Annotated in this window: 49 protein-coding genes (1 of these 49 cut by a window edge); 34 read left to right on the top strand and 15 right to left on the bottom strand. The window is 75.0% G+C overall.

The features are described 5' to 3' along the window. Positions 1-1078 (top strand): RHS repeat-associated core domain-containing protein (locus SH587_RS18060; protein ID WP_320672043.1); only part of this gene is annotated, 1078 nt, incomplete at its 5' end. Further along, positions 1075-1443: a DUF7674 family protein gene (locus SH587_RS18055; protein ID WP_320672042.1), complete on the top strand. Its 369-nt coding sequence runs from the start codon at positions 1075-1077 to the stop codon at positions 1441-1443. The genes SH587_RS18060 and SH587_RS18055, both read left to right, overlap by 4 nt. Before the next feature lie 690 nt (positions 1444-2133). On the opposite strand, the gene SH587_RS18050 is transcribed toward SH587_RS18055, so the two are convergent. Next, positions 2134-2403 (bottom strand): MerR family DNA-binding transcriptional regulator, encoded by a 270-nt coding sequence (locus tag SH587_RS18050; protein ID WP_320672041.1) that lies wholly within the window; start codon positions 2401-2403, stop codon positions 2134-2136. Positions 2404-2482: 79 nt separating this feature from the next. Here SH587_RS18050 and SH587_RS18045 point away from each other — a divergent pair, with 79 nt between their 5' ends. The 4 genes from SH587_RS18045 (at position 2483) to SH587_RS18030 (ending at position 5992) form a co-directional block, all read left to right on the top strand. Further along, on the top strand, positions 2483-3316 hold the full coding sequence (locus SH587_RS18045; protein ID WP_320672040.1) for a class I SAM-dependent methyltransferase: 834 nt from the start codon (positions 2483-2485) through the stop codon (positions 3314-3316). A 60-nt stretch (positions 3317-3376) separates the two neighbouring features. Beyond that, the gene (locus SH587_RS18040) at positions 3377-4183 is read left to right on the top strand and encodes an alpha/beta fold hydrolase (RefSeq protein WP_320672039.1); all 807 of its coding nucleotides are present in this window, start codon (positions 3377-3379) and stop codon (positions 4181-4183) included. Further along, entirely contained in the window at positions 4180-5094 is a 915-nt protein-coding gene (locus tag SH587_RS18035) for a thioesterase family protein (RefSeq protein WP_320672038.1), read from the top strand. Before SH587_RS18040 ends, SH587_RS18035 begins: the two co-directional genes overlap by 4 nt. An 88-nt stretch (positions 5095-5182) precedes the next feature. Further along, positions 5183-5992: a leucyl/phenylalanyl-tRNA--protein transferase gene (locus tag SH587_RS18030; protein WP_320672037.1), complete on the top strand. Its 810-nt coding sequence runs from the start codon at positions 5183-5185 to the stop codon at positions 5990-5992. On the opposite strand, the gene SH587_RS18025 is transcribed toward SH587_RS18030, so the two are convergent. Next, entirely contained in the window at positions 5880-6980 is a 1101-nt protein-coding gene (locus SH587_RS18025; protein ID WP_320672036.1) for a hypothetical protein, read from the bottom strand. The two genes, SH587_RS18030 and SH587_RS18025, sit on opposite strands and share 113 nt — an antisense overlap. A 65-nt stretch (positions 6981-7045) precedes the next feature. Here SH587_RS18025 and rpiA point away from each other — a divergent pair, with 65 nt between their 5' ends. The 8 genes from rpiA (at position 7046) to SH587_RS17985 (ending at position 16431) form a co-directional block, all read left to right on the top strand. After that, on the top strand, positions 7046-7735 hold the full coding sequence (gene rpiA / locus SH587_RS18020) for a ribose 5-phosphate isomerase A (protein WP_320672035.1): 690 nt from the start codon (positions 7046-7048) through the stop codon (positions 7733-7735). A 206-nt stretch (positions 7736-7941) separates the two neighbouring features. Beyond that, positions 7942-9084 (top strand): Re/Si-specific NAD(P)(+) transhydrogenase subunit alpha, encoded by a 1143-nt coding sequence (locus tag SH587_RS18015; RefSeq protein WP_320672034.1) that lies wholly within the window; start codon positions 7942-7944, stop codon positions 9082-9084. Next, positions 9084-9452, top strand: coding sequence for an NAD(P) transhydrogenase subunit alpha part 2 (locus SH587_RS18010; protein WP_320669452.1), 369 nt, complete (start codon positions 9084-9086; stop codon positions 9450-9452). The genes SH587_RS18015 and SH587_RS18010 overlap by 1 nt, the downstream gene beginning before the upstream one ends. Beyond that, positions 9452-10876, top strand: a complete 1425-nt coding sequence (locus SH587_RS18005; protein ID WP_320672033.1) for an NAD(P)(+) transhydrogenase (Re/Si-specific) subunit beta — start codon at positions 9452-9454, stop codon at positions 10874-10876. Before SH587_RS18010 ends, SH587_RS18005 begins: the two co-directional genes overlap by 1 nt. A gap of 47 nt (positions 10877-10923) precedes the next feature. Further along, positions 10924-11511: a GNAT family N-acetyltransferase gene (locus SH587_RS18000; protein WP_320672032.1), complete on the top strand. Its 588-nt coding sequence runs from the start codon at positions 10924-10926 to the stop codon at positions 11509-11511. 238 nt (positions 11512-11749) lie between these two features. After that, complete coding sequence (locus SH587_RS17995) at positions 11750-13399, top strand: S8 family peptidase (protein ID WP_320672031.1); 1650 nt, start codon at positions 11750-11752, stop codon at positions 13397-13399. 99 nt (positions 13400-13498) lie between these two features. After that, the gene (locus SH587_RS17990) at positions 13499-14842 is read left to right on the top strand and encodes a proline dehydrogenase family protein (RefSeq protein WP_320672030.1); all 1344 of its coding nucleotides are present in this window, start codon (positions 13499-13501) and stop codon (positions 14840-14842) included. Further along, a complete protein-coding gene (locus SH587_RS17985) occupies positions 14839-16431 on the top strand; it encodes an aldehyde dehydrogenase family protein (RefSeq protein WP_320672029.1) in 1593 nt (530 codons plus the stop codon). The genes SH587_RS17990 and SH587_RS17985 overlap by 4 nt, the downstream gene beginning before the upstream one ends. 4 nt (positions 16432-16435) lie before the next feature. Here the strand turns inward: SH587_RS17985 and SH587_RS17980 are convergent, their stop codons facing one another. Next, positions 16436-17491, bottom strand: coding sequence for a carboxypeptidase-like regulatory domain-containing protein (locus SH587_RS17980; RefSeq protein WP_320672028.1), 1056 nt, complete (start codon positions 17489-17491; stop codon positions 16436-16438). Between the two features lie 100 nt (positions 17492-17591). Here SH587_RS17980 and SH587_RS17975 point away from each other — a divergent pair, with 100 nt between their 5' ends. Further along, positions 17592-18164, top strand: coding sequence for an isochorismatase family protein (locus SH587_RS17975; RefSeq protein WP_320672027.1), 573 nt, complete (start codon positions 17592-17594; stop codon positions 18162-18164). 12 nt (positions 18165-18176) lie between these two features. Further along, positions 18177-18596 (top strand): YccF domain-containing protein, encoded by a 420-nt coding sequence (locus SH587_RS17970; RefSeq protein WP_320672026.1) that lies wholly within the window; start codon positions 18177-18179, stop codon positions 18594-18596. Here the strand turns inward: SH587_RS17970 and SH587_RS17965 are convergent. The 3 genes from SH587_RS17965 to pepT form a co-directional block, all read right to left on the bottom strand. Beyond that, entirely contained in the window at positions 18593-20245 is a 1653-nt protein-coding gene (locus SH587_RS17965) for an AMP-binding protein (protein WP_320672025.1), read from the bottom strand. The two genes, SH587_RS17970 and SH587_RS17965, sit on opposite strands and share 4 nt — an antisense overlap. 280 nt (positions 20246-20525) lie before the next feature. Continuing rightward, positions 20526-21341, bottom strand: coding sequence for an SDR family oxidoreductase (locus SH587_RS17960; protein WP_320672024.1), 816 nt, complete (start codon positions 21339-21341; stop codon positions 20526-20528). Between the two features lie 48 nt (positions 21342-21389). Beyond that, complete coding sequence (gene pepT / locus SH587_RS17955) at positions 21390-22700, bottom strand: peptidase T (RefSeq protein WP_320672023.1); 1311 nt, start codon at positions 22698-22700, stop codon at positions 21390-21392. Positions 22701-22895: 195 nt separating this feature from the next. Here pepT and SH587_RS17950 point away from each other — a divergent pair, with 195 nt between their 5' ends. Beyond that, a complete protein-coding gene (locus tag SH587_RS17950; protein WP_320672022.1) occupies positions 22896-24281 on the top strand; it encodes an aspartate aminotransferase family protein in 1386 nt (461 codons plus the stop codon). 52 nt (positions 24282-24333) lie between these two features. Here SH587_RS17950 and SH587_RS17945 read toward each other — a convergent pair whose 3' ends face one another. Together SH587_RS17945 and SH587_RS17940 are read right to left on the bottom strand one after the other, a co-directional pair. Next, complete coding sequence (locus tag SH587_RS17945; RefSeq protein ID WP_320672021.1) at positions 24334-25806, bottom strand: MFS transporter; 1473 nt, start codon at positions 25804-25806, stop codon at positions 24334-24336. A 160-nt stretch (positions 25807-25966) separates the two neighbouring features. Beyond that, complete coding sequence (locus SH587_RS17940) at positions 25967-26701, bottom strand: helix-turn-helix transcriptional regulator (protein WP_320672020.1); 735 nt, start codon at positions 26699-26701, stop codon at positions 25967-25969. Between the two features lie 95 nt (positions 26702-26796). Between SH587_RS17940 and SH587_RS17935 the strand changes: the two genes are divergently transcribed. The 5 genes from SH587_RS17935 (at position 26797) to SH587_RS17915 (ending at position 32128) form a co-directional block, all read left to right on the top strand. Next, positions 26797-27399 carry a superoxide dismutase gene (locus tag SH587_RS17935; RefSeq protein ID WP_320672019.1) on the top strand — a complete coding sequence of 201 codons (603 nt, stop codon included), beginning with the start codon at positions 26797-26799 and terminating at the stop codon, positions 27397-27399. A 209-nt stretch (positions 27400-27608) separates the two neighbouring features. Further along, entirely contained in the window at positions 27609-29081 is a 1473-nt protein-coding gene (locus SH587_RS17930; protein ID WP_320672018.1) for an MFS transporter, read from the top strand. Positions 29082-29233: 152 nt separating this feature from the next. Beyond that, entirely contained in the window at positions 29234-30559 is a 1326-nt protein-coding gene (locus SH587_RS17925) for an acyl-CoA dehydrogenase family protein (protein WP_375341784.1), read from the top strand. Positions 30560-30572: 13 nt separating this feature from the next. Then, entirely contained in the window at positions 30573-31784 is a 1212-nt protein-coding gene (locus SH587_RS17920; protein ID WP_320672016.1) for an acyl-CoA dehydrogenase family protein, read from the top strand. Positions 31785-31876: 92 nt separating this feature from the next. Then, positions 31877-32128: a hypothetical protein gene (locus tag SH587_RS17915; protein WP_320672015.1), complete on the top strand. Its 252-nt coding sequence runs from the start codon at positions 31877-31879 to the stop codon at positions 32126-32128. Here the strand turns inward: SH587_RS17915 and SH587_RS17910 are convergent. Further along, the gene (locus tag SH587_RS17910) at positions 32125-33240 is read right to left on the bottom strand and encodes a serine hydrolase domain-containing protein (RefSeq protein ID WP_320672014.1); all 1116 of its coding nucleotides are present in this window, start codon (positions 33238-33240) and stop codon (positions 32125-32127) included. The genes SH587_RS17915 and SH587_RS17910 overlap by 4 nt on opposite strands. Positions 33241-33338: 98 nt before the next feature. Here SH587_RS17910 and zigA point away from each other — a divergent pair, with 98 nt between their 5' ends. Next, positions 33339-34601 (top strand): zinc metallochaperone GTPase ZigA, encoded by a 1263-nt coding sequence (gene zigA / locus SH587_RS17905; RefSeq protein ID WP_320672013.1) that lies wholly within the window; start codon positions 33339-33341, stop codon positions 34599-34601. A 10-nt stretch (positions 34602-34611) separates the two neighbouring features. Here the strand turns inward: zigA and SH587_RS17900 are convergent, their stop codons facing one another. From SH587_RS17900 to SH587_RS17890, 3 genes are read right to left on the bottom strand one after another with little or no spacing between them, the layout of a single operon-like run. Then, on the bottom strand, positions 34612-35460 hold the full coding sequence (locus tag SH587_RS17900; protein ID WP_320672012.1) for a metal ABC transporter permease: 849 nt from the start codon (positions 35458-35460) through the stop codon (positions 34612-34614). Then, a complete protein-coding gene (locus SH587_RS17895) occupies positions 35457-36320 on the bottom strand; it encodes a metal ABC transporter ATP-binding protein (protein ID WP_320672011.1) in 864 nt (287 codons plus the stop codon). Before SH587_RS17895 ends, SH587_RS17900 begins: the two co-directional genes overlap by 4 nt. A gap of 17 nt (positions 36321-36337) precedes the next feature. Further along, on the bottom strand, positions 36338-38179 hold the full coding sequence (locus tag SH587_RS17890; protein WP_320672010.1) for a metal ABC transporter solute-binding protein, Zn/Mn family: 1842 nt from the start codon (positions 38177-38179) through the stop codon (positions 36338-36340). A 235-nt stretch (positions 38180-38414) separates the two neighbouring features. On the opposite strand from SH587_RS17890, the gene SH587_RS17885 reads away from it, so the two are divergent. From SH587_RS17885 to SH587_RS17855, 7 genes are all read left to right on the top strand, one after another. Further along, a complete protein-coding gene (locus SH587_RS17885) occupies positions 38415-39488 on the top strand; it encodes a hypothetical protein (RefSeq protein ID WP_320672009.1) in 1074 nt (357 codons plus the stop codon). 54 nt (positions 39489-39542) lie between these two features. Then, positions 39543-40715: a DUF3047 domain-containing protein gene (locus tag SH587_RS17880; protein WP_320672008.1), complete on the top strand. Its 1173-nt coding sequence runs from the start codon at positions 39543-39545 to the stop codon at positions 40713-40715. A 49-nt stretch (positions 40716-40764) separates the two neighbouring features. Next, a complete protein-coding gene (locus SH587_RS17875; protein ID WP_320672007.1) occupies positions 40765-41430 on the top strand; it encodes a response regulator transcription factor in 666 nt (221 codons plus the stop codon). Continuing rightward, entirely contained in the window at positions 41427-42818 is a 1392-nt protein-coding gene (locus SH587_RS17870; protein ID WP_320672006.1) for a sensor histidine kinase, read from the top strand. The genes SH587_RS17875 and SH587_RS17870 overlap by 4 nt, the downstream gene beginning before the upstream one ends. A 50-nt stretch (positions 42819-42868) precedes the next feature. Next, entirely contained in the window at positions 42869-44149 is a 1281-nt protein-coding gene (locus SH587_RS17865) for a hypothetical protein (RefSeq protein WP_320672005.1), read from the top strand. Positions 44150-44231: 82 nt separating this feature from the next. Further along, a complete protein-coding gene (locus SH587_RS17860; RefSeq protein WP_320672004.1) occupies positions 44232-47090 on the top strand; it encodes a helix-turn-helix transcriptional regulator in 2859 nt (952 codons plus the stop codon). A 57-nt stretch (positions 47091-47147) separates the two neighbouring features. Further along, on the top strand, positions 47148-49721 hold the full coding sequence (locus tag SH587_RS17855; protein ID WP_320672003.1) for an NHL repeat-containing protein: 2574 nt from the start codon (positions 47148-47150) through the stop codon (positions 49719-49721). Between the two features lie 12 nt (positions 49722-49733). On the opposite strand, the gene SH587_RS17850 is transcribed toward SH587_RS17855, so the two are convergent. Next, on the bottom strand, positions 49734-50513 hold the full coding sequence (locus SH587_RS17850; protein ID WP_320672002.1) for an MBL fold metallo-hydrolase: 780 nt from the start codon (positions 50511-50513) through the stop codon (positions 49734-49736). Between the two features lie 162 nt (positions 50514-50675). On the opposite strand from SH587_RS17850, the gene SH587_RS17845 reads away from it, so the two are divergent. Then, positions 50676-51407, top strand: a complete 732-nt coding sequence (locus tag SH587_RS17845) for an adenylate/guanylate cyclase domain-containing protein (protein ID WP_320672001.1) — start codon at positions 50676-50678, stop codon at positions 51405-51407. Here SH587_RS17845 and SH587_RS17840 read toward each other — a convergent pair. Next, positions 51404-52066, bottom strand: coding sequence for a calcium-binding protein (locus SH587_RS17840; RefSeq protein WP_320672000.1), 663 nt, complete (start codon positions 52064-52066; stop codon positions 51404-51406). The two genes, SH587_RS17845 and SH587_RS17840, sit on opposite strands and share 4 nt — an antisense overlap. 177 nt (positions 52067-52243) lie before the next feature. Here SH587_RS17840 and SH587_RS17835 point away from each other — a divergent pair, with 177 nt between their 5' ends. Together SH587_RS17835 and SH587_RS17830 are read left to right on the top strand one after the other, a co-directional pair. Next, entirely contained in the window at positions 52244-53182 is a 939-nt protein-coding gene (locus SH587_RS17835; protein WP_320671999.1) for an SDR family oxidoreductase, read from the top strand. 11 nt (positions 53183-53193) lie between these two features. Next, entirely contained in the window at positions 53194-53742 is a 549-nt protein-coding gene (locus tag SH587_RS17830) for a hypothetical protein (protein WP_320671998.1), read from the top strand. A 17-nt stretch (positions 53743-53759) separates the two neighbouring features. Here the strand turns inward: SH587_RS17830 and SH587_RS17825 are convergent, their stop codons facing one another. Then, positions 53760-54587, bottom strand: a complete 828-nt coding sequence (locus tag SH587_RS17825; RefSeq protein ID WP_320671997.1) for an SDR family NAD(P)-dependent oxidoreductase — start codon at positions 54585-54587, stop codon at positions 53760-53762. Positions 54588-55056: 469 nt separating this feature from the next. Between SH587_RS17825 and SH587_RS17820 the strand changes: the two genes are divergently transcribed. Continuing rightward, a protein-coding gene (locus SH587_RS17820) for an acyl-CoA dehydrogenase family protein (RefSeq protein ID WP_320671996.1) crosses the window boundary here: on the top strand, positions 55057-56591 show its 5' portion. It continues 127 nt past the right edge of the window; the window shows 1535 of its 1662 coding nt (coding positions 1-1535); it begins with the start codon at positions 55057-55059; its stop codon lies beyond the right edge, outside the window.

The following is a 56591-nucleotide window of genomic DNA, read 5'->3' as shown; positions in this document are numbered from 1 at the left end:
CACGGGTCTCTACGACATGCAGGCCCGGACCTACGACCCGTCGCAGGGTCGGTTCCTGCAGCAGGACCGCTTCGCCGATCCCTCGGCGGACCTGTACCTGGCGGCCGACCCATTCACGTCCTCGCGCTACGCGTTCACGGCAGCGAACCCGGCCACGCGGGCGGAGTACGACGGGCACCGGACGCCGGAGTGCGCCAAGGATCCGTCATGCGCCTACAACGGTCGTCCGCGGGCCGGGAACCCGCCTGCGGGACCGAACGGCGGCGGGTCGCAAGGTGGGAACCCCTTCGCCAACGGCATCCCCCAACTGCCCAGGCTGTTCGGCGGCCCCGTACAAGCACCTCCGCCGCCACCGCCGGCCAACGCGGCGCAGACGACGGGGTATGGATACCAGCGCTCCGTCGATGAGCAGGGGCGCGTCTGGACCAGGTACCCGGGTGTGAGTCCGAGGTGGAGCCCGCTTGGGTCGTTCAGCTACGAGGCGGCTTGGACATGCGCCGGTCGTGGCTGCCCAGCGCCGGCACCGGCTCACGGGGACGACCTCTACGACTCGCTCACCGCGTTCCTCAACGGCGCGACGGGCGGGATCGTCCCCGCGACCGGGCGGGAGAAGCACGGCCTGGCTAACGCCCTCGGGGTCGTCGCCACGGTCGCGACGGGCGCGGGCGCGATCGTTCGGCATGTCGCGACGAAGGGCGGCAGAGAACTCCTCGAACAAGGCGCCGAAGGAGGAATCCGGGGCGCCACCGGAAGCACTACGACGACGGTCGCCGGCCTGAGCGATGAGACAGCCAAGTACGCCGCTCGCCGACGGTTCCCGTATCCAGCCACTGCGGACGAAGAGCTGGGCCGTGCCTTCCGACAGATCTACCGTTGGCAAGACAGACGTCCGGGCGGTACGGCCGGCGCGTTGCGACGAGAAGGCGTCGGCGGCGCACACACCACCAAAGCGCGCGAGCGCGCACGACAGCTCAACAACATCCTTCGCCGACGGACCGACTTGTCACGCTACGACAGGGCGATGGCGGAACGGGTGCGTGACGATCTGCAATCGGCACTACGGGAGACCGAACGGTGACCTACGACGAATTGGCCGACGAGGTGAAGAGGCGCTTCCCGGCGCTCGCCGCGAAGATCGACGTGGAGGCCAGAGACTGGGACCCCGATCCGATCGGCGGCGACATCGTTCTGGCCGACATCTTTGTGCCGTTCCTCCTCGCCGCGCTGCAGGTGGATCCTCCAGACGATGTGATGATTCGAGCGGCAGCTCAATTCATCGAGGAACTCGCAGCGAGCGCCGACCGCGAGCTTCGAACGGCGGCGCGTCTGTCGGTCCTACAGGCCCTTGAGGACCACCCAGCAGAACTCGAGAGGGCGTGCCCGTCGTTGGGACCTCTTGCCAAGGCGATGCTGCCGACCCGAGGAGTCGACGGCTTGTCCTGACGCGGAAGGCGCTGCGACCATCGTAAATTTGCGGCTCCGCCCTTGGCGTCCGCTTCGATTACAAGGCGGTGTTCAACCGCAGATGAAGGTCGTTTGCGAACGCATCGAGAGCCCTACCACCGGCGAGGTTCTCACGACAAGTACGTGGCTGACCGTCGGGCGTGAATACGACGTCCTCGAGATTGTCGCGCACCCGGGTAGCGAGGTGCTCCTCCGCCTGCTCGGCGACGATTCGAGCGGAGGTCCGGGCCTCTGGGACTCACGGCTGTTTAGGACGTCATCTCGCACGATTCCAGCCAGCTGGGCGGTACACGTCAACGAGGCCGGAGAGGTCCACGTGGGCCCCGAGACGTGGCAGCGCTCCGGATTTTGGGAAGCCTTCTATGACGGCGACCCGCAGGCCAATCGTGACTACGATGATGCACTCGAGGCGCTTCGAACCGACTGATGCGCCATCGATCGCGCGGAGGCTCCCCTAGGAACAGCCCGCTGCCCGCGAAAATCCCTCGGGAGGCAACAGAAGAAGCGTCCTTCCGCGCGAACGCCTTCGTGATCCGGAAGCAGGGACGGTGCTCTGTCTCGCGCTTGTAGACAGACGCGAACGGGCCGGCGTGCAGTTGTCGGTAGCGAGGCCCCGAAGGCCTGCACCGGCGTCGCCCGCCCGATCGAACCCGTGGTGGTCTCCGCCCCTCACCCAAACCGCGACTCCACCCGCGGCACCCCACCACCCTCCGCCGCCTCCACGATCCGCACGAAAGTCGCATACTCGATGTGACTCGGAGCAGGGCCGGCGGCCGCGTGGCGCAGGCCGTCGCGGAAGGCGGTCAGGCGGGCAAAGAGCCGCCACCCGGCATGGCGACCGGTCGAGATGATCAGGCCCCGCTGCTCGTCGAAGCGCAGGGTCGAGGCCGGCACGCCGGAGCGGCGGGCCACCTCGGCGATGTCCAGATCGGTCGTCATCGGCGCACCGTCTCGGGCTTGCGTGGAAGACGGCAATCGGCAAGCTCGCACGGGCACCCGACCACCACGGAGACCAGCGATGTCGAACGACCCGCAATTCGCCGTCTGGAACGGCAACACCGGCGCCGCCTGGGTCGCGAGCCAGGACCTGGTCGACCGCACCCTGCGGCCGCTCCAGGACCTGCTCGTCGAGCCCTTCCAGCCGACCGAGGCGCCGCTGCGGGTGCTCGACGTCGGCTGCGGGACCGGCGGCACCACCGTCGCGCTCGCCCGTGCGCTCGGTCCCACCGCCACGATCACCGGCGTCGACGTGTCCTCGCTGATGGTCGAGGCCGCCCGCGCCCGCGCCGCCAGCGACCACCTGCCGATCTCCTTCACCGAGGGCGACGCCGCCAGCCATCCCTTCCCGCCCGCCTCCTTCGACCTCATCGTCTCGCGCTTCGGCGTCATGTTCTTCGCCGACCCGACCGCCGCCTTCGCCCACCTGCGCGCCGCCGCCCGGCCCGGCGCCGCCCTTCGCATGCTGAGCTGGCGGGGACCCGAGGAGAACCCCTTCATGACTACCGTCGAGCGCGCCGCCGCCCCGCTGCTGCCGGACCTGCCCGTCCGCGTCGCCGACGAGCCCGGTCAGTTCGGCCTCGCCGGCGAGCAGCGCGTCCGCACCATCCTCGCCGACGCCGGCTGGACCGACGTCACCCTCCAGCCCGTCGACCCGACCTGCGCCCTGCCCGCCGCCGAACTACCCCGCTACGCCACCGGGATGGGCCCGGTCGGCGCCCTGCTGCCGACCCTCGACGAGCCGCTCCGGCGCCGCGTCGCCGAGGTCGCCGTCGACGCCCTCGCCACCCACGTCGACGGCGACGAGCTGCGCTTCACCGCCGCCTGTTGGCTGATCGAGGCCGTCGCGCCCTGATCCCCTCCGGAAGTCCCGACCGTCCCGCACACGGCCCACCCGCCTGCTAGGACATGGATGATGCACCTGCACGTCGAGGTCGCGGGCGAGGGCCGGCCGGTCGTCCTGCTCCACGGACTGACCGCCAGCCACCGCTACGTCGTCATGGGCTCGCGGCGGCTGGAGCGCAGCGGCCACCGCGTCGTCGCCTACGACGCCCGCGGCCACGGCAGCTCCGACCCGGCCCCCGACCCGACCGCCTACGGCTACGACCACCTGGTCGCCGACCTGCTGCGGATCCTCGACGAGCAGGAGATCGAGCAGGCGGTCCTGGCCGGCGCGTCGATGGGCGCCCACACCGCCCTCCGCGCCGCCCTCGAGCACCCCGACCGCGTCTCCGGCCTGGTCCTCGCCACGCCCGCCTTCCTGCCCGGCAAGCAGTCCGACCCGCGCGCCCTCGCCCGCTGGGACCGGCTGGCCGACGGCCTCGCCTCCGGCGGCGTCGAGGGCTTCCTGGCCGCCTTCCGCTTCGACGACGTCCCCGAGGCCTGGCGCGAGACCGTCCGCAAGGTCACCGCCCAACGACTCGCCGTCCACGAACATCCCGACGCCGTCGCCGACGCGCTCCGCGCCGTCCCCCGCAGCGCCCCGCTCGGCGACCTGGCCGAGCTGGCCGCGATCGCCGTCCCGACCGCCGTCGTCGGCAGCCGCGACGAGGCCGACGCCGGCCACCCGCTGGCCGTCGCCCGGCAGTACGCCGATGCGATCCCCGGCGCCGAGCTGCTGGTCGAGGAGGAGGGCCAGTCGCCGATCGCCTGGCGCGGCGGCCAGCTGTCCGAGGTCATCGCCACCGTCGCCGAGCGCGCCGACGCCGCCACCCGAGCATGAGCACCCCCCACATCATCACCCCCGACCACGAGGGCCTGCCCCAGGTCCCGGAGCCGCCCGCGACCGCCGTCGCGCTGCCCGACCCGGACGCGCCCGCGCCGACGCCGACGCCCACCGAAGCCGACGCCGACGGACCGGCCGAGCACGTCGAGCACCTGCTCCTGACCGGCGCCGGCCGCGGCCCGTGGGACCCGCGCGCGGCCCACGGCGGCGCTCCCGCCGCGCTGCTCGCCCGCGCGATCGAGCGCGCCGCCCAGGGCGACGACGTCCGCATCAGCACCGTCGCCTACACCTTCTACGGCCCGGTCCCGCTCGGCCCGATCGAGCTGCGGTCGCGACTGCGCAAGCCCGGCCGCCGCCAGCAGATCGTCACCGCCGAGCTGGTCGCCGGCGGCCGGGTGGCGATGGAGGCCCGCGGGATCCTGCTCCGCCGCGGCCAGGTCGAGCTGCCCGCGACCGTCGCCGCCGCCTGGCCGGAGCTGCCGCCGCCGGAGGGCGCGCGCGAGCTGACCGACCGCTTCGTGCCCGAGGGCGTGCTCGGCTTCCACCCCGACGCGATCGAGATCCGTCAGGTCGAGGGTGGCTTCGACACCCTCGGCGACACCGCGACCGCCTGGTTCCGGCTGCGGCTGCCGATCGTCCCCGGCGAGCAGCCGACCCCCTTCCAGCGGGCCGCGACCGCCTCCGACTTCGGCAACGGGCTGGCCCATCCGGTCTCGTTCGCGGACTACCTGTTCGTCAACTGCGACCTGACCGTCTCGCTGCACCGCGACCCGGCGGGGGAGTGGATCGGGGTCCGCCCGCGGACCACGCTCGACCGGGCCGGGACCGGCCTCACGACGACCGAGCTGCACGACCAGGCGGGCCGCTTCGGGACCGCCACCCAGACGCTCTTCGTCGACCGCGCCTGAGAACCCGCCCCGCTCGCGGCGGACGGCCGGCTGACGCGGTGTCGATCGGTGCTGCCGACCGCGCCCGGGTTCGCTACGGTGGCGTCAGGTGGAGAGCGCGCGCGGCCCCCATACCGATGACGGCGGGTGGATCCTCGATCCGCCCGGGATGCTGTTCGTCTACGAGCAGGGCGCGTTCCCGATGGACACGCGCGACGAGGACGGCCGCTTCCGCGTGGCCGCCTACCGCGCCGACCCGCGCGCGATCCTCGACCTCGACGCGATCCGGCTGCCGCGGACTCTCCGCCGGACGCTGCCCCGCCACGACTACCGGCTGACCGTCGACCGGGCCTTCCGCGAGGTCGTCGACCGCTGCGCCCAGCGCCCCGGGCTCGACCCCGGCGAGGTCTGGCTGACGCCGCGGCTGGCCGCTGCCTACCGCGCCCTCCACCGCTGGGGCCACGCCCGCAGCTTCGAGGTCTGGGCGGGGGAGGAGCTGGTCGGCGGCACCTTCGGCGTCGCCCTCGGCCGCGCCCACACGCTCGAGTCGATGTTCCACTGCGGGGCCGACGCCGGCAGCGCCGCGGTGCTCTCGGCCGCGGTGCGGCTGCGGGCCGCCGGCTACCGGCTGCTCGACGTCCAGCAGCGGACCGCCCACACCGCCCGCCTCGGCGTCGAGGACCTGGCCGAGGAGACCTTCCTCGACCGGCTGCAGGCGGCGCTGGTCGGCGGCCTGCGACCGGCTCCGGTGCGACGCGACGGCGGCCCGGCCGACGGGGCCGAGCTGGTCGCCGCGCTCGACCGGCTCATCGCAGCGCGCGGAAGGTCCGCCAGGTCGCTCGCGGCCGTCCGTCGAGCGTCTGCAGACCGGATTGCCACTCGTACTCGGCGCCCGGGTCACGCAGCTGGTACCACGTGAAGCTGCGGATCTTCTCGCGGGCGGCGAACCGCCACGCCTGCCGCAGGTAGCGCGCGGCGCGCGCGTCCGGGGTCCGCGAGCGGCCGGCGGTCCGGTACGCGAACTCGGTGATGTGGACGTTGCGCGACGCCCGGTGGCTGATCCGCTTCGCCTTCGCCAGCGAGCGCAGCTGCGACAGCGCGCTGCGCAGGTTGCCCATCGTCCAGGCGTCGCCGTTGGCGCGGCGGGTGGTCGGCGGCTTCTGGAAGTCGTGGGTGTGGAGGGTGATCCCGTCGGCCCGCAGCCGGGTCCGGCACGAGCGCGTCCGTCGCAGCCCGCGGAAGCGCGAGTCGACGCAAAGCGCCTTGCGCAGAAACAGGCCCGGGTCGAGCGCGTTCGAGGTCCGGGCGTTGGGCGCGAACTCGCCGACCAGCACCGGCACCTTCGGCGACACCTGCTTGAAGGCCGCGTAGCCGGCGTTCGAGAGCGTCACCCAGCGACGCGGCTGGTCGAGCGGCCACATCGAGCGGAAGTTCGGCTCGTTCCAGGTCAGGTAGCCGGCCACCGGCAGGTCGGCGAACGCCTCGGCCATCGAGGTCACGAACCGCCCGTAGCGGGCGATCAGCTGGCTGGTGATCCGGACCGGCGTGCCGCGCTTGCGGTTCAGCGGCGAGTAGACGCCGATCAGCAGCCGCGCCCCGACCTGCTCGCCCTCGAGCGCCGCGCGGCGGATCGCGTGCACGTAGCGGGGCGCGATCTCGTCGCCCTCCTCGGGGTTCCAGACCACCAGCGAGCGGACGACGGTGACGTGCGCCTCCTTCGCCGCCTGCCAGAACGCGGCCCGCAGCTCGGGATCGTCCGAGTAGGCCATCCGCACGTCCTGGAGGCCCTTCTCCATCGGCGCCGTCGTCGTCGCGGCGGACGCCCGCCCGCCGCCGGCCAGCGTCCCGAGCAGGATCAGCAGCGCCAGCAGCACGGCTAGCCGAGGGTGGGGGACCGGGAACCGCATCGGCGGGATGGTAGGGAAGGCCCGGGCGCCGATGCGCCGCCTGGAAGCCTGCGACGATCGAGCGGATGAGCGGCGCGGGCGACCGTCGGCAGCGGGGCAAGCGGACCGCCGCGCGGGCCGCCGCGGCGATGGTGGCGCCGCGCTCGCGGGTCGGCCTGGGGACCGGATCGACCGTCGCCGAGCTGCTGCCGGCGCTGGCCGAGCGCGACCTCGACCTGCGCTGCGTGGCCACCTCGCCGGCGACCGCCGACGCCGCCCGCGACCTGGGCCTGGCCGTCGAGCCGTTCACCGCCCTCGACCGGCTGGACGTCGCGATCGACGGTGCCGACCAGGTGGCGCCGGACGGCTGGCTGGTCAAGGGCGGGGGCGGGGCGCACCTGCGCGAGCGGATCGTCGCGGCCGCCGCCGACCGCTTCCTGGTGATCGTCGACGACGGCAAGCTGGTCGAGCGGCTGCACGGCCCGCTGCCGCTGGAGCTGCGGCCGTTCGGGCTGGCCGCCACCCTCCGCCGGCTGCCGGAGGCGGTGGTCCGCGACGCGCCGCCGAGTCCCGACGGCGGCGTGATCGCCGACCTGGGGCCGGCGGCGGAGATCGCCGATCCGGCGGCGCTGGCCGCCCGTCTGGCCGCCACGCCGGGTGTCGCGGACCACGGCCTGTTCCCGCCGACGCTGGTGGCCGAGGTCCTGGTCGGGGCGGGCGACGATCTGCGGCGGTGGACGCCGTCGCGAGGCGCGCAGGGACCCTACCGCGGGTAGCTATTCCATTCGCGACTGATTGGAGGAATGGAAGCGGCCTCCGCTCCCGGCGACGATTCGCCATACTTCGCCGCTGTCCGACCGCGGCGGTCGGCTTGGAGCCCGAGGGCCCCGAGACGCCCGCTTCGGACGGCCACGTCGCCGAACGACCTGGAGGACCGTCAGGTGTCACACGGAACCGCACGAACCCCCCGCGTGGTGGGCCAATGAGTCTGACGTTGGGTGTTCCCAAGGAGCTCGCCGAGGGCGAGCGTCGAGTAGCGCTGGTGCCGGATGTCGTCAAGCGGCTGGGCGCGAAGGGAGTCAAGGTCGTGGTCGAGCCCGGTGCCGGCGATCACGCGTTGATTCCGGATGCGTTGTTCGAGGAGGCCGGGGCGACGCTCTCGGCCGATGTCTGGAACGCGGACGTCGTCGTGAAGGTCGCGCCGCCGACCGCCGACGAGGTCGCGAAGCTCGGTTCCAGCAGCGTCCTGATCGGCTTCTTGGCGCCGCTCTCCTCGCCGGAGACCGCAAAGCTGTTGCGTGACAAGGGCGCGACCGCCTTCGCGATGGAGGCGATCCCGCGGATCAGCCGCGCGCAGGCGATGGACGCGCTCTCGTCGCAGTCCAACGTGGCGGGCTACAAGTCGGTGCTGACGGCGGCCGACCACTCGACGCGGTTCTTCCCGATGCTGATGACCGCCGCCGGCACGATCCCGCCGGCGAAGGTGCTGGTGCTCGGGATCGGTGTCGCCGGTCTGCAGGCGCTCGCCACGGCGCGGCGTCTCGGTGCGAAGACGACGGGTTATGACGTGCGGCCGGAGACGGCGGAGCAGGTCGAGTCGCTCGGCGCGACCTGGCTGGACCTCGGGATCGAGGCCGCCGGTGAGGGTGGGTACGCGCGTGAGTTGACCGCGGAGGAGCGGGCGCAGCAGCAGCAGGCGTTGACCGACGCGACCAAGGGCTTCGACGTTGTGATCACGACCGCCCTGGTGCCGGGTCGTCCCGCGCCGCGCCTCGTGACCGCCGAGGCCGTCGAGGGCATGCGTCCGGGTTCGGTGATCGTGGATCTGGCGGGTGAGACGGGTGGCAACTGCGAGTTGACCGAGCCGGGTCAGACGGTGGTCAAGCACGACGTGACGATCGTCTCGCCGCTCAATCTGGCGGCCGAGATGCCCGAGCATGCCTCGCAGCTGTACGCGCGCAACATCCAGTCGCTGGTCGAGCTGATGCTGGAGACGCCGGAGGGCGGTGGCGAGCCGTCGTTGAAGCTCGACTGGGACGACGAGATCATCGCTGGTGCCGCGATCACGCGTGAGGGTGAGATCGTGCATGCGGGGGCGAAGAAGACCGTGGAGGCGAGTGCCTGATGTTGTCCTTGTCGACCGTGCTGGCCACTAGTGGTGAGCCGGGCAACCTGGTCACGAACCTGGCGATCCTGGTGCTGTCCGGGTTCGTGGGGTACGCCGTGATCTCGAAGGTGCCCAACACGCTGCACACCCCGTTGATGTCGGGCACCAACGCGATCCACGGGATCGTGGTGCTGGGCGGGTTGTTGATCTTCGCCGAGAGCGCTGATCTCGGGGCGGTCACGACGATCATCGTCTTCGTCGCGCTGGTCTTCGGCGCGATCAACGTCGTCGGCGGCTTCGTCGTGACCGACCGGATGCTCGAGATGTTCAAGAGCAAGCCGGAGCCCAAGCAGCCTGCTGGCGGCGATGAGAAGGGCGGCAAGTGATGCACGCGACGCTTGCTTCGTTCTTGACCGACGCGAACTTCAAGTCGGTCCTCTACATCCTGGCCTTCGGGCTCTTCATCTACGGCCTCTCCGGCCTCACCGGCCCCAAGACCGCGGTCCAGGGCAACCGGATCGCCGCGGTCGGCATGGTGATCGCCGTCATCGCCACCCTGCTGGTGGATCCGTTCCACAACCCGGTCTGGATCGTCCTGGGTCTGGCGATCGGGTTCGCGGTTGGTGTGCCTGCCGCTCGGCAGGTGAAGATGACGGCGATGCCGCAGATGGTGGCGCTGTTCAACGGCGTCGGTGGTGGCGCGGTCGCGTTGATCTCGTGGGCCGAGTTCCGCGCCTCCGGCGGCTTCGATTTCGCGCCGACCTACATCGTGCTGTTCTCGATGTTCAGTGCGATCGTCGGGTCGGTGTCGTTCTGGGGTTCCAACGTCGCGTTCGCGAAGCTGCAGGAACTGATCGACGGCAAGCCCCGCACATTGGGCGCCCTCCAGCTCCCCGCCCAGGTCGTGACCCTCGGCGGCGCGATCGCGTGTGCTGTGGCGATCACGGCCGGGTCGACCAGTGAGATCCTGATCATCGGCCTGCTCCTCCTCGCCGCCGTCTTCGGGCTGCTGCTGGTGCTGCCGATCGGCGGTGCGGACATGCCGGTCGTGATCTCGCTGCTGAACGCCTTCACCGGCCTCGCCGCCGCCGCGGCGGGTGTGTCGCTGGACAACCAGGCGCTGATCGTCGCCGGCATGATCGTCGGGGCGTCGGGCACGATCCTGACCCAGCAGATGGCGATCGCCATGAACCGCACCATCACCTCCGTCATCGCCGGCGGCTTCGGCGGCGGCGGAAGCGACGCCGCCGCGGGCGGGCCCGCGGGCGCCTCGGGGGGCACCGTGCGGTCCACGTCGGCGTCGGATGTGGCGATTCAGATGGCCTACGCGCGCCTGGTCGTCGTGGTCCCCGGCTACGGGATGGCGGTCTCGCAGGCCCAGCACGCGGTCAAGGAGATGGCCAACCTGCTGGAGTCCAAGGGCGTGGAGGTCAAGTACGCCATCCACCCCGTCGCCGGCCGGATGCCCGGGCACATGAACGTCCTCCTCGCGGAGGCGGATGTGCCCTACGACCAGTTGAAGGAGATGGATGACATCAACCCCGAGTTCAAGCGCACGGATGTGTCGCTGGTGATCGGGGCCAACGACGTCACCAACCCCGACGCGCGCAACAAGGCCGACAGCCCGATCTACGGGATGCCGATCCTCAACGTCGACGACTCCCAATCCACCATCGTCCTCAAGCGCTCCATGAGCTCGGGGTACGCCGGGATCGACAACCCGCTCTTCACCGACCCCAAGACCAGCATGCTCTTCGGCGACGCCAAGGCCTCCGTCGAAGCCATCACCGAAGAGCTGAAGGCCCTCTAACGCCTTCGAGCGCGGGCGGCTCCGAGCACGGGCTCTACGATGAGCCCGTGCTCGGGCGCTCCCGCACCCCGGACCCGGCGGCCCCCGCCGGCCGGGTGACGATCCGCCCGCCTCGTCCCGAGGACGCCCCGGCGTTCCTGGCGGCGATGCGGGCCAGCGTCGCCTTCCACGCCCCGTGGGCCACGCCGCCCACGACGCAGGAGGCGTTCGCCGACTACCTGCGCCGCTGCGACGGCGACGACTTCGCCGGCTTCCTGCTGCACCGCCACGAGGACGGTGCGCTGGTCGGCTACGCGAACCTGAGCCAGTTGGTCCACGGGCCGCTCTGCAGCGCCTACCTCGGCTACAACGCGGTCGCCGGTCACGAGGGCCGCGGCTACCTGACCGAGGGCGTGGCGCAGGTGCTGCTGGCCGCGTTCGGGCCGCTGCGACTGCACCGGGTGGAGGCGAACATCCAGCCGGGCAACGACCCGTCGCTGGCGCTCGCCCGGCGGCTGGGCCTGCGGCGCGAGGGCTTCTCGCCGCGCTACCTGCGGATCGGCGGCGCCTGGCGCGACCACGAGCGCTGGGCGCTGCTGGCCGACGAACCGGCGGCCGAGCGGCTGCCGGCGCTGGCCGCCGGCCTCCGTCCCTGAGCCCTGGTCAGGCGGGAAGACCGTGTCTGGTTGTGCAACCGGACCAAAGTTGGTCCGCGATGTTGGACGAAACGGTTGCAGCGCGGCGCCGGCGTGTGCGAGCCTGCCGGCCCAGCGAATCCGGCGACGTCCCCCGAAGCCGGACGCTCCGACCAGGAGGATCCCCCGAATGACGCGTTCCCGAGCGTTGATGGCGGGTGCGGTGATCGCGGCGTGCGCGACCACCGGAGTCCCAGCCGTGGCCTCTGCCGCCCCCAAGGCAGCGACCCACCAGTACACCGTCGTGGCCAAGAGCGGCACCAGCCGCGCGGCCTTCCAGCGGGCCGTCCGCCGCGCCGGCGGCCACGTGCTGCGCTACAACCGCGCCGCCGCCGTCGGCACCGTCCGCGGGCCCAAGGGCTTCGCGCCGCGGGCCGTCAAGGCGGTCGCGATCGTCGGCGCCGGCGAGCGCCAGGCGATCGGCCGCGTGCCCGCCGCGGCCCGCCGGCTGAAGCGCAACCGCGCGATCGAGCACGGCGTCGACGGCGGTCGCGACGCCGCGGGCGCCCAGAGCCGCAAGCCGCGTCCGCCGGCCTCCGGGGTCGACCCGCTGGCCCCGCTGCAGTGGGACATGGCCGCGATCGGCGCGACCGCGCAGCAGAGCTACCGCTACGACCAGGGCGCCGGCGTCCGGGTCGGGATCATGGACACCGGCGTCGACGGCAGCCACCCCGACATCGCGCCGAACTTCGACCGCGGCCTGTCGCGCAACTTCACCGTCGACGATCCGGTCATCGACGGCCCCTGCGCCGAGGATCCCGACGGCTCCTGCCAGGACCCGGCCGACGTCGACGAGGACGGCCACGGCACCCACGTGGCGAGCACGATCGCCTCGCCGATCAACGGGCTCGGGATCGGCGGCGTCGCGCCCAAGGCCGACATCGTCAACCTCCGCGCCGGGCAGGACTCGGGCTACTTCTTCGTCCAGCCGACGGTCGACGCGCTGACCTACGCCGCCGACCACGGCATCGACGTGGTCAACATGAGCTTCTACGTCGATCCCTGGCTCTACAACTGCACCGCCAACCCGGCCGACTCGCCGGCGGCGCAGGCCCAGCAGCGGACCACGATCCTGGCCGTCCAGCGGGCGGTCGACTACGCCCGCAGCAAGGGCGTGCTGCCGATCGCGGCGCTCGGCAACGAGAACACCGACATCGACGACCCGAAGCTCGACGACACCTCGCCGGACTACCCGCCGGACGCGGCCTACGAGCGGACGATCGACAACAGCTGCCTGTCGGTGCCGACCGAGACCGACGGTGTCGTCGGGGTCTCCTCCTACGGCCCGACCGGGCGCAAGGCCTACTACTCGAACTGGAGCCTGGAGCAGGCCGACGTCGCGGCCCCCGGCGGCGACCGGCGCGAGTTCTTCGGGACCCCGCGCTTCAACGCGCCGGAGAACCGGATCCTGGCCGCCTACCCGGAGAGCGTCGGCCGCGTCGGCGACACCGACCTCGACGGGGTCGTCGACATCGACGCCGATGGCAACCCGACCACGCCGATGGTGGTCAAGGACACGCACGGCGGCGTGACCTCGTACTACCAGTGGATCCAGGGCACCTCGATGGCCAGCCCGCACGCGGCCGGCGTCGCGGCGCTGGTGGTCGCGGCCAAGGGCAAGCGCGACCGCCGCAACGGCGGCCTGACGCTGGCGGCGGCGAAGACCGAGCGGCTGCTGCGGCGCTCGGCCGTGCCGATGGCCTGCCCGCCCGGCGGGGTCCTGACCTACCCCGATCCGGACCTGCCGCCGTCGTACACGGCGCGCTGCACCGGCACCACCGATCACAACTCGTTCTACGGCGACGGCTCGGTGAACGCGCTGAACGCGGTCCGGCTCGGCCGGCCCTGATCCGGTGCCCGTCCCGTCCCCGGCGGTCCGCGGTCGCGTGGCCACGGACCGCCGGGGACGGCGTCCCGGCGCTATCGTCGGAGTCCGGAGAGCCCACCCGTGACCGCTCCCGCGCCGACCGCCCCCGAGGAGCTGATCCGCCGGATCGGGCACGAGATCGCGGGCGCGCTGCCCCGTCACCGGCTCGGCGGCGGGATCGACCGCCAGGCGATCGAGCGGATCGCCGCCAATCCGGCGCTGAAGGCGGCGCTCTTCCGCTTCGTCGACGTCGTGCCCGCCGCGCGCAGCCGCCGCGAGGCCGCCGACCACCTGGACGCGCTGCTGGCCGAGGCCGACCGGCTGCCGCCGCCGCTGCGGACGGTCGACGGCCTGGCCCGGCGACCGGCGACCGCGCCGCTGGTCGGGCGGACCGCCACCTGGGCCGTCCGCCGGATGGCCCGCCAGTTCATCCTCGCCGAGGACGTCGCGGGGGCTACCGGCGGCCTGACCGCGCTCTGGGACGAGGGAGCGGCGACCGCGCTCGACCTGCTCGGCGAGGCGTCGGTCAGCGAGGCCGAGGCCGACGCCTACGCCGCCCGCTGCCTCGACGCGCTCGAACGGCTCGACCGCGCCTGCCGCGGGCTGCCGGCACGACCGCGGCTCGACGGCGACGGGGCGGGGCCGCTGCCGCGCGCCCACCTGTCGGTGAAGCTCAGCGCCCTGACCCCGCGGCGGCACCCGTTCGCGCCCGAGCGGGTCAGCGCGGACGCCAAGCGGCGGCTGCGGCCGATCGCCCGCCGGGCCCGCGAGCTGGGCGCGCACCTGCACCTGGACAGCGAGTCGCTGGACTCGCGCGAGGCGGTGCTGACGACGGCACTCGAGCTGCTGGCCGAGCCGGAGTTCGCCACCGGGCCGTCGGCGGGCGTGGTGCTCCAGGCCTACCTGCGCGACGCCGACGACGTGCTCGACCGGCTGCTGGCCTTCGCGGCGACGACGCCCGGGCGGCCGCCGCTGCTGGTGCGGCTGGTCAAGGGCGCCTACTGGGACCACGAGGTGGTCGACGCCCGCCAGCACGGCTGGACGCCGGCGGTCCACGACGGCCAGGCGGCGACCGACCGAGCCTACGAGGCGCTGACCCGGCGGCTGCTCGGCGCGCGCCCGACGCTGCGGGTGGCGATCGCGTCGCACAACCTGCGCTCGATCGCCCACGCGGTCGCGCACGACCGCCACGGCGGCGGCGACGGCCGCGACCTCGAGCTGCAGGTGCTGCTGGGGCTGGGCGACGACCTGCGGGTAGCGCTGGCCCGCCGCGACCTGCGGGTGCGGGTCTACTGCCCGGTCGGCGACCTGGTGGCGGGGATGGCGTACCTGGTGCGGCGGCTGCTGGAGAACACCGCCAGCGACTCGTTCCTCGACCGCCAGGCGCACGGGGCCTCGGTCGACGACCTGGTGCGGGCGCCGTGAGCGCGCCGTTCGCCAACCAGCCGATCCTCGACCTGCGGCGGCCGGCCGAGCGCCAGCGGCTGAGCGACGCGCTCGCCGGCCTCGACGCGCGGCTGCCGCTGCGGGTGCCGGTCCTGATCGATGGTCGTGCGCGCCACGGCGAGCAGCTGCGGTCGCTCGATCCCGGCGATCAGCGGCGGACGGTGGCGACCAGCGCCGCGGCGACGGCCGACGAGGTCGAGCGGGCGGTGGCGGTCGCCGGTCCGGCGGGACGGGCGTGGGCGGCGACGGCGGTCGCGGAGCGGGCGGCGATCCTGCGGCGGGCGGCCGACCTGCTGGCCGAGGAGCGGGCGGCGCTGGCCGCGCTGGCGGTCCGCGAGTGCGCCAAGCCGTGGGCCCAGGCCGACGCCGACGTCTGCGAGGCGATCGACTTCCTGCGCTACTACGCGGAGCGGGCGGTCGCGCTGCTCGGCGGCGAGGGGGAGGAGCGGCTGCTGCAGCCGCCGGGCGAGCGCAACGCGCTGCGCTACCGGGCGCGCGGGGTCTGCGCGGTGATCGCTCCCTGGAACTTCCCGCTGGCGATCCCCTGCGGGATGACGGCGGCGGCGCTGGCGACCGGCAACGCGGTGCTGCTGAAGCCGGCCGAGCAGAGCCCGGCCTGCGGGGCGCGGCTGGTCGAGCTGCTGCAGCGGGCGGGGGTGCCGGCCGGGGCGCTGGCGCTGCTGCCGGGCGAGGGCCAGGTCGGGGCAGCGCTGGTCGAGCACCCGGGGGTCGCGACGATCGCCTTCACCGGCTCGGCGGCGGTCGGGCTGGAGATCGTCCGCCGGGCGGCCGAGGTGCGACCGGGGCAGCGGCAGCTGAAGCGGGTGGCGGCCGAGATGGGCGGGAAGAACTGCGTGGTGGTGGCGGCCGACGCCGACCTCGACGACGTGGTGCCGGCGCTGCTGGACTCGGCCTTCGCCTTCGGCGGCCAGAAGTGCTCGGCGGCGGCGCGGGTGTTGGTCGAGGCCGACGTGGCCGACCGGCTGGAGGAGCGGCTGGCGGGGGCGCTGGCGACGTTGGTGGTCGGGCAGGCGGAGGGCTTCGCCACCGACGTCCCGCCGCTGATCGAGCGCGAGGCGCAGGAGCGGCTGCGGCGGTATCACGGGCTGGTCGAGCGCGACGGCGGCCGGCTGGTCGTCGGCCCGGCGCCGGAGCTGCCGGCGGGGACGGGGGAGGAGGACGGCTGCTGGGTGCGGCCGGCGCTGGCCCTCGACCTGCCGCCCGACGCGGCGCTGCTGCGCGAGGAGGTCTTCGGCCCGCTGCTGAGCGTCGAGCGGGTGCCCGACCTGGACGCCGCGCTGGCCCGGATCGACGAGCTGCCCTTCGCCCTCACCGCCGGCGTCTTCAGCCGCAACCCGCGGACGGTCCGGCGGCTGGTGGCGGCGCTGCCGGCGGGCAACGTCTACGTCAACCGCGGGATCACCGGCGCGATGGTCGCCCGCCAGCCGTTCGGCGGCAACCGGCTGTCGGGGACGGGCACGAAGGCCGGCGGCCCCGACTACCTGCTCTCGTTCGTCGACCCGCAGGCCGTGACCGAGAACACGGTCCGCCACGGGTTGGTGGTGTGAGGGGTCAGCGGATGCGGCGGAGCGTGACCGTCCGGGCGAGCGCCGGCGTCCCGGCCCCGTCCGGCGTCCAGGTCAGGCGAGCGCGGACCGCCCCCGACGCGCGGCCGCGGAGCAGTGCCCGGCCGGTCCGCGTCAGCCGCAGGCGCAGCCGACCGCGACCGTCGGCTGCCCGGTAGCGGCGGCTGGCGATGATCCGCGTCCGGCCGCGGCGGTCGCGGGCGGTCAAGCGGGCCCGGCCGCTGCAGCCGCCGGCATTGACGCACCGGACGCGGAAGGCGACCAGCCCCGAAGCGGCGGCGACCACCGACCGCGTCGGCGTCACCGTCAGGGCGGTGGTCGCCGGGGGCGTCGCCGTCCACGGGGTCTTCGCCGGTGGTGCTGTCGACGGGGCCGCGCCCGTCGCCCAGTGCGTCACGTCCGGCACCCAGTTAAGCCACGCCGCCAGCGCCTCGGGCGTGTTCGGCACCGGCGTCAGGTACGGGCAGTAGCTGGTCGTGGGATCGGCCCCGGGCGCCCATCCCTCGCGGCCCTCGACGACCCTGTCGAACTTCGTCAGGCAGCTGTGGCGGGGGCGCTCGATCAGGCTCAGCCCGACGAGGCCGCCGCGCTCGGCACCCCAGACGCCCGCGCCACGGAGGTCGTAGGGCGCGCCGCCCAGTCGCACCAGGCGGTCCGGGGCCTGCGGATCGCGCGCGACCACGTCGTACGACCCGTCGGGGATCAGCATCCGGTAGCGACCGGCCGCGTCGGTCGTGGTCCGGTAGCGCCAGCCCTCGTAGGCGTCGACGAAGGTGACCTCGACGTCGGCCACCGGACCCTGGCGCGTCCACTCGTAGATCGCGAAGCCGGCGGCGATGCCTCGCTCGCCGGTCGCGACGTAGTCCATCGGCGGCACCGGACCCGACCCCTCCAGCGGCACGAAGTCGGCCGCCGGCGGCTCGGCCGGTGGACGCGGGATCGACGGATCGGCGGCCAGCGCCGGCGTGGCCGGAAGCGCCGCGGCGATCGCGAGCGCGACGGCAGTCACGACGCGGCCGCGGGGGACGGGGGACGGACGCATGAGCACTCGTTCGGCCGCCGGCGCAGCCGCCCCCAGCCTCGCGCTCCGGAGACCGACGGATGTCCAGACGGGCCCGCCCGCCCCCCGCCATACTCCCCCGATGCCCGCACCCCCTCCGGTCGAGGCTCTGCTGCTGGTCGACCTCCAGCGGGCGTTCGTGGACGGGCCCGACGCGGTGCCCGACGGCGAGCGGGTGCTCGCCACGGCCCGCCGGCTGCTGGCCGCCGCGCGCGGGGCGGGGGCGCTGGTGGTCCAGCTGCAGAACGACGGCCGGCCCGGGACGGTCGACGAGCCCGGCGCTCCCGGGTGGGCGCTGGCGCTGGCGCCGACCGGGGACGAGCCGGTGATCCGCAAGCGTGAGGACGACGGGTTCGCCGGCACGCCGCTGGCCGCGACGCTCGACGGCCGCGGGGTCCGGAGCCTGGCGATCGCCGGCGTGCTGTCGGAGATGTGCGTCGCCGCCACCGCCCGGACCGCGCTCGCCCGCGGGCTGCGGGTGGTCCTGCCGCACGACGGGCACGCCACCTACGACGTCCCGCCCGCGCCCGGCATCCTCGAACGCGTCCCGGCCGCGCTCGCCGCCCGCGCCGCCGAGTGGTCGCTGGGGGACGAGGTCGAGATCGTCCCGGAGGCCACCGCGGTGCGGTTCGTGGCCACCCGCCCCGGCGACTAGGCTGCCGAGCCGATGCGGTTGATCGGCAACGTCCTCTGGTTCGTCCTGGCCGGCTTCTGGCTGTTCGTCAGCTACACCGTCGCCGCGCTGCTCTGCTTCGTCTTCGTCATCACGATCCCCTTCGGCGTCGCGGCGCTGCGGATCGCGCTCTACGGCGTCTGGCCGTTCGGGCGCGCCGTCGTGCCCCAGGCCGGCAAGGGCGCGGGATCGACGCTCGGCAACGTGCTCTGGTTCGTGCTCGGCGGCTGGTGGCTGGCGATCGTCCACGTCGTCACCGGCGCGCTGCTCTGCCTGACGATCATCGGGATCCCGCTCGGGATCGCCAACTTCAAGCTGATCTCGGTCAGCGCCCGGCCGTTCGGGCGCGAGATCGTCTCGGCCGAGGAGGCCGCCCGCCGGGGCGCCGCCGCCGCGACCGTCCCGCGGCTCTAGGCCTCCTCGGCCAGCGGCAGCTTCGCCAGCTCGCGCTTGAGGATCTTGCCCGTCGGGTTGCGCGGCAAGTCGTCGAGGAAGACCACGTCGCGCGGCGCCTTGTAGCGCGCCAGGTTGTCCTTGACAAAGCCCTGGACGGCCTCCGGATCCAGCTGCTGCCCCTCCGCCAGCACCACGAACGCCCGCAGCCGCTGGCCGAAGTCGGGATCCTCGACGCCGATCGCGGCCGCGTCGACGATCGCCGGATGGGTTACCAGCAGCTCCTCGACCTCGCGCGGGAACACGTTCTCGCCGCCCGACACGATCATCTCGTCGTCGCGGCCGTCGACGTAGAGCCGCCCCGCCGCGTCGAAGTGGCCGACGTCGCCGCTCGACAGCAGGCCGTCGACGATCTCCTTGTGGCCGCCGCCGGTGTAGCCCTCGAACGGCATCCCGGTGCCGACGAAGATCCGACCCGTCGTCCCCGTCGGCACGTCCCGTCCCCGCTCGTCGAGGATCCGCACCCGCGAGCCGAACAGCGGCCGGCCGACGCTGGTCGGCGCCTCGCGGACGTCCTCCGGCGTCGCCAGCGTGGCCAGCGCCACCTCGGTCGAGCCGTAGAGGTTGTAGACCACCTCGCCCAGCAGCTCGGTGGCCCGCTGGGCGACCTCGGCCGGCAGCTGAGAACCGGCGCTGAACAGCACCCGCAGCGACGACAGGTCGCGACGGCCGACCTCCTCGGCCCCCAGCGCCAGCACCCGCTGGAGCATGATCGGGACCACGCAGACCGTCGTCGCCCGGTGGGCCTGGACGTCGTCGAGGAACTGGCCGGCGTCGAACCGCGGCCGCAGCACCAGCTTCGAGCCCAGGCCGAGCGACAGCAGCGCGATCAGCAGCCCCGTCCCGTGGAACAGCGGCGGCCCGATCACCGTGGCCTCGCGGGCTCGCATCGGCATCCGCTCCAGCACGGCGCCCGGCGCCACGAAGCCGCGCGGATCCTGGCGCGGCGCGCCCTTCGGCGTCCCCGTCGTGCCGCTGGTCAGGAGCACGATCCGGCCGTTCGCCGAGGGCGCCGGCGGCGGTCCGGGCGTGCCGCTGGCGACCAGCGCGCCGAGCGGGTCCTCCATCCCCGGCTGGGTGGCGCAGGCGACCGTCCCGTGCGGCAGCTCCAGGCCCTCGATCGCCGCCGCCAGCTCGGGGTCGTGGAAGAGGATCTCGACGCCCTCGCGCTCGGCCACCTCCTTCGCCTGGCGGGCCGAGAAGGCGGTGTTCAGGTAGACCACCGTCGCTCCGGTCCGGACCCCGGCGAAGGCCACCAGCAGCGGCGCCCGGTGGTTGCGGCAGAGGATCCCGATCTTCGACCCGGGCCCGAAGCCCTTCGCCCGCAGCGCGTTCGCCAGCTGGTCGACCTGGGCGTCGAAGTCGGCGAAGCTGATCTCGCCGCGGTCGTCGGCGATCGCCGGCAGCGTCGGCTGGCGGAGGGCGGCGATCTTGGCGGCCGATCCGAACGAGCCGAAGTCGTTGAGGGCGCGGGCGATCTGCCGCAGCGTCTGCGGCGACTCGACCCCGAGCATCCCGGCGCGCAGGAGCGCCCGCAGGCCCCGGACCTCGAGGCCGACGCGGCGGGCGGGGGCGGGGAGCTTGTCGGCGAGCTGCATCACGCGCTGCACGCTATCCGACCCTACGCCTCTCGTGATACAACTCGTCAGGCGCTGTATCGACATATCGGGGACGGTCGCGCCGATCGCCCCCGAACGTGGAAGCGCCCCGCCTGGGCAAGGCGGGGCGCTTCGTCACCGGGCGTGTTGGGCGCCGCGGTGGATGGGACGCGAGACGCACGAGGGGGGTGCGCGTTCTCGCCGCTCCATTGTGCCTGATGGGACGACGCGTGACCAGTCCGATCGCCCGTCCGGGGGGGTGCCGTTGGTGATCGCGTAGGCCACCAGACGCTCAGTCGATCCCGCTGATGTGCGCCTGCAGCCGCCGCATCCCCGCCAGCCAGCGGTCGTAGTCGCTGCCCTTCTGGCGGAAGTAGGTCAGCACCTCGGGGTGGGGCAGGATCAGGAAGCGGCCGTCGGCCAGGCCCTCGACCACCGTCTCGGCGACCGCCTCGGCCGGCAGCACGTCGCCGGCGGCCTTGACGACGGCGCTGGCGCGGGTGGCGCCGGGCGACTCGTCCGTGCCCGCGCCGGCGCCGTGCAGCAGCGGGGTGTCGACGCCCATCGGGCAGAGGCAGCTGACGCCGATCCCGCGGTCGCCGTAGGTCACGGCCAGCCACTCGGCGAAGGCGACCGCGGCGTGCTTGGTGACCGCGTAGGGCGCCGAGCCGATCTGGGTCAGGAGCCCGGCCGCCGAGGCGGTGCTGAGGAAGTGGCCGCCGCCGCGCTCCAGCCACTCGGGCACCAGCAGCCGGGCGGCGATCACGTGCGCGCGGACGTTGACGGCGAAGGCGATGTCCCAGACGTCCTCGGCCACCTGCTCGTCCTCGCCGACGGCGACGCCGGCGTTGGCGCAGTAGAGGTCGACCGGGCCGAACGCGTCGCGGGCCAGGTCGATCGCCGCGCGGACGTCCCGCTCGCTCGCGGCGTCGCCGCCGATCGCCCGCGCGGCCGGCCCGATCTCCTCCGCGACCGCCGCCGCGCCGCGCCCGTCGAGGTCGGCCACGACCACGCCGCGGGCGCCCTCGGCCACGAACCGGCGGGCCAGCGCCCGCCCGATCCCCGACGCCCCGCCGGTGACGACCACGACCTTCTCGCGCAGCTCCATCGGCCCAGCCTGCCCGATCGGGCGCCGGAGCGCGAGCACCGGCGCGGCTCAGTCGCGGGTGGCGGCCCGCAGCTCGGGGGCGGTCCAGACCTCGGCCAGCCGCACGATCGTGGCCGCGGCGGCCGCCATCTCCTGCAGCGACGCCCACTCGCGGACCGCGTGGTACTCGTGGCCGCCGGTGAAGACGTTCGGCGTCGGCAGGCCCATCGCGCTCAGCTGCGAGCCGTCGGTGCCGCCGCGAATCGCGGTCCGCAGCGGCTCCAGGCCCTCGGCGCGGATCGCCCGCTCGGCCGCCTCGGTGACCTGCGGGAAGGCCTCGACGTGGGTCCGCATGTTCGGGTACTGGGGCGTGATCTCGACCGTCGCCCGGGCTCGCGGCTCGCGGCCGACGACCTCGTCGACCGTCCGCCGCAGCAGCGCGCCGTGCTCGGCCAGGCGGTCGTCGTCGAAGTCGCGCAGGATCGTCCGGATCACCGCCCGGGCCGCGGTCCCCTCGGTCTCGTAGACGTGGATGAAGCCGTCGCGGCCCGAGGTCCGCTCGGGCGTCAGCTCGCGCGGGAGCGCGGCGACCACCTCGGCCGCCAGCCGGGTGGCGTTGACGAGCTTGCCGGTCGCGAAGCCGGGGTGGACGTCGTGGCCCTCGATCGTGACGATCCCCTCGGCGGCGGTGAAGGTCTCGTCCTGCAGCTCGCCGGGCTCGGAGCCGTCGATCGTGTAGGCGCAGATCGCCCCGAAGCGCTCGATGTCGAAGCGGTGGGCGCCGCGGCCGATCTCCTCGTCGGGGGTGAAGCCGATCCGCAGCGTCGGGCGCGGCCGCTCCGGGTGGGCGGCCAGGTAGGCGACGGCGGTCACGATCTCGGCCACGCCGGCCTTGTCGTCGGCGCCGAGCAGCGTGTCGCCGGAGGAGGTCACCAGGTCGTGGCCGACGCGGGCGCGCAGCTCGGGCATCTGCTCCGGGTCGAGCACGGTGCCGTTGCGGGGCAGCGCGATCGGGCCGCCGTCGTAGCCGTGGTGGACCAGCGGCTCGACCCCGTCGCCGGGGGCGTCGGGGCTGGTGTCGACGTGCGCGATCAGACCGATCGTCGGGATCGGGCCGTCGGCCGGGTCGATCGTGGCCGGCAGGGTGGCGTAGACGTAGCCGTGCTCGTCGAGGGTCGCGTCGGCCAGCCCCAGCGCCAGCAGCTCGTCGACCAGCAGCCGCGACAGGTCGAGCTGGCCGGGGGTGCTCGGGCAGCGATCGCTGTCGCGGTCGGACTGGGTGGCGACGCGCACGTAGCGCTGGAAGCGGACCAGCAGCTCGGGCGCCAGTGCCTCGGCCAGGCTCGACGTGAAGGGGGCGCGCGGGGGAGGGACGGCCATCGCCCCAGCCTGCCACAGCGCCTCCGGCGGGTCACGCGCGGCGGCCGTCGACGGTCCGTCCGCTCGATCGGCTCGCGGATCGGCGCCCTGTCGCTGGCCAGGCCGCCGGTCCGGCGCTAGCCTCGCGCCAGGTGCCGCGCGAGCCCGCCTCGCGTCGCACCGCCAACGGCAACCGATGATGGGATCATCAAGTCCATGAGCACCTCCGCCGCCCCGCCGATCGACCGCCAGCGCATCCAGGAGCTGATCAAGCGCGAGGAGCGCGCCCTCAACGAGCGCACCGGCCAGTCGGCCGAGATGTACCGGCGCGCCAACCAGTCGCTCTCGGGCGGCGTCGCGTCCTCGTACCAGCTGCGCGATCCGTGGCCGATCTACCTGGAGCGGGGCGAGGGCCCGCGCGTCTGGGACGTCGACGGCAACGAGATGTGGGACTTCCACAACGGCTTCGGCTCGATGGTCCAGGGCCACGCCCATCCCGCGGTCGGCCGCGCGATCCAGGAGCGCTACGAGAAGGGCACCCACTTCGCCGCCCCGACCGAGGACGCGATCGTCGTCGCCGAGGAGCTGGTCCGCCGTTGGGGCCTGCCGCAGTGGCGCTACACGAACTCCGGCTCCGAGTCGACGATGGACGCGATCCGGATCGCGCGCGCCTACACCGGCCGCGACACGGTGATGAAGATCTTCGGCAGCTACCACGGCCACCACGACACGGTGATGGTCTCGATCGGCGTCGAGTACGACAAGATCGGCGAGCCGGACGACCTCGCCTCGCTGCCCTACGGCGCCGGCATCCCGCAGGCGACCGTCGAGATGACCGTCGCCGTGCCCTTCAACGACGCCGGGGCGATGGAGCGGCGGATCGAGAAGCTGATCGCCGAGGACCGCAAGCCGGCCTGCGTGATCATGGAGGCGGCGATGATGAACCTCGGCGTCGTCCTGCCCGAGGACGGCTACCTCCAGGCCGTGCGCGACATCACGAGGAAGCACGGCATCGTCCTGATCTTCGACGAGGTCAAGACCGGCCTCTGCATCGCCCCCGGCGGCGCGACCGACAAGTGGGGCGTGACCCCCGACATGGTGACCCTGGCCAAGGCGCTCGGCGCCGGCCTGCCGATGGGCGCGATCGGCGGCTCCGAGGAGGTCATGTCGGTGGTCAAGGACGGCTCCGTCTACCAGGTCGGCACCTACAACGGGAACCCGCTCGGCGTCGCCGCCACCCGCGCCAACCTGACCGAGGTCCTGACCCCCGAGGCCTACGCCCACCTCGACGCGCTCAACAGCCGGATCGTCGACGGCTGCCAGATGGTGATCCAGAAGTACGGCCTGCCCGGCTACGCGATCGGCGTCGGCTCGAAGGGCTGCGTCACCTTCTCGCCGACCAAGATCACCGACTACGCCTCGTTCAAGGCCAACCAGGACGCCGAGCTGAGCGACCTGGCGTGGCTCTTCAACATGAACCGCGGGATCTTCATGACCCCGGGTCGCGAGGAGGAGTGGACGCTCTCGGTGACCCACACCGAGGAGGCCGTCGACGCCTACGTCGGCGCCTTCGACGAGCTGGCCTCGGACCTGATGTCCTGAGACCGCGACGGTGCGGGCCGCGTCGCGCGACCCGCACCGGAGCCCCCCCGGTTCAGCCGGCGGAGGCGGCGGAGACGTCGCCCTCGACGACCGCCTCGGCCGCGCCCGGCCCGCCCGCCGGCGCCGAGCGCAGGACCAGCGCGGCGAAGACGATCGCCGCCGCGACGAACCCGGCCCCGGCCAGGTAGGCCAGGTGGTAGCCGGAGTTGAGCGCCACGTTGGCCGCCTCGCCGTCGGCCCGCAGGCCGCTCGTGCGCTCGCTGGCCAGCGTCGCCAGCACGGCCAGGCCGATCGCCCCGCCGACCTGGACGGTGGTGTTGATCAGGCCCGACGCCAGCCCCGAGTCGCTGGGGGTCGCGTCCGACATCGCCAGCGTCATCATCGGCGGGAAGCTGAGCCCGGCGCCGAAGCCGATGAACATCATCGCCGGCAGCACGTCGACCAGGTAGCGGCCGTCGGTCGGCGTCTGGGCGAACAGCAGCAGCCCGATCATGATCGAGACGAGGCTGGTGATCAGGGCCGTCTTGGCCCCGAACCGGAGCGTGAACCAGGCGGCGCCGCGGAGCGACATCGCGCCCATCACGATCGTCGAGGGCAGGAACGCCAGCCCGACCTCGAGCGCGTCGTAGTGGAGCACCTGCTGCATGTAGAGCGCGCCGAGGAAGAACATCGAGAACATCCCGACCACCAGCAGCGCCATCACCACGTTGGCCCCGACGACGCTCCGCGAGCGGAACAGCCGCAGCGGCATCAGCGGGTTGGCGATCCGGCCCTGGCGGACGAGGAAGGCGGCGATCAGGGCGATCGCCAGCGCGCCCAGGCCGAGGGTCTGGAACGACCCGGCGCCGTGGCGCTCGATCCCGACGATCGCGTAGACGCCGACCATCAGGCCGCCGGTCAGGAGCGCCGCGCCGGGGATGTCGGCGCCGGCCTGGCGGCCGAGGCCGGGCGCGTCGGCCACCAGCCGGCGGGCGAGGACGATCGTCACGATCCCGATCGGGACGTTGATGAAGAAGATCCAGTGCCAGCTGATCGCCTGGGTCAGGACGCCGCCGGCCAGCAGCCCGATCGAGCCGCCGGCGGAGGCGACGAAGCCGTAGACGCCGATCGCCTTCGCCTGCTCCTTCGGCTCGGGGAACATCGTCACGATCATCCCCAGCACGACGGCCGAGGCGAGCGCGCCGGAGAGGCCCTGGACGAAGCGGGCGCCGATCAGCATCCCCTGGTTCTGGGCCACGGCGCAGAGCAGCGAGGAGACGGTGAAGGCGGTCAAGCCGAGCAGGAAGATCCGCCGCTGGCCGAAGAGGTCGCCGAGCCGGCCGGCGAGCAGCAGCAGGCCGCCGAAGGCGATCAGGTAGGCGTTGACGACCCACGAGAGGCTGCCGTCGGAGAACCCGAGGTCCTGCTTGATCGAGGGCAGGGCGACGTTCACGATCGTGGCGTCGAGCACGATCATGAGGACGCCGGCGCAGAGGACGTAGAGGGCGAGCCAGCGGTGGCGCTCGCTGAGGGTCTGTGGGGACATCGGGGTGGCTCCTGGCGGTCTGTTCGGGTTCCGTCGGTCGTAGGACCGGGCCCGGTCGCGGAACTCATCGCTCGAGATCGAGGAGGCGGTTCCGCGGCGGTGGTCCTACCCCTCCGACGAACGGCGGATCGCAGGATCGACAGCCGCCGCGAAGTTCTTCTCAGCGCCCGGGCGGGAGGGCGGTCGGCCCGACGTCCCGCTCGGGGTGGTCGGCGCCGTCGGCCGACCGCTCGCGCAGCTCGTAGACGCAGGCGTGGGAGCCGCTGAGGATGTGCGAGACCCGGCGGATGTCGGCGTCGGGCATCGTCTCGCGCAGGAAGCTGATCTCGCTCGAGCAGGCGGGGCCGTGGTCGCTGGCCACGGCCAGGATCGCGCAGTTGTGCTCGGTCACCCGGTAGCCGCCGTCGGCGGTCCGCTCGAAGTCGGCCAGGTAGCCGTCCTCGTCGAGGATCCGGGCCAGCTCGGCGACCCGCTCGTCGAAGGCGCGGCCGGCCAGCCGCTCGGTCGCGCGGGCCACGCGCGCCTGGCGGCGGCGCTCGAACAGCCGCGGCACCAGCTCCGGGTCCTCGTCGCGGACGTAGTCGAGCAGCTCGACGGTCAGCTCGCCGTAGGTCTTCGGGAAGAGCCCGTCGGCGGCCGGGCCGAGCCGGTAGAGCCGCCGCGGGCGACCGGGGCCGGGACGCTCGTCACGGTGGGCGACGAGCCCGGCGGCGACCAGCCCGCGCAGCTGCTGGCGGACGGCGCTGGGGGTCACGCCGAGCGCCGCGGCGAGCGCGTCGGCGCCCGACTCGCCGCGCTTGCGGAGGGCGACGAGCAGCGCCCGGCGCGAGGCCGGCAGCTCGTCGAGCGCCGAGTGGGTGGCGCGGGTCGGCTGGGGGGCGGATCGGTCGGGCACGATCGGTTTGACAAATATAGACAGCCAGTACTACCTTTTCTAGTGCCCGTTTCGCTCGTGAAACGGCGAGCCAGACCATTTCCGAGGAGCTCCTCATGGCCTTCACCGTGCCCCCGCTGCCCTACGCGTTCGACGCGCTCGAGCCCCACATCGACGCGAAGACGATGGAGATCCATCACGACAAGCACCACCAGGCCTACGTCGACAAGCTGAACGCGGCGGTCGAGGGCACCGAGTGGGCCGACAAGTCGATCGAGGAGATCGTCTCGAACCTCGGCGCGCTGCCGGCCGACAAGCAGGGTCCGGTCCGCAACAACGGCGGCGGCCACTTCAACCACACGCTCTTCTGGGAGTCGCTGCAGGGCGGCGGCGCGCAGACCCCGAGCGGTGACCTGGCCGCGGCGATCGACTCGGCCTTCGGCAGCTTCGACGCCTTCAAGGAGCAGTTCGAGGCCTCCGGCGTCGCCCGCTTCGGCTCCGGCTGGGCCTGGCTGGTGAAGGGCGAGGGCGGGCTCGAGATCATCTCGACCCCGAACCAGGACACGCCGCTGGCCGAGGGCAAGACGCCGCTGCTGGGCAACGACGTCTGGGAGCACGCCTACTACCTGAACTACCAGAACCGCCGCCCGGACTACCTGAAGGCGTTCTGGAACGTCGTCGACTGGGGCAAGGTCGCGGAGCGCTTCGCCGCCGCCTGATCCCCGTCCGTCGTCGCCGCGGCCCGCGTGGCCGCGGCGACGACGACGTCGCGCGCGGACCGTCGCCGGTCACGCGCCCGCCGACCGCCCGTCCCCGCCGAGCGCGGGGGCGGGCGGTTCCGCGTCCGGGGCCGTCCCCACGGGCCGCTCCCGTTCGTCTGCTGGAGTAGAGCCGCCGTCCCGCCCCGTCCCACCCCCGGAGAACGCCCTTGTCCAGTCGTGCCCGTGCCGTCCTGCTGCTCGTCTGCGGGGCGCAGTTCATGGTCATCCTCGACGTCGCGATCGTGAACGTCGCGCTGCCGGCGATCCGCGACGACCTGCGGATGTCGGAGACGGGCCTCCAGTGGGTGGTCAACGCCTACACCATCACCTTCGGCGGCTTCCTGCTGCTCGGCGGGCGGGCGGCCGACCTGCTCGGCCGGCGGCGGGTCTTCGTCGCCGGGCTCGGGCTCTTCACGCTCGCGTCGCTGGTCGGCGGCGTCGCCCAGGACGAGGGCACGCTGATCGCCGCCCGCGCGGTCCAGGGCCTGGGCGGCGCGATCGTCGCCCCGACCACGCTCTCGATCCTCACCACCACCTTCCGCGAGGGGCCCGAGCGGGCGCGGGCGATGGGCCTCTGGGGCGCGGTCGCCGGGGCCGGCGGCTCGGCCGGGGCGATCGTCGGCGGGATCCTCACCGACGCCCTCAACTGGCGCTGGATCCTGTTCGTGAACATCCCGATCGGGGCCTTCCTGATCGCCCGCGCGCTGCGCGACCTGCCCGACGACAAGCCGGCCGAGGCCAGCCGCGGCCGCGACTTCGACCTCGCCGGCGCGATCACCGTGACCGCCGGCCTGGTGGCGATCGTCTACGGGATCGTGCGCACCGAGACCGTCGGCTGGGGCGCCTTCGAGAGCCTCGGCGTGCTGCTGATCGGGCTGGCGCTGGTGGCCGCCTTCCTGCTGATCGAGGGCCGGGTCGCGGCGCGGCCGCTGATGCCGCTGCGGATCTTCGCCTCGCGCCGGCTGTCGGTCGCCAACGGCGCCTTCGCGCTGCTCAGCGCCGGGCTCTTCGCGATGTGGTTCTTCCTCACGCTCTACATGCAGCAGGTGCTCGGCTACACGCCGTTCGAGGCCGGCGTCGCGTTCCTGCCGCTGACGGTGCTGATGGGCCTGGGGGCGATGATGGCCGCGCGCGTGGTGGCCCGGATCGGCGTCCGGCGGACGCTGCTGATCGGCTACGGGCTGGCGATCGTCGGCCTGCTGCTGTTCTCGCGGATCTCGGTCGGCGGCAGCTTCCTCGGCGACGTGCTGCTGCCCTCGATCGTGACCGCCAGCGGCGTCGGGCTCTGCTTCGTGCCGCTGACGACGGTCGCCGTCACCGGCGCCGCGCCGCAGGAGGCCGGCCTGGTCTCGGGGATCATCAACGTCTCGCGCCAGGTCGGCGGGGCGCTCGGGCTGGCGGTGCTCTCGACGGTCGCCGCGACCCGCACCTCGTCGCTGCTGGACGGGGGCGAGCGGTCGCTGCCGGCGGCGCTGACCGGCGGCTACGAGCGGGCGTTCGTGGTCGCGGCCGGGTTCGCGCTGCTCGGCGGGCTGGTGGTCGCGCTGCTGCTGCGCGACGGCCCGCCGGCCCCGGCTACGGCGGCGGTCGACGCCGAGCCCGCGGGGACGGTCGCGGCGGTTCCGGCGGACCCGGCCTGAGCCGGGCGCCGCCGGCGCTGCTACCCTGGGTAGGAATTCGTCGGTCCGCCCGCTCCGACACCGCTCCGTGCGGAGACGGACGGGCCGTCCACCCCGACCGCGTTCGCGCGGGCGACCACCCTCCCCAGCACATGACCGTCACTGAACGAGGAATGGCCTACGGCATCCGCGCCCTGACCCGCCTGGCGGGCCTGGACGTGGTCGACCGACTGGGCCTGCGCGAGCCGGCCAATCGGGCGCTCAAGCGCGCGTCGGCCACCAGCTTCCGGACCGCCGGCCGCGTCGGCCGGACGTTCGCCGCGACCCAGAAGCGGACCAGCCCCGGCCGCCTGAAGCCGGAGACCGCCTCGAAGAGCGCCGCGCTCTTCGACCTGACGCCGACCGACGAGCAGCAGATGCTGCAGGAGGCCGCGCGCGACTTCGCGGCGGCCGAGATCCGTCCGGCGGCCGAGCAGGCCGACCACGACGACAAGACGCCGCAGGCGCTGCTCGACTCGGCGGCCGAGCTCGGCCTGGCCACGCTCGGCGTGCCGGAGGAGCTGGGCGGCGCCGTCGAGGAGCGCTCGGCGGTGACCTCGGTCCTGATCGGCGAGGCGCTGGCCCACGGCGACCTCGGGATCGCGGTCGCGGCGCTGGCGCCGGCCGCGGTCTCGACCGCGCTCGGGCTCTGGGGCGACGCCGACCAGCAGGCCACCTACCTGCCGGCCTTCGTCGGCGAGGACGTCCCGGTCGCCGCGCTGGCGATCCAGGAGCCGCAGCCGCTCTTCGACCCGTTCGCGCTGCGGACGACCGCCCGCCGGACGGCCGACGGCTTCGTGCTCGACGGCGTCAAGTCGCTGGTCCCGCGGGCGGCCGAGGCGGAGCTGTTCGTCGTCGCGGCCCAGCTCGAGGGCGGCAGCAACGGCAACGGCGCGGGCGGCCCGGCGTTCTTCATCGTCGAGTCGAAGACCAAGGGGATCTCGACCGAGGCCGACCCGGCGATGGGCCTGCGGGCCGCGTCGACGGCCAAGCTGGCGCTCGAGGACGTCAAGGTCCCGGCCGGCGCGCTGCTCGGCGGCGGCCAGCCCGAGGTCTACCGCGAGGCGATCGCGCTCGGCCGGATCGCCTGGTCGGCGCTGGCCGCCGGCACCTGCAAGGCGGTCCTCGACTACGTGATCCCGTACGTCAACGAGCGCGAGGCGTTCGGCGAGCCGATCAGCCACCGCCAGGCGGTCGCGTTCGCGGTCTCCGACATCGCGATCGAGACCGAGGGCCTGCGGCTCGTCACCTACCGCGCCGCCAGCCGCGCCGACCGCGCCGTGAGCTTCGCCCGCGAGGCGGCCCTGGCGCGCCGCCTGACGGCCGACAAGGGCATGCAGATCGGCTCGCAGGGCGTCCAGCTGCTGGGCGGCCACGGCTACGTCAAGGACCATCCGGTCGAGCGCTGGTACCGCGATCTGCGGGCGGCGGGAATCATCGAAGGCACGCTGCTCGTCTGAGCGGGAGAGACGCATGATCAATCTCGAGAACCCCAAGAAGTTCCAGGGCCTGGTCGACATGACCCGCCAGGTCTCGACCGAGATGTTCCGCCCGATCTCGCGCAAGTACGACCGGGCCGAGCACACCTACCCGAAGGAGCTCGACACGCTCCGCGCCCTGCTCGAGGGCATGAACGAGGGCGATCCGTCGGGCGGCGTCAGCGCCTCGGGCGGGCGCTCGAACAAGCAGACCGACGGCAACGTCAACGGCGGCAACATCTCGACGGTGCTGTCCGTCGCGGAGGCCTGCTGGGGCGACACCTCGTTCGTGCTGACGATGCCCGGCCAGGGCCTCGGCAACGCCGCGATCGCCGCCGTCGCCGACGACGAGCAGATGGCCCGCTTCGGCGACAAGTGGGCGGCGATGGCGATCACCGAGCCGCACTTCGGCTCCGACTCGGCCGCCGTCAAGACGACCGCGATCCTCGACGAGGAGACCGGCGAGTACGTCCTCAACGGGACCAAGATCTTCGTCACGTCCGGCGACCGCTGCGACGTCGTGGTGGTCTGGGCCTCGGTCGACCCGAGCATGGGCCGGGCGGCGATCAAGTCGTTCATCGTCCCGCGCGACACGCCCGGCTTCGAGCTGGTGCGGCTGGAGCACAAGCTCGGCATCCGCGGCTCCGACACCGCCCAGTTCGCGCTGACCGACTGCCGGATCCCGAAGGAGAACCTGCTCGGGACGCCGGAGGTCGAGGTCAAGAAGGGCTTCGCGGGCGTCATGCAGACGTTCGACAACACCCGCCCGATGGTCGCCGCGATGGCGGTCGGGGTGGCGAAGGCGTCGCTCGAGCGGACGACCGAGCTGCTGAAGGAGGCGGGCGTCGAGGTCGACTACGACAAGCCGGCTCACCTGCAGATCGGCGCCGCCGCCGAGCTGCTGCGGCTGGAGTCCGACTACGAGGCCTTCCGGCTGCTGACGCTGGAGGCCGCCTGGATGGCCGACAACCGCAAGCCGAACTCGGTCAACGCCTCGATGGCGAAGGCCAAGGCCGGCCGCGGGGCGACCGAGATCGCGCTCAAGTGCGTCGAGCTGGCGGGCGCCGCCGGCTACGGCGAGGACGAGCTGCTGGAGAAGTGGTCGCGCGACGCGAAGATCCTCGACATCTTCGAGGGCACCCAGCAGATCCAGCTGCTGATCATCGCCCGCAACCTGCTGGGCAAGAGCTCGGCCGAGCTGAAGTAGCGAGGGCGGCAACACGACGAGTCCGGGCCCGCCAGGCTTCGTGCCGGGCGGGCCCGTCGTCGTCGTGGGCTGCTTGACTGTGGTCCGTGTGCATGCAGTGCGCCGCGGGCGCGATGACGGCCGTCGCCGGGGCCAGCGGCGCGCGGATGTGGCTGGAGACGAAGCTGCCGGTGCTGCTGCGCCCGCGCGTGCGGACCGCCGTGCGTCGGACGGTGCTCGGCCTCGGCGTGCTCGCCGCGGGCGTCCTGGGACCGTCGGCCCACGCGCCGGGCGACGCCGCCGGCGGGCGCGCGACCGCCGCCGCCCCGCCGGCCGTGGTCGCGCCGGCGCCTCCGGGGCGCTAGCCGACCAGCAGCCGCTCGACCGCGTCGGCGACCGCGCCGCCGCCGTCGCCGTTGGTCAGCACCGCGACCGCCAGCCGGTGGCGGGGGAGCAGCAGCAGCCGCGCGTGCCAGCCGCGGTTGACGCCCTCGTGCCAGAGCAGCAGGTCGCCGTCGCGCAGCGGCCGCCGCTCGATCCCGAGGCCGTAGTGGCCGCCGGTCGCGGGCTGGGGACGGTCGATCCCGCGCGGGTCGGCGAGCACGGCGGCGAGGAAGCGGCCCAGGTCCCCGGCGGTGGTCGACAGGCCGGCGGCGGCCAGCTCGGCGTAGCGGTGGCCCGGCACGGGCCGCCCGGCGCCGTCGTGACCGACCGCCGCGTCGGCCGCCGGCGGCCAGCCGAAGCGGCTGCGGTCCATCGCCAGCGGCTGCAGCGCGTTCCGTGCCATCCAGCGGGCGAACGGCTGGCCGCCGCGCCGTTCGAGCGCGTACTGGAGCAGCGTGTAGCCGCCGCCGGAGTAGCGGTACTCGCGACCCGGCGGCGCGACGATCGGGACCGGGCCGCGGCGGTCGTCGCCGGCGCGGGTGGCGGCGCTGCCGGCCTCGCCGCGCAGCGACTGCCAGGCGCTCGGCAGCGGTCCGGGCCGGTCGCTGCCCAGGTAGCCGGGGACGCCGAGCCCGGCGGTGTGGCTGAGCAGCCGCGCGACGGTGATCCCGCGCGGGCGCTGGGCGAGCGGCCACGGCCGCAGCCGCTGGTCGAGCGGTTCGTCGAGCGGCAGCAGCCGCCGACCGGCGGGCGAGCGCAGCGCCCAGGCCGTCACCGTCTTCGAGAGCGAGCCGGCCTGGAACGCGGTCCGCGCCGTCACCGGCCGGCGAGCGTCGGCGCGACCGATCCCGCCCGCCCAGGCCAGCCGCCCGTCGGCGACGACGGCGATCGCGGCGCCGGGGGTGCGGCTGTCGCGCAGCGCGCCGGGAACGACCGCCCGGATCCGCGCCACCAGCGCCGCGGTCGAGGCCGGCGGGCGGTAGGCCGGCGGGTCGTCGCCGCGGATCAGCAGCAGCGCGGCGGCGACGGCGGCCACGGCGAGCAGGACGAGCGCGAGCAGCGTCCGGGAACGGCGGCAGGGGAGACGGGGCACGGGCGGGGGGAGCGGCCGGCGCGAGCGTACCGGCGAGCGCGGGCGGCAACCCGCCCGGTTCTGAACATAATGAGACTCAATCCCATATAGTCAACGCCATGGCGACTGCACCGACCGACCGGCGACTGCCGGTGACCGTCCTCTCCGGCTTCCTCGGCGCCGGCAAGACGACGCTCCTCAACCACCTGCTCCACAACCGCGAGGGCCGCCGGATCGCGGTGATCGTCAACGACATGAGCGAGGTCAACGTCGACGCCGCGCTGGTCGAGCGCGGCGACGCCCAGCTCGACCGGGTCGAGGAGCGCTTGGTGGAGATGTCGAACGGCTGCATCTGCTGCACGCTCCGCGAGGACCTGCTGGTCGAGGTCACCCGGTTGGCGCGCGAGGGCCGCTTCGACCACCTGGTGATCGAGTCGACCGGGATCAGCGAGCCGCTGCCGGTGGCCGAGACCTTCACCTTCGAGGGCGAGGACGGGACCAGCCTCTCCGACGTCGCCCGGCTCGACTCGATGGTCACCGTCGTCGACGCCGCCCGCTTCGTCGACGACCTCGGCTCGGTCGACGACATCACCGCCCGCGGCGAGTCGCTGGGCGAGGACGACGAGCGGACCGTCGCCGACCTGCTGGTCGACCAGGTCGAGTTCGCCGACCTGATCGTGCTCAACAAGACCGACCTGGTCGACGGCGCGCGGCTGAAGCGGACCGAGTCGACCGTCCGCACCCTCAACCGCGGGGCCACGATCGTCCACGCCGAGCACGGGCGGGTGCCGCTGGACCAGCTGCTCGACACCGGCCGCTTCGACTTCGACCGCGCGTCCGAGCATCCCGGCTGGCTGCAGGTGCTGCGCGGCGAGGAGCAGCCGGAGACCGAGGAGTACGGGATCGGCAGCCTCGTCTACCGCCAGCGGCGGCCGTTCCACCCCGAGCGGCTGTGGGCGGCGGTCCACGAGCCGTGGCCGGGCGTGATCCGCTCGAAGGGCTTCTTCTGGATCGCCTCGCGGCCGGCGGTGGTCGGCGAGTGGTCGACGGCGGGCCCGATCATCAACCTCGGCGCGATCGGCACCTGGTGGGCGACGGTGCCTGAGCGCGAGTGGCCGCAGGACCCGGAGCTGCGGGCGCAGCTGCGCGAGGGCTGGCACCCGCGCTTCGGCGACCGCCGGCAGGAGCTGGTCCTGATCGGCCACGACCTCGACCGCGACGCGCTCGTCGCCCGGCTCGACGCCGCGCTGGTGACCGACGAGGAGCTGGCCGCCGGCCCCGCCGCGCTGCTGGCGCTGCCCGACCCGTGGCCGCGCTGGGGCAGCGACGAGCTGCACCGCCACGGCCGCCACGGCCACGACGACGCGCCGCTGGCGGCGTAGGGACGCCGGGTCAGCCGGCTGGGGCGGGGCGGCGGGCGCTCGCCAGCCGGGCGCCTCCGGCGAGCGCCAGGTAGACCAGCACCGTCACCGCCGCGATCGAGGCGCCGGTGGCGGTGTGGGCGTAGTACGAGACGTAGAGCCCCGCGATCCCGCAGCCGATCGCGATCGCCACCGCCAGCGCCATCGTCGCCGGCACCGAGCGGCCGAAGAGCCGCGCGCCGGCGGCGGGGGCGACCAGCGTCGCCGCCACGAAGAGGTTGCCGAGCGCCTGGACGCAGATCAGCGTCGCGACCGCGATCAGCGCCACCAGCAGCAGGTCGATCGCGCCCGGCCGCAGGCCCAGCGCGCGGGCGCCGTCGCGGTCGAAGGCGGTCGCCAGCAGCCGCGGGTGCAGGGTCCGCAGCGCCACCACCACCAGCAGCGTCAGCCCGGCCGCGGTCGCGACGTCGCCGCTGGTCAGGCCGAGCACGTCGCCGAACAGCAGCTCCTGGACGCCCGGCGGCGAGTCGGGGGAGAGGGCCAGCACCACGCCGAGCCCGAACATCGAGGTGAAGACGACCGAGATCGAGGTGTCGCGGTCGACGGTGGCGATCCGCGACGCGGCCGAGATCGCCAGCGCCGCCACCAGCAGCCCGACGGCGCCGCCGACCACCAGCGGGACCCCGATCAGCGCCGCCCCGACCAGCCCGGGGAACATCGCGTGCGGCAGCGCCTCGGCGCTGTAGCTGAGGCGGTGGAAGACGATCCAGCAGCCGAGCAGGCCGCCGGCGATCCCCAGCAGCACGACCTCGGCCAGCGCCCGCTGCATGATGCCCTGCCCGAACGGGTCGAGCACGACGTTGGCCAGCGTGGCGCTCATCCGTGGCGGTGGTCGCAGACGACGGCGACCGCGTCACCGTCGCCCAGCCGCACCAGGTCGTGGCCGTAGGTGGCCTGGAGCGTCTCCGGCGTCAGCGTCGTGGCCGGCTCGCCGAACGCCACCTGGCGGCCGTTGAGGCACAGCACCCGGTCCCAGCCGCGCGCCTGGGCGACGTCGTGGGTGGCGATCAGCAGCAGGTGGCCGGCGGCGGCGAGGTCGTCGATCAGCCGCTGCAGCCGCTCGCTGGAGGCCGTGTCGAGGCCGGTGAAGGGCTCGTCGAAGAGCAGGATCCGGGAGTCGCGGACCAGCGCCCGCGCCACCAGCACCCGCTGCCGCTGGCCGCCGGAGAGGGCGCCGAAGCCGGCCTCGGCCCGATCCTCCAACCCGACCGCCCGCAGCGCCGCGCGGGCCTTCTGCCGTTCGCCGCGGCCGGGACCGCGCCACCACGGCCGGTGGGCGATCGTCCCCATCAGGACCACGTCGAGCGCGCTGACCGGGAAGTCGAGCCGCGAGCGCTCGGTCTGGGGGACGACGGCGACCTCGTCGCGGAGCGTCATCCGGCCCTCGCGAACCGGCAGCTCGCCGAGGACGGTGCGGAAGAGCGTGGTCTTGCCGCCGCCGTTGGGGCCGAGGATCGCGATCCGCTCGCCGGCGCAGGCGCGGAAGCCGACCTCGCGCAGGGCCAGCGTCTGGTCGTAGCCGACGGCGACGCCGTCCAGCTCGACCAGCGGACGGCCGTCGGCGTCCGCTCCGTCGCCGTGGCCGCAGACCTGCGCGACCCCGTCGATCGGGGTCGGGTCGGGGGCGGGGGCGGCGATCGGCTCGCCGCGCGACGACGTCGCTGCCCCCGTGGCCTGCATCTGCGGGTCCTCGTCGCTCACAGTCCGGGGATCCGGCAGCGTACCGCGCCACCGCTGAAGCCCCGCACCATCGCGTCGGCGTTGTGCTGCTCCATCCCGAGGTAGGTGGCGCCGTCGCTGCCGGCCGGGCCGAGCGTGTCGCCGTAGAGCGTCAGGTTGGAGACGGCGCCGGTCTGGCGGGCGAGGGCGTCGGCCAGCTTGCGGTTGACCGACGACTCGGGGAAGACGGCCCGCACCCGCTCGCGCTCGACCAGCCGCGCGAGCTTGGCGACGTCGCCGGCCGAGGGCTGGGCCTGGGTGGTCTGGGAGGGGATCACCGCGCCGATCACCTCGATCCCGTAGCGGTGGGTGAAGTAGCCGAAGGCGTCGTGGCTGGTGACGAGCTTGCGCTGCCCGGCCGGCACCTGGTCGATGCAGCGGGCGATCCCGGCGTCGAGCGCGCGGACCTTGCGCAGGTAGGCGTCGGCGCTGGCGCGGATCGCGTCGGCCCCGTCGGGATCGGCGCGGATCAGCGCGTCGCGGATCACCGGCACGGCGGCGACGACGTTGCGCGGGTCGTGCCACCAGTGGGGGTCGACGCCGCCCTCGCCGTGGCCGTGGTCGTGGCCGTGCTCCTCCTCGGCGGCGTGCTCCTCCTCGGCCCCGTGGTCGTCGTGCTCGTGCTCGCCGCCGGCCAGCTTGGTCGGGACGCGGTCGCCGACGGTCAGCGTGGTCGCGTCGCCGCCGCTCTCCTCGACGACGTCGCCGATCCACGGGTCGAGGCCGTCGCCCGAGGCGACCACGAGCTTCGCGGTCGCGGTCTCGCGAACGTCCTTCGGCCGCGGCTCGTACTCGTGCGGGTCGCTGTTCGGCTGCAGGATCTGGTGGACGTCGACGCGGTCGCCGCCGATCTCGCGCACGAGGTCGCCGAGCTGGGTGGTGGTGGCGACGACGGCCAGCCGGTCGCCGGAGCCGCCGGCGTCGCTGCCGCAGCCCGCGACCCCGGCGCCGATCAGGGCCAGCAGCGCCAGCAGCGCCGGGCGGCCGGCCAGCCGCCGGCGTCGGGGGCCGCCGGAGCGGCCGCGGAGGAACCAGTGGAGGGTCACGCTCATGAGGAACAGGGCTCCTGCCAGGACGGCGATCGTCGCCCCGGGCGGGGCGTTGGTCTGCACGGAGAGCCAGAGACCGGCGGCGCCGAGGGCCGCGGTCACCAGCGTGGTCGCCAGCTGCCAGCTCGGCATCCGGCGGATCCAGGGACGGACGGCGGCGGCCGGGATCACCATCAGCGCCGCGGCCAGCAGCGCGCCGACCGCCGACAGCGTGGCGACGGCGACCAGCGCGACGAGCACCAGCAGCACCGCGTCGGGGAGGCCGTCGCGGACGCCGAGGGCGCGTGCGCCGTCGCGGTCGAAGCCGAGCGCCAGCCAGCGCGGGCCGAGGGTCAGGCTCGCCGCCAGCACCACCACGCTCGCGGCGCCGGCGATCAGCAGGTCGCGGTCGCCGATCACCAGCAGGCTGCCGAACAGCAGCCCGTTGACGCTGGCGGCCGCGTCGAAGACGTCGCTGGCCAGCAGCACGCCGCCGGCGAGGGCCCCGACGAGCACCATCGCGGTGACGGTGCTGTGGTCGCCGCCGCGGGTCGCCAGCCGCCCGACCGCGGCGGCGAACAGCAGCGCGACGGCCAGCGCGCCGAGCGGGGCGGCGAAGCCGAGCCCGTCGGCCAGCACCAGGCCGGGGAAGGTGGCCGCCGCCACGCCGTGGGCGTAGAACGCCAGCCCTCGCAGCACGATCCAGGTGCCGAGCACGCCGGCGCCGAGGGCCAGCAGCAGGACGGCCCAGAGTCCGTGCTGGACGAAGGGGAGGGTGAAGGGGTCGAGCATGGCGGCGCGGGGGAGACTACATGAGAGCGAGTCTCAACATCATCGAGAGTCGGGGCGGCGGTGGGCGGGAGCGTGCGAGCTGGCGGGCCGCCGCTCGCGACGTGGCGCGCGAGCGCGCCCCTGGCGGCGCCGCGCTCGCCTGCAACCGGCCGTGCGCGCCCGGCCCGCCACGGCTGCCAGCGTCGTCCGGCCGCCGCCGCGGTGCCCGATCATGCCCCACGCCGTCCGCCGCCCCGTGCCCACCGCCCGTCGTGCCGTCGCGCTGTCCGCGATCGCCTGCCTGCTGGCCGTTCCCGCGCCAGCGGTCGCCGCCGACGGCGGTCAGCTGAGCGGCCGGATCGAGCGCTCCCGCTCCCGCGACCGCCAGCTCCAGGCCGAGCGGCGGGCCGACCAGCAGCGGGTCAGCGGCTTCCAGCCGCGGATCGACGAGCTGCGCCGGCAGCTGGGCGGGATCGAGCCGCGGCTGGCCGCCGACCGCGCCGCGCTCGAACGGCTCCAGGCCGAGCTGCGCGACTCGCGCACGCGGCTGGTCGGGCTGCGGGCCCAGGACGCCCGCGACCAGCGGGTGCTCGCCGACCAGCTGGTGGCCGTCTACGAGGCGCCGCGGACCGACCTGGTGACGATCGCACTCGACTCCCACGGCTTCGCCGACCTGCTCGACCGCGTCGGCCAGCTGCGGCGGATCGCCCAGCGCAACGCCGACGTCACCGTCCGCGTCCGTCGCGAGCACCAGCAGGTCGCCGCCGAGACGCGGCGGCTGACCCGGCTGCAGTCGCAGCAGGCCAGCCGCACCGCCGCGATCCAGACCCAGCACGACGCGATCGCGCAGGTCAAGCTGGAGCTGGTCGAGCAGCAGCTGCGCTACGTCCGCTCGCGCGACCGCACCAGCGCCCAGCTGGCCACGCTGCGCAGCACCCGCAAGGGCCTGGAGCGGCAGCTCGACCGGATCCAGGCCGCCCAGATGCGCGCGCTCTCCGGCGGCGTCGCGCCCGGCGACGGCGGCGGCTCCGGCTTCTTCCCCGCCAGCGGCACCAACTACACCTACGGCGACGAGCCGCAGATTGCCGCCCGCCTGACGCGGATGGCCCACGCGCTCCACCTGCACCTGATCGGGCTCTCCGGCTACCGCACCCCGCAGCACTCGATCGAGGTCGGCGGCTTCCCCAACGACCCGCACACCCGCGGCGAGGCCTCGGACACCCCGGGGCTGGAGGGCGTCCCCGAGGCGACCCTCCGGCGCTTCGGCCTGACCCGGCCCTTCGCCGGCGCCGCCGAGGCCGACCACGTGCAGCTGGTCGGCAGCATCTAGCCGCCGCCGGCCAGCGCCGTCGCGCGCGGTCGCGCTCGGGTACGGTCCGCCGCCATGTCGGGGGACGACGGGACGATCCGACCGGGGCGGGGCTCGGTCGCGGTGACGACGGCGCGGTTCGCGGCCGCGCGGCTGCGCGCGCGCTGGCGAGGCGGCGAGCGGCCCGCCAGCGCGGACGACTTCCGGGCCACGATCGACGGCGCGCTCGACGGCCTCGGGCCGCTGGTCGAGGACCGCTGGTGGCGGACGGTCGCGCCGACACCGGAGGGCTGGAGCGACAGCGGGATCGTGCTCGCCGCCGGCGACGCGGTGACGCTGGTCGCCCACGGCCGGCTGGTGCTGTCGCGGGCGCTCGACGTCGCCTTCGGGCCGACGGTCGGGCTCTGGTACCGGGTCGGCGACGGGCCGCCGGCGAAGGTCGTCGGCGACGACGCGACCTTCCGCGCCGAGAGCGACGGGCCGCTGCGGCTGGCGACCAAGCCGCCGGGCGAGTTCCTCGACCGCGCCGGCGCCTTCGACCCCGCCGAGCCGCGGACCGGGATCAGCGGCGGCTTCACCGTCGCCGTCGTCCGCTGGCGCGACGGCGACGCCGAGGCCGGCCTGACCGCGGCCGCCGCGGCCGACGAGCGCTGGCTGGCGCCGGCTCTCCGCCGCCACCGCGAGCCGGTCGTCCCGCCCGACGGCTGGCACTACCTGTGGCGGCTCGGCCCGGGCGAGATCTACCGCGCCGACGGCCACGAGCTCTGCTGCCACAGCGCCGGCGACGTCGGGATCCTCCAGTTCCCGGTCGACGCGCCGCTGACCGCGACCACCGGCCTCCGCTGGGAGTGGCTGGTCGAGCAGCTGCCCTCGCGGCTGCCCGAGCACGCCCAGCCGACCCACGACTACCTGTCGATCGCGGTCGAGTTCGACAACGGGCTCGACCTGACCTACATGTGGAGCGCGGCGCTGCCGGTCGGCACCGTCTTCCGCTGCCCGCTGCCGTGGTGGTGCCAGCGCGAGACCCACTGGGTGGTCCGCTCGGGCAGCGCCGACCTCGGCCGCTGGGTGAGCGACCGGCGACCGCTGCTGGACGACTACCGGCGCGCGATCGGCGGCGAGCCGCCGGCCCGGATCGTGGCCGTCTGGCTGATCGCCAACACCGTCTTCTCGCGCCGCGTCGGCGCCTGCCGCTACCGCTCGATCGCGCTCGAGGACGGCGACCAGCGGACGCCGATCGGCGGCTGAGCCCGGCCGTCCGGGCGGTCCCCGCGGCCGCGCGTGCGAGGATCAGCCGATGGCCGTGCGCGTGCTGATCGTCGACGACGACCTGCCCGTGCTGCGGATGCTGGAGCGGACCCTGCGGGCGGAGGGCCACGACGTCACCGCCGCCCCCGACGGCGGCGCGGCGCTGGTGGCGGTCGAGCGGGCCGTCCCCGACGTGGTCGTGCTCGACGTCGCGATGCCGGGGATCGACGGGCTCGAGGTCTGCCGCCGGCTGCGGGCCAAGGGGCTCGGCGTGCCGGTGCTGCTGCTGACCGCCCGCGACGCGATCGAGGACCGGGTGACCGGGCTCGACGCCGGCGCCGACGACTACCTGGTGAAGCCGTTCGCAACCTCGGAGCTGCTGGCGCGGGTGCGGGCGCTCGGCCGCCGCGGGCCGACCACCGCCGCCGGGGCGCTGCCGTCGGCGGCCGGGATCGTGCTCGACCCCGACGCCCGTACCGCCACCCGCGACGGCCGCGAGATCGCCCTCACCGCCCGCGAGGCCGCGCTGCTGGAGCTGCTGCTGCGGACCGGGCCGCGCGGGGTCGTCACCCGCGAGCGGGCGATCAGCGAGATCTGGGAGGACGGGGCGAGCGAGAACGTCGTCGACCGCTACGTCGGCTACCTGCGGCGCAAGCTCGGCGAGCCGCCGGCGATCCGCACGATCCGCGGCAGCGGCTTCTCGCTGCGCCCGTGAGCGACGCCGCCGACCGCCCGCGCCGGCGCCGCCGGCGGCTGCCGCGGACGCTGCGCGGACGGCTGGTCGGGGCGGCGGCGGTGGCGGTGCTCGTCTCGCTGTTCGCGCTCGGGGCGGTCGCGACGCTGGTGGTCGAGCGGCAGCTGCGCGACGGCGTCGACCGCGAGCTGCGGGCGCGGGCGGTCGACGTCGCCCAGCTGGTGGCGACGACGCCGGCCCTGGTCGGCACCCGCGGCGCGCTCGACCTCGGCTCCGGCGGCCGCCAGGTGTGGGTCCAGGTCCACGACCGCCGCGGGCGGATGCTGAGCGAGGGGCGGTCTGTCTCGCTCGGCTTCCGGGTGCTGCCGCGGACGGCCGCCTTCGACCGCGCGCTGCGCGACGGGCGGGCCGGCTACGCCGACGCCCGGCTCGGCGGCGAGCCGATCCGGACCTACGCCGTGCCGCTGACCACCAGCGGCCGGCGGGCCTCGGGCGGCGTGGTCGTCGTCGCCTCGTCGGTGGCCGACATCGAGGACACCTTCGCGTCGCTGCGGCGGGTGATCGCGATCGCCGCGCTGGTCGCGGCCGCGCTCGGCGGGCTGCTGGCCGCGGTCCTCACCAGCGCCGGGCTGCGGCCGCTGCGGCGGCTGGCCCGCGGCGCGCGGGCGATCGCCGAGGACCCGGTGCCGGGGCGGCGGCTGGAGGCCGGGCCCGGCGGCGACGAGCTGACCGCGCTGGCCGAGACGCTGAACGGGATGCTCGACGCGCTCGACCGCGCGCGGGCGGCCGAGCGGCGGCTGCTGGCCGACGCCTCGCACGAGCTGCGGACGCCGGTCACCGCGCTCCGCGGCAACGCCGCCTACGCCGCCCGCCACGGCGCCGACGCCGAGGTCCTGCGCGAGCTCGAGGCCGACGCCGAACGGCTCGCGCTGCTGGTCGACGACCTGCTAGCGCTGGAGCGGGAGGAGGGCGCGGCGCGGCCGGCCGAGCGGGTGCTCCTGGCCGACGTGGTGGCCGCGGTCGTCGGCGCAGCCCCGGGGCCGGAGCTGACCGTCGAGGTCGACCCGGCGCTCGCCGTCCGCGGCCAGGCCGGGGCGCTCGAGCGGGCGCTGCGCAACCTGGTCGAGAACGCCCGCCGCCACGGGCCCGCCGGCGGCCGGGTGACGATCGTCGCCGCCGCTGACGGCGACCGCGCGCGGCTGAGCGTCCGCGACGAGGGGGCGGGGATCGCGCCCGAGCAGGCCGCCCAGGCGCTGCGCCGCTTCTGGCGCGGGCCCGACGCGACCGCCGCCCGCCGGCCCGGCTCGGGGCTCGGCTTGGCGATCGTCGCCGCGACCGCCGCCCGCCACGGCGGCAGCGTCCGGATCGACGCGGCGACGATCACGATCGAGCTGCCGCGCGAGCCCTGAGCGGAACCGTCAGAGAACTCTCAAGCCACCGACGTACCGTCGAACGCACCATGACGCGCATCCCCCAGTTCGAACGCCTCTCGCGGCGGGTCGTCGCGCCGCTGGCCGTCGGGGCCCTGGTGCTCGGCGGCGGCGCCGTGGCGCTGGCCTCCTCCGGCGGCGAGCCCGCGCCGCCGGACCGCAGCCTGCCCGGCGCCGTGGCCGACACCCTCGACGCGCCGGCGCCGGCCGGCGTCACCGCCGACGTCCGCTTCACCAGCCGGCTGATCGACGAGAGCGTCCGCGGCCGCGCCGGCGGACCGCTGCTCGACGGCGCCAGCGGCACGGTCCGGGTCGGCCGCGACTGGCGGTTCGCCGCCGACCTCCGCTCGGGCGACGACCGGGTCCAGGCCGCCTTCGACGGCCGCCGGCTGACCGTCTACGACCACCGCGGCCGGACCGCCTACACGGCCACCGCCCCGGCCGGCACCGACCAGCTGCTGTCGATGCTGGGCGCCTTCCGGGCCAGCCCGCAGATGATCGAGATGGCGCTCTCGGCCGCCCGCCGCTTCGTCGACGTGAGCGGGCCGACGCCGGGCCGCGTCGGCGGCCGGCCCGCCTACACGGTGCGGGTCGCCCCCAAGCACGATGGCGGCCTGCTGGGCGCGATCGAGCTGGCGTGGGATCCGAAGACCGGCGTCCCGCTGCGGCTGGCGGTGACCGCCCACGGCGAGCGGCAGCCGGTGCTGGAGCTGGCGGCCAGCGACGTCCGCGTCGCGCCGGTGGCCGACGAGCAGCTGCGGCTCGACGTCCCCGACGGCGCCCGCAGCGTCCGGATCGACGAGCTGGCGCGCCACCGCGGCGCCGGCGCCGGTTCCGCGGAGGCCCGCAAGCGGGCCGAGCGCGCGCTCGGCGACGTGCTGGGGGAGGACGGCCCGGACCTCTCGAAGCTGCTGACCGGCGGCGACGGCCGCCGCGGCGCCAGCGGCGTGGCCGCCGTCCGCAAGGCGGTCCCGTTCCCGCTCGCGGCCCCCAACCAGCTGGCCGGCCTGCCGCGGAAGGCGGTCCGCGAGCTGCGGATCGGCGACCGCTCGGGCGCGGCGCTCGTCTACGGCGAGGGGCTGGGCGCGCTGGTCGTGCTCGAGACCGGCGCCGGCGACCACCCGTTCGACCTCGCCCGGACCGGGCTGCGGCTGCCCGAGCTGGCGATCGACGGCGCCGCCGGCCGCGAGCTGGCGACCCCGCTCGGGACCGTCGTCAGCGTCCGCCGCGGCGGCGTCAGCTACCTGATCGCCGGCTCGCTCCCGACCGCCGCCGCCGAGGCCGCCGCCCGCCAGCTGGTCGCGCGCTGAGGGCCACCGGGCCGGGCGTCCCGCCGCCGGCGGGCCACGTCCGGCCCGGCGCCTAGTCGCCGTCGCGTAGGATCGCCCGGCGATGGACCAGGGGGTGTCTCTCGGGTCGGAGAGCGGTGGCGCGACCGCCGCCTCCCGCCTGCTCGAACGCGACGACGAGCTCGGCCGGATCGGGCGGCTGCTCGACGCCGCCGTCGCCGGCGAGGGCGCGGTGGTGCTGGTCGAGGGCATGCCCGGGATCGGCAAGACCGCGCTGGTGCGGGCGGCCCGCGACGCCGCCCGCGAGCGCGGCCTCCAGACCGCGGCCGCGATCGGCAGCGAGCTGGAGCGGGGCTTCTCGTTCGGGCTCGTCCGCCAGGCGCTGGAGCCGCTGGTGGCGGCCGCCGACGAGCGCGCGGCGTTGCTCGACGGCGCCGCCGCCCTGGCCGGCCCGGTGCTCGGCGTCGGCGGGCCCGCCGAGCCGGCCGCGGCCGACCCCTCGTTCTCGATCCTCCACGGCCTGACCTGGCTCTGCGCGAACCTGGCCGCCCAGGCGCCGCTGCTGGTGACGATCGACGACGCTCACTGGGGCGACCGGCCGTCGCTGCGGTTCCTGGAGTTCCTGGCCCGGCGGCTGGAGGACCTGCCGCTGGTGCTGCTGCTGACCGCGCGCCCCGGCGAGGCGGCCGGCGAGCAGGACCTGCTCGACGCGCTGGCGGCCGGGCCGGCGGTCCGGATCCTGCGGCCGGGCGCGCTCGGCGACGAGGCCGTCGGCGAGCTGGTCGCGGCCGCGCTCGGCGCGCCCGATCCGGCCTTCGTCCGCGCCTGCCGGGCGGCGACCGGCGGCAACCCGTTCCTGCTGCGGGCGCTGCTGCGCGACCTCGCCGAGCACGGCGTCCGCCCGACCGCCGCGGCCGCCACCGAGGTCGGTGAGCTGGCCCCGGTGACCGTCGCCCGCGCGGTCCGCCGCCACATCCGCCGGCTCGGCCCGCAGGCCCAGGCCGTCGCCCGCGCGGTCGCGGTGCTCGGCGACCGCAGCAGCCTCCGCCACGCCGCGGCGCTCGCCGGGCTGTCCGCGGGCGAGGCTCGCCAGGCGGCCGACGCGCTGGCCGTCGCCGGGGTCCTGGAGCTGTCGCCGCCGCGGTTCGTCCACCCGATCGTCCGCGAGGCGGTCCACGACGATCTGCCGACCGCCGAGCGAGCGGCGTCGCACGCGCAAGCGGCGCGGCTGCTCGACGGCGAGGCCGCCGCCACCGCCGAGGTCGCCCTCCACCTGCTGCACAGCGACGGCGACGGCGACCCGTGGGTGGTCGAGCGGCTGCGGAGCGCGGCCCGCGACGCGCTCGCCGAGGGCGCTCCGGAGATCGCCGTCGAGCAGCTGCGGCGGGCGCTGCTGGAGCCGCCGGCGGCGGCCGACCGCGACGCCGTCGCGCTCGAGCTGGGGCTGGCCGAGGCGCGCGCCGGCGACCTGGCCGCGATCGAGCGGCTGGCCGAGGTCGCCGCGACCGCGGCCGACCGCGGGGTCGCCGTCGAGGCGGCGATCGCCCGCGCGCGGGTGCTGTTCCTGATCGGCCAGGCGCAGCCGGCGGCGGACGGCCTGCTGGCGATCCGCGAGGAGGCGGCGCGGGTCGGCGACGACGCCGCGCGGGCCGTCGACAGCGAGCTGGTCGACGCCGCCCGCCTCCACCAGGGACTGCGGCCGGTGCTGCTGGAGCACCTGCCGCGGCTCGACGCCGCGACGCCCGAGGGCGACCCGCGGCGGCCGGTGGTGGTGGCCAACCTGGCCTTCGACGCGGTCACCGGCGGCGAGCCGGCGCCGGCGATCGCCGCGGCGCTGCTGCCGCACGTGGCCGACGGCGGGCTGCTGCGCGCGACCGGTCCCGACGCGCCGATCCACTCGCTCGGCCTGGCCGCCTGCATCCTGCTGGAGCGGCCCGACGTCGCGCGGCCGGCGTTCGACGCGGCGCTGGCCGAGTCGCGCCTGCGCGGGTCGCTCTACGGGTACGCCTTCGCCACCCGCTACCGCTCGCTGCTGGAGCACCGCTTCGGCCGCGTCGACCAGGCGGCCGCCGACGCCCGGACCTCGCTCGAGCGCTCGGCCGAGCGCGGCTGGACGGCCGGCGCCCCGGCCGCGCTCGGGTTCCTGATCGACGCGCTGATCGAGCAGGGTGAGCTGGAGGAGGCCGTCGCCGCCAACGAGTCGTGGCGCGGGACGTCGCTCGAGGGCAGTCCCTTCCGGCCGCTCTACCTCGGCGCCCGCGGCCGGCTGCGGGTGGTGCTGGGGGAGACCGCCGCCGGGCTCACCGACCTGGAGCAGTGCGGGGAGCTGATGGAGGCGCTCGGCTGGCGGTCGCCGGCGGTGCTGCCGTGGCGCTCGCGGGCGGCGCTGGCGCGGCTGGCGCTCGGCGATCGCGACGGGGCCCGCGAGCTGGCCGACGAGGAGCTGCGGCTCGCCCGCCGCGCCGAGCTGCCGCGGGCGATCGGGGTCGCGCTGCGGGTCGCCGGACTGGTCCGAGGCGGCGACGAGGGCACGGCGCTGCTGCGCGAGGCGGTCGCCGTGCTGGCCCCGAGCCCGGCGCGGCTGGAGCACGCGCGGGCGCTGGTCGACCTGGGCGGGGCGGTGCTCGCCGCCGGCGACGCGCGCAGCGCCCGGGCACCGCTGCGCGAGGGCATGGACCTGGCCTACCGGGTCGGCGCGCGGCGGCTGGCCGACCGCGCCCGCCGGACGCTGCTCGACGCCGGTGCGCGGCCGCGGCGGGCGGTCCTCCACGGGGTCGACGCGCTGACGCCGAGCCAGCGGCGGGTGGCCGAGCTGGCCGCCCAGGGGCTCTCCAACCGCGAGATCGCCGAGACGCTGTTCGTGACCGCCAAGACGGTCGAGGTCCACCTCAGCCAGAGCTACCAGAAGCTCGGCATCCGCTCGCGCTCGCAGCTCGCCGACGCGCTCGACCCGGCGTCCTGAGCGATGGCCAGGGGCGAGCTGGCGCACGACGGCGGCCGAGGGGGCACCATCCGTCGCATGCGCGCGCGGATCGTCCGCCGATCAGGGTTGGGGGCCGGGTGGCGGCTGGCGCTGCTGGCCGTGGTCGGGCTGAGCGCCGCGGCCGCTCCCGCGGCGGCGGCCGACCCACCGCCGGCGCTGCAGCCGTCGGTGGTCGGCGAGGACCCGCACGGCCCCGCCGTCTTCCGCTTCCCCCAGGGCGTGGCGGTCGATCCGCAGAGCGGCGGCTTCTACGTCGGCGACCAGTACAGCGGGACGATCCAGGCCTTCGACGCCAACGGCAACCGGCGGTTCTCGTTCGGGGCCCTGGCGACCCGCGGCGAGCTCGGCCGGCTGGGCGTGATCGGCGGCGTCGCCGTCGACCGCAGCGGCCGCGTGTTCGTGCTCGACAGCGCCCACGACCGGGTCCAGATCTTCTCCGGCGCCGACGGCCGCTTCCTCGGCAGCTTCGGCGACAGCAGCGTCTTCTCGCTCAAGAACGGCGGCACCCGGCCGGACAGCGGGATCACCGTCAGCGGGATCGCGGTCGACCAGCGGGCGCCGGGCCGGACGGTCGTCGTCTACGTGGCCGACAGCGGCCGCGACCGGGTCGAGCGGTTCGCCCTCGACCCGAACACGCTGCGGCCGTACGGCCCGCCGAAGGTCACCAACCGCGGCACGGTGCGGCTGCAGTGGCCGCAGGGGCTGGCCGTCGACCCGTCCGGCAAGCGGCTCTACGTGGCCGACAACCAGCAGCACCGGATCGTCGTCCTGCAGGCGCGGACGCTGCGCAAGGTCGGCGCGTTCGGCGCCTTCGGCCGCGGGCTCGGGCAGTTCCGGGCGCCCTACGACGTCGGCGTCGACGCCTCCGGCCAGGTCTACGTGGCCGACAACCTCAACGGCCGGGTCAACGTCTTCGACCAGCGCAGCTACGCCTACCTCGGGACCTTCGGCGGCAACGGCCACCGGATCGGCCGCTTCTCGATCGTCCGCGCCGTCGCCGCCAGCCCGACCGCCGCCGGGGTGCTGGTGGCCGACACCGCCAACAACCGGATCCAGCGGCTCGACCGCGACGGCGCGGTGACCGGGGCGTGGGGCATCGCCGGCCGCGGTCCCGGCTACCTGACGCGGCCGCGCGGCGTGACCTTCGGGCCCGGCGGCGGGATCGCGGTCGCCGACAGCTTCGACCACCGGATCGCGCTCTTCGCCGCCGACGGCACCTACGAGGCGCAGCTGGGCCGGATCAACCGCCTCAACGGCTTCGCCACGCCGGGCAGCAAGGAGGGGCAGTACCTGCTGCCGGGGGCGGTCGCCTTCGACGGCGCCGGCAACCTCTGGGTCGCCGACACCTACAACAGCCGGCTGGTCCGGATCGACCGCGCCGGCGCCGTCGCCTACACGTCGCCGCGCGGCCAGCTGTCGCGGCCGCGGGGGCTGGCCAGCGCCGCCGACGGCAGCGTCTACGTCGCCGACACCGGCCACGGCACGGTGCTGCGGATCGCGCCCGACGGCACCACCACGACGGTCCGCGGCGGCCTCGGTCGGCCGTCGGCGGTCGCCACCGGGCCCGGCGACGGGCTCTGGGCGACGACCGCCTCGTCGCTGCTCGATCTGCGGGCCGGGGTGCGGATCGCGCCGCCCGGCGGCGGCAGCTGGGACCACCCGACCGGCCTCGCCGTCGGGCCCGACGGCACGCTCTACGTCGCCGAGGCGCGGCCGAAGACCGCCGACGGCGCCCGGATCCTGCGCGGCGTCCCCGACGGCAACGGCGGCCGCGCCTGGGACGTGCTCGCGACCGAGGGCAGCGGCCCGGCGCAGGTGATCGACCCCGGCAACCTGGCCCTCAGCCCCGACGGCGGCACGCTGCTGGTGGCCGACGCCGGCAACGACCGGGTGCTGCGCTTCGACGCCCCCGACCGGCGGCCGCCGGCGATGCAGCCGCTGCGGGTGACGATCGGCGGCGGCGGACCGGCGCTCGGCGCGGTCGCCAGCGACCCTCCGGGGATCGACTGCGGGACCGACTGCGGCCAGCGCTACGGCCAGGGCCGGACGGTGACCCTGCGCGCGACCCCGTTCAGCGGCGCGATCTTCCGCGGCTGGGGCGGGGCCTGCGCCGCCGCCGGCAGCGCGCCCACCTGCACCGTCTCGATGGCCGCCGCCCAGCAGGCCCAGGCCGACTTCGTGCCGACCCCACCGCCGCCGGTCCGGATCCGCGGCGTCCGGATCGCCCCGGCCCGCTGGCACCTGACCCGCCGCAGCGGCCCCCGCAGTCGCCGCCCGGCGACCCGCGCCGCGCTGACGATCCGCGTCACCCAGCCGGCGACGGTCCGGCTGCGGGTGCTGCAGGCGCGGACCGGACGCCGCAGCGGTGGGCGCTGCGTCGCCGTCCGGCGGCCGGACGCGGTCCGCCGCAGCCAGCGCTGCACCCGCTACGCGACCCTGCCCGGCACCCGCCGGCTGCGGCTGCTGGCGGGCCGCACGACGCTCTCGATCACGCCGCGGTTCGGCCACCGGACGCTGCGACCGGGCGTCTACCGGCTGCAGCTGACCGCGATCGACCGGGCCGGCAACCGCGACGGGGAGCGCTCGGCGCGGATCCTGATCACGCGCTGAGCCCGCGGCCGTTCAGACGACGATCGTCAGGTCCTCGCGGGCCAGGTCGACCGTGCCCCCGAACGCCGCCCGCGCGCGGGCCAGGTTCTCCAGGTTCTCGTCGGGACGGGGGAGGAGGTGGGTCAGCAGCAGCCGGCGGGCGCCGGCGGCGGCGGCGATCTCGCCCGCCTCCTGGCCGGTCAGGTGGCCGTAGCGCTGCTGGCCGGGATCGGGATCGAGGTAGGTCGCCTCGAGCACCAGCAGGTCGGCGTCGCGGGCATGCTCGACCAGCGCGTCGGAGTAGGCCCCGTCGGCGCCGTAGACGATCGTGCGCCCGTCCTGCTCGATCCGCGGCGCGAAGCAGGGGACGGGATGGGCGGTGCGGGCGAAGCCGATCTCCGAGCCGGCGACGGTCAGCCGGTCCCCCTCGTCGTACTCGCGGAGGGCGAAGGCGCTGCTGAAGCGGTCGTCGCGCAGGCCGAGCGCGTCGACCAGCGCGGCCAGCGTCTGCGGCCCGTGCTCGCGCGGCAGGTAGAGCGGCGTCGGCGCGCTCGCCTCGCCGCCGCGGCGGTGGGCCAGCTCGCCGGCGGTGACGCTGGTCGACCACGGCACCAGGTCGAGCAGGTGGTCGGCGTGGGCGTGGGAGAGGACGATCGCCGCCAGCCGGTCGGCGAGCCCGCGGCGCCAGACCCGCTCGAGCGTGCCGGGACCGCAGTCGAGCAGGATCGTGCCCCCGGAGGCGTGCACCAGGTAGCCGGAGCAGGCGCCGCCGAGCGGCGCGCCGACGGTGTGGCCCAGGACCTCGAAGCGCATCGCCGGGACGCTAGTCGACCGCGGCCCGTGGCTCGTGAACGTCCTGCGGCGCCGGTCCGATCCGCCCTTCCGGGGGGTGTGGGCTCCGTCACGGAACCGCTACCGTGAAAGGTCGCCGCTCGTGCCCGTCCGTTCAGCCCACCGACCCGCTGCCGCCGCCCGATGAGGGTCGATCGCTGCTTCGCGTTCCTGGACCTCTGCGGGTTCAGCGGCTACACCGACGCCAACGGCGACGAGGAGGCGGTCGCCGTCCTGGCGCTGATGCGGTCGGTCGTGCGGCGGGCCGCCGAGCGGCGCGGCGTGCGGGTCACCAAGTGGCTCGGCGACGGGGTGATGCTCTCCTGCATCGACCAGGACGCGCTGACCGCGGCGACGCTGGAGATCCGCCACCACCTGGGCGGCGCCAGCCCGCTGGCCGTCCGCGGCGGTATCTGCCGCGGCCCGGTGATCATGTTCGAGGGCGACGACTACGTCGGAGCGGCGATCAACGTCGCGGCCCGGCTCTGCGACGTGGCGGCGGCCGGCCAGCTGCTGGTGGCCGCGGCCGAGCGCCAGTCGCTGCCGCAGTGGGCCAGCCTCGCGACGCTCGGGCCGGTGGCGATCGCCGGGGTCGCGCGGCCGGTGGTGGTCCAGGAGCTCGACCTGTGGACCGGCGACTCGGGGCGGACGGTGATCGACCCGGTCTGCGGGCTCTCGATCCCGGCCGAGGCCGCGATCGCCCCCCACGACGAGGACGATCCGGCCCTGCGCTGCTTCTGCTCGGCCGACTGCGCCGCCCACTTCGCGCGGGTCGACGACCACCACGGCCCGATCAGCGACATCCACCGGGTGCCGATCGACGGGCTGACGACCGGGGTCGTCGAGAGCCCGGTCGCCCGCCGCGGCACCCGCTAGCGCTTGCTGGTGTAGGTCACCTTCTCGCAGTTGCTCAGCTTGTACTTCGAGCGGTTGCGGTTGCGCTTCTTGGCGATGATCCGGACGGTGTCGCGACCGGGGCCGCAGTCGACGGTGCCGCGCCCGTAGTAGGCCGAGATGTAGTCGTTGCCCTCGCCACCGAGGATCGTGTTGGTGCCGTGGCTGGCGTAGATCCAGTCGTTGCCAGGACCGCCGTCGAGCAGGTCCTTCTGGCGGCCGTTGTTGGCCGGGCCGGGCACCGAGTCGCCCCAGATCACGTCGGGGCCCTCGCCGCCGCGGATCGTGTCGCTGCCGTGGCGGCCGAGCAGCCAGTCGGCCCAGCGGGTCGCCTCGACCTGCTCGCCGCGGTTGCTGTTCTGGACGACCTGCCAGAGGATCCCGGAGACCTTCGGCCAGCCCTTGTGGCTGACGGAGCCGCCGCCGCCCGGGGTCCAGTAGCCGGGCACGTGATCGCACTTGACGACCGAGCGCGAGACGTCCGGGCAGTGCGTGATCGCCTCGCGGCCCTGGTCGGTGGTCGGCTTCTTCGAGACCGACTCGGGCATCCCGCCCCAGGCGCCGGCCGACGGCGCGACCAGCAGCGACGCGGCGAGCGCCGCGGTGACGGCCAGCGGCAGGCGACGATGACGAACGAGCATGGTGTTCCTTCCCCTGGGAGCGTGGTGGTGGCCGGACCGCGCTCCGGTCGCCGGGCACCACCCGTACCCGAACCGGTCGTCGCGACACCCCCCGACCCCGCTGCCTACGGTAGCGCCCCGGGCGCCGGTCGGCAGCGGTTCGGGCGCGACGACCGGCGCGATCGCGATGATCGGACGATGACCGAGAGCGACGGTGGGCAACGGCGACCGCTCGCCGGGCGGGTGGCACTGGTCGCCGGCGCGACGCGCGGGGCGGGGCGGGGGACGGCGGTCGCGCTCGGCGAGGCGGGGGCGACCGTCTACTGCACGGGCCGCAGCACGGCCGGCCGCCGCTCCGAGTACGACCGGCCGGAGACGATCGAGGAGACTGCGGCGCTGGTCGACGCGGCGGGCGGGCGGGGGATCGCGGTCGTGGTCGACCACCTGGAGAGCGACGCGGTGGCGGAGCTGGTGGCGCGGATCGACCGCGAGCAGGGGCGGCTGGACGTGCTGGTCAACGACGTCTGGGGCGCCGAGAACCTCTTCGGCTGGAACGTCCCGCTGTGGGAGCACGACCTCGACGACGGCCTGCGGCTGCTGCGGCTGGCGATCGACACCCACCTGATCACCAGCCACCACGCGCTGCCGCTGCTGATCCGCCGGCCGGGCGGGCTGGTGGTCGAGATGACCGACGGCACCCGCGAGTACAACGGCGCGCACTACCGCAACAGCGCCTTCTACGACCTGGCGAAGACGGCGGTGCTGCGGCTGGCGTTCGCCCAGGCCCACGAGCTCGAGCCGCACGGCGCGACCGCGGTCGCGCTGACGCCGGGCTGGATGCGGTCGGAGATCATGCTCGACCACTACGGCGTCAGCGAGGCCAACTGGCGCGACGGGGCGCGGATCAACGAGCACTTCGCCGCGATCTCCGAGAGCCCGCGGTTCGTCGGCCGCGCCGTCGCCGCGCTCGCCGCCGACCCCGACCGGGCGCGCCGCAACGGCGGCTCGTTCTCCTCCGGAGGCCTGGCGCGGGAGTACGGCTTCACCGACGTCGACGGCTCGCAGCCGGACTGCTGGCGCTACATGGTCGAGGTCCAGGACCCGGGTCGGCCGGCCGACCCGACCGGCTACCGGTAGGGGCTGATCCGGTGCGACGGTCGCTCCTGATCCTGGTCGCGCTGGTGCTCGCCGGCTGCGGCGGCGGCGAGCGCAAGCCGTTCTCCTACGACGCCGAGTTCGCTGAGTCCGACTTCGTGGCGGGCTGCGTCGAGAGCGCCGGCAACGGCGACTTCTGCCGCGGCCTCTTCCGCTGCCTGAAGGACAACGTCCCGGCGCCGACGGTCGAGCGGCTGGTCGGGCGGGTCCGGCGCGGGGACGCACAGGCGCTGCTCGAGCCGAAGCTCGGCAAGGCCGGCGACCTCTGCGTGCTGCGGATCAACGCCCGCTATCCGGAGGTCGGCGGCGGCTACGCCAACCCGGCGCTGAAGCTCGCGATCACGACCGCCTGCCGGCAGAACGCGAGCGGGGTCCCGGACGTCGAGGCGGCCTGCGACCGCTACTTCGCCTGCCTCCGCGAGCGGATCCCGATCGCGGAGCTGCGGCGTTACCTGCTGCAGGCGGAGCTGGAACGGCTGGGGGCGCCGGAGCGGCGGACGCTGCGGCGGATCGAGGGCTGCGGCGCGGCGGCCGCGGGCTGACCGCCGCGCCGCGCCGCTCAGCGCCGGACGAGCGGCTCCAGCCGCTTGATCACGTCGAAGTAGCGGACCGGCGCCGCCCGCACGAGCAGCGAGAGCATCGTCGCGTCGGGGCCGATCAGGATCCGGTCGCGGCCACGCTCGACGCCGCGGTGAATCGTCTCCGCCGCCTTCTCGGGCGAGGTCCGCGCGACCTTGTTGAAGTCCTGGCGGAGCTTGCCGTGGTCGGTGCCGCCCTGGTCGTCGACGTGGAAGCGAGCGTTGTCGACGATGTGGGTGGCGATCCCGCCCGGGTGGACGGCGATCGCGCGCACGTCGGTGCCGCGCAGCTCGTGGCGCAGCGACTCGGTGAAGCCGCGGACGGCGGCCTTCGAGGCGCAGTAGGCGGCCTGCGTCGGCCAGCCGATCAGGCCGAAGACGCTGGAGACGTTGACCAGCGCGCCCGAGCCCTGCTGCTCGAGGATCGGCAGCCACGCCCGGACGCCGTGGACGACGCCCCAGAAGTTGACCTCCATCACCCATTCGTCGTCCTCGACCGCCGCGCCCGAGACCGCCTGCGAGACGGTCACGCCGGCGTTGTTGACGACCATCCCGATCGGCGCCGGCGCCCACTCCTTGACCGTCGCGGCGAAGGCCAGCTGGGCCTGGCGGTCGCGGACGTCGAGCTTGTGGTGCAGGACCGGCCCGCTGATCGAGGCCGCGGTCTCCTCCAGCCCCTCCTCGTCCCAGTCGACGAGGGCGACCGGCGAGCCGTGGGCGGCCATCCGCTGCGCGAGCGCGCGGCCGATCCCGGACCCGGCGCCGGTGATGACCGCGGTGCGGCCCGAGACGGTGATGGGTGACGACATGGCGCGGGAGCATACCTACTGATGCGTAGGTTGCCGAGCGGGCGGGCGGCGGCCGGAGGCGGGCGGGCGGCGGGCGGCGGGCGGGCCAAGCGTCGTTTGTCCGCCCGCCTCGGGGCGAGAACACGATCGGCCGTCGCGACGACGTCGAACTGCCGCCTCGGGCGGGGCGGGCGGCGAAATGGCGATTCGCCGGCGGGCGGCGGGCGGCGGGCGGCGGCCAACGGGCGGCGGCGGGCGGGCCAAGCGTCGTTTGCCCGCCCGCCTGGGGGCGAGATCGCGATCGGCCGTCGCGACGACGTCGAACCGCCGCTTCGCGGCGGGGCGGGCGGCGAGATGGCGATTCGTCGGGCGGCCGGGGCGGCGGCGGGCGATCGGGCTTGACCTGTGAACCCGGATTCACCAGACTGTGAATCGAGATTCACCCACGGGCCGTCGGCGGCCCGCGGGGCGGACCAGCGAGGAGCATCCGATGGCCACCACCGTCACCCCCGGCAGCAGCGCGCCGGCCACCACGATCGATCCGGCGTCGCGCGCGGTCCGCAACCAGGCGCCGCCGCTGCAGCCGATCAACCTCTTCGAGAGCGACCTGGCGCTGCGCGAGGCGCTGGAGCGCGAGGGCGGCGGCTGGGGCGTCGACCGCGCCCGCGAGGCCGGCGCCGTCGCCGGCAGCGTCGAGGCCCGCGCCCACGGCGAGCGGGCCGAGCGCAACGAGCCGATCCTCCGCACCCACGACCGCTACGGCAACCGGGTCGACGAGGTCGAGCTGGACCCCTCGTGGCACTGGCTGCTGCGGGGCGCGATCGAGCGCGGGATGGCCGGGCTGCCGTGGCGCGATCCGCAGCCGGGCGCGCACGTCGTCCGGGCCACGCTCTTCGGCCTCTGGGGCAACGCCAACGGCGGGGTCATGTGCCCGGTCTCGATGACCTACGCCGCGATCCCGGCGCTGCGCGACGGCGCCCCCGACCTGGCCGCCCGCTGGGAGGAGCGGCTGACCCGCCCCGACTACGACGGCGGCGCGCTGGCCGGGATGGCGATGACCGAGCGCCAGGGCGGCTCCGACGTCCGCGCCAACATCACCCACGCCGTCGCGCTCGGCGACGGCGACTACGCCCTCCACGGCCACAAGTGGTTCTGCTCCTACCCGCCCTGCGACGTCTTCCTGGTGCTGGCGAAGACCGAGACCGAGCCGGAGCGCCCCTCCTGCTTCCTCGTCGAGCGCGGCCCGGGGATGGAGTTCCAGCGATTGAAGGACAAGCTCGGGACCCGCTCGCTGCCCTCCTCGGAGGTCGAGTTCCGCGGCGCCCGCGGGCGGCTGGTGGGGGAGGAGGGCCGCGGCGTCCAGGCGATCATCCGGATGGTCAACCACACCCGGCTCGACTGCCTGATCGGATCGACGACCTCGCTCCGCCGCGGGACCGTCGAGGCGATCCACCACGCCCGCCACCGCGAGGCGTTCGGCGCGCGGCTGGTCGACCAGCCGGCGATGGCCAACGTGCTCGCCGACCTGGCCCTCGAGTCGGAGGCCGCGACCGCGACCGCGCTGCGGATCGCCCGCGCCTACGACGAGGACGACGGCGCCTTCCGCCGCTTCGCGACCGCGGTCGAGAAGTACTGGGTCTGCAAGCGCGCCGCGCCGCACGCCAACGAGGCGCTGGAGTGCCTGGGCGGCAACGGCTTCGTCGAGGAGTCGGGCCTGCCGCTGCTCTACCGCGACGCGCCGCTGATGTCGATCTGGGAGGGCTCGGGCAACGTCGCCGCGCTCGACGTCCTGCGGGCCCTGGGCAAGGAGCCCGAGGGGCTGCCGGCGTTCCTGGCCGAGTGCGAGCGGGCGAGCGGCGCCGACCGCCGCTTCGACGCCCACCTGGACGCCACCCGCGAGCGGGTCCAGGGCCTGTTCGCCGGCGACGGCGACCCGGCCGAGCGGCTGGCCGCGGCCCAGTTCCAGGCCCGGCGGATCGTCGAGGACCTGGGCGTGGCGCTGCAGGCCAGCCTGCTGCTGCGGCA

This window comes from Patulibacter defluvii (assembly GCF_034096925.1).
Taxonomy (GTDB): domain Bacteria; phylum Actinomycetota; class Thermoleophilia; order Solirubrobacterales; family Solirubrobacteraceae; genus Patulibacter; species Patulibacter defluvii.
This window is presented reverse-complemented; position numbering and strand designations above follow the sequence as displayed.

Coding starts and splice junctions, on each gene's coding strand:
- SH587_RS17880 (WP_320672008.1), top strand. CDS start 39,543: ATGTCGGGGGACGACGGGACGATCCGACCGGGGCGGGGCTCGGTCGCG.
- SH587_RS18010 (WP_320669452.1), top strand. CDS start 9,084: ATGTTGTCCTTGTCGACCGTGCTGGCCACTAGTGGTGAGCCGGGCAAC.
- SH587_RS17865 (WP_320672005.1), top strand. CDS start 42,869: ATGACGCGCATCCCCCAGTTCGAACGCCTCTCGCGGCGGGTCGTCGCG.
- SH587_RS17835 (WP_320671999.1), top strand. CDS start 52,244: ATGACCGAGAGCGACGGTGGGCAACGGCGACCGCTCGCCGGGCGGGTG.
- SH587_RS17840 (WP_320672000.1), bottom strand. CDS start 52,066: ATGCTCGTTCGTCATCGTCGCCTGCCGCTGGCCGTCACCGCGGCGCTC.
- SH587_RS17850 (WP_320672002.1), bottom strand. CDS start 50,513: ATGCGCTTCGAGGTCCTGGGCCACACCGTCGGCGCGCCGCTCGGCGGC.
- SH587_RS17945 (WP_320672021.1), bottom strand. CDS start 25,806: ATGTCCCCACAGACCCTCAGCGAGCGCCACCGCTGGCTCGCCCTCTAC.
- SH587_RS17950 (WP_320672022.1), top strand. CDS start 22,896: ATGAGCACCTCCGCCGCCCCGCCGATCGACCGCCAGCGCATCCAGGAG.
- SH587_RS17975 (WP_320672027.1), top strand. CDS start 17,592: ATGCCCGCACCCCCTCCGGTCGAGGCTCTGCTGCTGGTCGACCTCCAG.
- SH587_RS17845 (WP_320672001.1), top strand. CDS start 50,676: ATGAGGGTCGATCGCTGCTTCGCGTTCCTGGACCTCTGCGGGTTCAGC.
- SH587_RS18040 (WP_320672039.1), top strand. CDS start 3,377: ATGCACCTGCACGTCGAGGTCGCGGGCGAGGGCCGGCCGGTCGTCCTG.
- SH587_RS17970 (WP_320672026.1), top strand. CDS start 18,177: ATGCGGTTGATCGGCAACGTCCTCTGGTTCGTCCTGGCCGGCTTCTGG.
- zigA (WP_320672013.1), top strand. CDS start 33,339: ATGGCGACTGCACCGACCGACCGGCGACTGCCGGTGACCGTCCTCTCC.
- SH587_RS17980 (WP_320672028.1), bottom strand. CDS start 17,491: ATGCGTCCGTCCCCCGTCCCCCGCGGCCGCGTCGTGACTGCCGTCGCG.
- SH587_RS17860 (WP_320672004.1), top strand. CDS start 44,232: ATGGACCAGGGGGTGTCTCTCGGGTCGGAGAGCGGTGGCGCGACCGCC.
- SH587_RS17935 (WP_320672019.1), top strand. CDS start 26,797: ATGGCCTTCACCGTGCCCCCGCTGCCCTACGCGTTCGACGCGCTCGAG.
- SH587_RS17900 (WP_320672012.1), bottom strand. CDS start 35,460: ATGAGCGCCACGCTGGCCAACGTCGTGCTCGACCCGTTCGGGCAGGGC.
- SH587_RS18005 (WP_320672033.1), top strand. CDS start 9,452: ATGCACGCGACGCTTGCTTCGTTCTTGACCGACGCGAACTTCAAGTCG.
- SH587_RS17895 (WP_320672011.1), bottom strand. CDS start 36,320: ATGCAGGCCACGGGGGCAGCGACGTCGTCGCGCGGCGAGCCGATCGCC.
- SH587_RS17960 (WP_320672024.1), bottom strand. CDS start 21,341: ATGGAGCTGCGCGAGAAGGTCGTGGTCGTCACCGGCGGGGCGTCGGGG.
- SH587_RS17915 (WP_320672015.1), top strand. CDS start 31,877: ATGCAGTGCGCCGCGGGCGCGATGACGGCCGTCGCCGGGGCCAGCGGC.
- pepT (WP_320672023.1), bottom strand. CDS start 22,700: ATGGCCGTCCCTCCCCCGCGCGCCCCCTTCACGTCGAGCCTGGCCGAG.
- SH587_RS18025 (WP_320672036.1), bottom strand. CDS start 6,980: ATGCGGTTCCCGGTCCCCCACCCTCGGCTAGCCGTGCTGCTGGCGCTG.
- SH587_RS18035 (WP_320672038.1), top strand. CDS start 4,180: ATGAGCACCCCCCACATCATCACCCCCGACCACGAGGGCCTGCCCCAG.
- SH587_RS17875 (WP_320672007.1), top strand. CDS start 40,765: ATGGCCGTGCGCGTGCTGATCGTCGACGACGACCTGCCCGTGCTGCGG.
- SH587_RS17925 (WP_375341784.1), top strand. CDS start 29,234: ATGGCCTACGGCATCCGCGCCCTGACCCGCCTGGCGGGCCTGGACGTG.
- SH587_RS17890 (WP_320672010.1), bottom strand. CDS start 38,179: ATGCTCGACCCCTTCACCCTCCCCTTCGTCCAGCACGGACTCTGGGCC.
- SH587_RS17920 (WP_320672016.1), top strand. CDS start 30,573: ATGATCAATCTCGAGAACCCCAAGAAGTTCCAGGGCCTGGTCGACATG.
- SH587_RS17855 (WP_320672003.1), top strand. CDS start 47,148: ATGCGCGCGCGGATCGTCCGCCGATCAGGGTTGGGGGCCGGGTGGCGG.
- rpiA (WP_320672035.1), top strand. CDS start 7,046: ATGAGCGGCGCGGGCGACCGTCGGCAGCGGGGCAAGCGGACCGCCGCG.
- SH587_RS18050 (WP_320672041.1), bottom strand. CDS start 2,403: ATGACGACCGATCTGGACATCGCCGAGGTGGCCCGCCGCTCCGGCGTG.
- SH587_RS18045 (WP_320672040.1), top strand. CDS start 2,483: ATGTCGAACGACCCGCAATTCGCCGTCTGGAACGGCAACACCGGCGCC.
- SH587_RS18015 (WP_320672034.1), top strand. CDS start 7,942: ATGAGTCTGACGTTGGGTGTTCCCAAGGAGCTCGCCGAGGGCGAGCGT.
- SH587_RS17825 (WP_320671997.1), bottom strand. CDS start 54,587: ATGTCGTCACCCATCACCGTCTCGGGCCGCACCGCGGTCATCACCGGC.